Annotated in this window: 70 protein-coding genes and 1 pseudogene (2 of these 71 cut by a window edge); 62 read left to right on the plus strand and 9 right to left on the minus strand. The window is 69.5% G+C overall.

Features of this window, described 5'->3' with window-relative positions; genetic code table 11:
- The 7 genes and pseudogenes from AOP78_RS01525 to AOP78_RS01555 form a co-directional block, all read left to right on the plus strand.
- On the plus strand, positions 1-510 hold the 3' portion of the coding sequence (locus AOP78_RS01525) for an ABC transporter ATP-binding protein (RefSeq protein WP_083979679.1). It extends 300 nt beyond the left edge of the window; only the last 510 of its 810 coding nucleotides appear in the window; its start codon lies beyond the left edge, outside the window; the stop codon is at positions 508-510.
- Between the two features lie 70 nt (positions 511-580).
- Positions 581-1663, plus strand: coding sequence for an alkene reductase (locus tag AOP78_RS01530; RefSeq protein WP_062200743.1), 1083 nt, complete (start codon positions 581-583; stop codon positions 1661-1663).
- A 278-nt stretch (positions 1664-1941) separates the two neighbouring features.
- Positions 1942-2316 carry a 30S ribosomal protein S12 gene (gene rpsL, locus AOP78_RS01535; RefSeq protein ID WP_062200744.1) on the plus strand — a complete coding sequence of 125 codons (375 nt, stop codon included), beginning with the start codon at positions 1942-1944 and terminating at the stop codon, positions 2314-2316.
- The gene (gene rpsG / locus AOP78_RS01540) at positions 2316-2786 is read left to right on the plus strand and encodes a 30S ribosomal protein S7 (protein ID WP_062200745.1); all 471 of its coding nucleotides are present in this window, start codon (positions 2316-2318) and stop codon (positions 2784-2786) included. Before rpsL ends, rpsG begins: the two co-directional genes overlap by 1 nt.
- 42 nt (positions 2787-2828) lie before the next feature.
- Positions 2829-4884 (plus strand): annotated as a pseudogene (gene fusA / locus AOP78_RS01545) (elongation factor G).
- Between the two features lie 122 nt (positions 4885-5006).
- Complete coding sequence (gene tuf / locus AOP78_RS01550; RefSeq protein WP_062200746.1) at positions 5007-6197, plus strand: elongation factor Tu; 1191 nt, start codon at positions 5007-5009, stop codon at positions 6195-6197.
- A 121-nt stretch (positions 6198-6318) separates the two neighbouring features.
- The gene (locus AOP78_RS01555) at positions 6319-7266 is read left to right on the plus strand and encodes a hypothetical protein (protein ID WP_062200747.1); all 948 of its coding nucleotides are present in this window, start codon (positions 6319-6321) and stop codon (positions 7264-7266) included.
- 4 nt (positions 7267-7270) lie between these two features.
- On the opposite strand, the gene AOP78_RS01560 is transcribed toward AOP78_RS01555, so the two are convergent.
- Positions 7271-7828 carry a hypothetical protein gene (locus AOP78_RS01560; RefSeq protein WP_062200748.1) on the minus strand — a complete coding sequence of 186 codons (558 nt, stop codon included), beginning with the start codon at positions 7826-7828 and terminating at the stop codon, positions 7271-7273.
- 289 nt (positions 7829-8117) lie between these two features.
- On the opposite strand from AOP78_RS01560, the gene rpsJ reads away from it, so the two are divergent.
- The 27 genes from rpsJ to AOP78_RS01695 all read left to right on the plus strand — a co-directional run bounded on the left by rpsJ (position 8118) and on the right by AOP78_RS01695 (position 22405).
- Positions 8118-8426: a 30S ribosomal protein S10 gene (gene rpsJ, locus AOP78_RS01565; protein WP_062200749.1), complete on the plus strand. Its 309-nt coding sequence runs from the start codon at positions 8118-8120 to the stop codon at positions 8424-8426.
- A gap of 25 nt (positions 8427-8451) precedes the next feature.
- Positions 8452-9114, plus strand: a complete 663-nt coding sequence (gene rplC / locus AOP78_RS01570) for a 50S ribosomal protein L3 (RefSeq protein WP_062200750.1) — start codon at positions 8452-8454, stop codon at positions 9112-9114.
- Positions 9115-9119: 5 nt separating this feature from the next.
- Positions 9120-9803, plus strand: coding sequence for a 50S ribosomal protein L4 (rplD, locus tag AOP78_RS01575; RefSeq protein ID WP_062201662.1), 684 nt, complete (start codon positions 9120-9122; stop codon positions 9801-9803).
- Positions 9804-9805: 2 nt separating this feature from the next.
- Positions 9806-10111, plus strand: coding sequence for a 50S ribosomal protein L23 (gene rplW / locus AOP78_RS01580; protein ID WP_062200751.1), 306 nt, complete (start codon positions 9806-9808; stop codon positions 10109-10111).
- 20 nt (positions 10112-10131) lie between these two features.
- The gene (rplB, locus tag AOP78_RS01585; protein ID WP_062200752.1) at positions 10132-10968 is read left to right on the plus strand and encodes a 50S ribosomal protein L2; all 837 of its coding nucleotides are present in this window, start codon (positions 10132-10134) and stop codon (positions 10966-10968) included.
- 15 nt (positions 10969-10983) lie between these two features.
- A complete protein-coding gene (gene rpsS, locus AOP78_RS01590; protein WP_062200753.1) occupies positions 10984-11262 on the plus strand; it encodes a 30S ribosomal protein S19 in 279 nt (92 codons plus the stop codon).
- Positions 11263-11292: 30 nt separating this feature from the next.
- Positions 11293-11661 (plus strand): 50S ribosomal protein L22, encoded by a 369-nt coding sequence (rplV, locus tag AOP78_RS01595; protein ID WP_062200754.1) that lies wholly within the window; start codon positions 11293-11295, stop codon positions 11659-11661.
- Positions 11662-11665: 4 nt separating this feature from the next.
- Complete coding sequence (gene rpsC / locus AOP78_RS01600; protein ID WP_062200755.1) at positions 11666-12469, plus strand: 30S ribosomal protein S3; 804 nt, start codon at positions 11666-11668, stop codon at positions 12467-12469.
- Between the two features lie 2 nt (positions 12470-12471).
- Entirely contained in the window at positions 12472-12891 is a 420-nt protein-coding gene (gene rplP / locus AOP78_RS01605; protein WP_062200756.1) for a 50S ribosomal protein L16, read from the plus strand.
- Positions 12891-13130, plus strand: a complete 240-nt coding sequence (gene rpmC / locus AOP78_RS01610; RefSeq protein WP_062200757.1) for a 50S ribosomal protein L29 — start codon at positions 12891-12893, stop codon at positions 13128-13130. Before rplP ends, rpmC begins: the two co-directional genes overlap by 1 nt.
- A 16-nt stretch (positions 13131-13146) precedes the next feature.
- Complete coding sequence (gene rpsQ / locus AOP78_RS01615; protein ID WP_062200758.1) at positions 13147-13434, plus strand: 30S ribosomal protein S17; 288 nt, start codon at positions 13147-13149, stop codon at positions 13432-13434.
- Between the two features lie 61 nt (positions 13435-13495).
- Positions 13496-13870 (plus strand): 50S ribosomal protein L14, encoded by a 375-nt coding sequence (gene rplN, locus AOP78_RS01620; protein WP_062200759.1) that lies wholly within the window; start codon positions 13496-13498, stop codon positions 13868-13870.
- Positions 13870-14208, plus strand: coding sequence for a 50S ribosomal protein L24 (gene rplX / locus AOP78_RS01625; protein ID WP_062200760.1), 339 nt, complete (start codon positions 13870-13872; stop codon positions 14206-14208). The genes rplN and rplX overlap by 1 nt, the downstream gene beginning before the upstream one ends.
- Entirely contained in the window at positions 14208-14771 is a 564-nt protein-coding gene (gene rplE / locus AOP78_RS01630; RefSeq protein ID WP_062200761.1) for a 50S ribosomal protein L5, read from the plus strand. The genes rplX and rplE overlap by 1 nt, the downstream gene beginning before the upstream one ends.
- Positions 14772-14773: 2 nt before the next feature.
- Complete coding sequence (locus tag AOP78_RS01635) at positions 14774-14959, plus strand: type Z 30S ribosomal protein S14 (protein WP_062069937.1); 186 nt, start codon at positions 14774-14776, stop codon at positions 14957-14959.
- A gap of 59 nt (positions 14960-15018) precedes the next feature.
- Positions 15019-15417, plus strand: coding sequence for a 30S ribosomal protein S8 (rpsH, locus tag AOP78_RS01640; protein ID WP_062200762.1), 399 nt, complete (start codon positions 15019-15021; stop codon positions 15415-15417).
- A 21-nt stretch (positions 15418-15438) separates the two neighbouring features.
- Positions 15439-15975, plus strand: coding sequence for a 50S ribosomal protein L6 (gene rplF, locus AOP78_RS01645; RefSeq protein WP_062200763.1), 537 nt, complete (start codon positions 15439-15441; stop codon positions 15973-15975).
- 3 nt (positions 15976-15978) lie between these two features.
- Positions 15979-16350, plus strand: a complete 372-nt coding sequence (rplR, locus tag AOP78_RS01650; protein ID WP_062200764.1) for a 50S ribosomal protein L18 — start codon at positions 15979-15981, stop codon at positions 16348-16350.
- Positions 16351-16374: 24 nt separating this feature from the next.
- On the plus strand, positions 16375-16944 hold the full coding sequence (gene rpsE / locus AOP78_RS01655; RefSeq protein WP_062200765.1) for a 30S ribosomal protein S5: 570 nt from the start codon (positions 16375-16377) through the stop codon (positions 16942-16944).
- Positions 16944-17126: a 50S ribosomal protein L30 gene (gene rpmD, locus AOP78_RS01660; protein WP_062200766.1), complete on the plus strand. Its 183-nt coding sequence runs from the start codon at positions 16944-16946 to the stop codon at positions 17124-17126. The genes rpsE and rpmD overlap by 1 nt, the downstream gene beginning before the upstream one ends.
- Positions 17126-17761, plus strand: coding sequence for a 50S ribosomal protein L15 (gene rplO / locus AOP78_RS01665; RefSeq protein WP_083979681.1), 636 nt, complete (start codon positions 17126-17128; stop codon positions 17759-17761). Before rpmD ends, rplO begins: the two co-directional genes overlap by 1 nt.
- An 84-nt stretch (positions 17762-17845) precedes the next feature.
- Positions 17846-19141 carry a preprotein translocase subunit SecY gene (gene secY / locus AOP78_RS01670; RefSeq protein ID WP_062200767.1) on the plus strand — a complete coding sequence of 432 codons (1296 nt, stop codon included), beginning with the start codon at positions 17846-17848 and terminating at the stop codon, positions 19139-19141.
- On the plus strand, positions 19141-19707 hold the full coding sequence (locus AOP78_RS01675; RefSeq protein ID WP_062200768.1) for an adenylate kinase: 567 nt from the start codon (positions 19141-19143) through the stop codon (positions 19705-19707). Before secY ends, AOP78_RS01675 begins: the two co-directional genes overlap by 1 nt.
- Before the next feature lie 25 nt (positions 19708-19732).
- Positions 19733-20542, plus strand: coding sequence for a type I methionyl aminopeptidase (map, locus tag AOP78_RS01680; protein ID WP_062200769.1), 810 nt, complete (start codon positions 19733-19735; stop codon positions 20540-20542).
- A gap of 182 nt (positions 20543-20724) precedes the next feature.
- Positions 20725-21231 (plus strand): variant leucine-rich repeat-containing protein, encoded by a 507-nt coding sequence (locus AOP78_RS01685; RefSeq protein WP_062200770.1) that lies wholly within the window; start codon positions 20725-20727, stop codon positions 21229-21231.
- Positions 21232-21295: 64 nt separating this feature from the next.
- Positions 21296-21601: a hypothetical protein gene (locus AOP78_RS01690; protein ID WP_062200771.1), complete on the plus strand. Its 306-nt coding sequence runs from the start codon at positions 21296-21298 to the stop codon at positions 21599-21601.
- Between the two features lie 126 nt (positions 21602-21727).
- Positions 21728-22405, plus strand: a complete 678-nt coding sequence (locus tag AOP78_RS01695; protein ID WP_062200772.1) for a hypothetical protein — start codon at positions 21728-21730, stop codon at positions 22403-22405.
- A 265-nt stretch (positions 22406-22670) separates the two neighbouring features.
- Here AOP78_RS01695 and AOP78_RS01700 read toward each other — a convergent pair whose 3' ends face one another.
- Positions 22671-22895 (minus strand): hypothetical protein, encoded by a 225-nt coding sequence (locus AOP78_RS01700; protein ID WP_152659356.1) that lies wholly within the window; start codon positions 22893-22895, stop codon positions 22671-22673.
- 97 nt (positions 22896-22992) lie between these two features.
- On the opposite strand from AOP78_RS01700, the gene AOP78_RS01705 reads away from it, so the two are divergent.
- The 15 genes from AOP78_RS01705 (at position 22993) to AOP78_RS01775 (ending at position 33310) form a co-directional block, all read left to right on the plus strand.
- Positions 22993-23859 (plus strand): hypothetical protein, encoded by an 867-nt coding sequence (locus AOP78_RS01705; RefSeq protein ID WP_152659357.1) that lies wholly within the window; start codon positions 22993-22995, stop codon positions 23857-23859.
- 101 nt (positions 23860-23960) lie between these two features.
- On the plus strand, positions 23961-24182 hold the full coding sequence (infA, locus tag AOP78_RS01710; RefSeq protein WP_061960952.1) for a translation initiation factor IF-1: 222 nt from the start codon (positions 23961-23963) through the stop codon (positions 24180-24182).
- Between the two features lie 47 nt (positions 24183-24229).
- Positions 24230-24343, plus strand: a complete 114-nt coding sequence (gene rpmJ, locus AOP78_RS01715) for a 50S ribosomal protein L36 (protein WP_062200775.1) — start codon at positions 24230-24232, stop codon at positions 24341-24343.
- Between the two features lie 127 nt (positions 24344-24470).
- The gene (gene rpsM / locus AOP78_RS01720; RefSeq protein WP_062200776.1) at positions 24471-24839 is read left to right on the plus strand and encodes a 30S ribosomal protein S13; all 369 of its coding nucleotides are present in this window, start codon (positions 24471-24473) and stop codon (positions 24837-24839) included.
- 3 nt (positions 24840-24842) lie between these two features.
- Positions 24843-25232: a 30S ribosomal protein S11 gene (rpsK, locus tag AOP78_RS01725; RefSeq protein WP_062200777.1), complete on the plus strand. Its 390-nt coding sequence runs from the start codon at positions 24843-24845 to the stop codon at positions 25230-25232.
- A 139-nt stretch (positions 25233-25371) separates the two neighbouring features.
- Positions 25372-26364, plus strand: coding sequence for a DNA-directed RNA polymerase subunit alpha (locus AOP78_RS01730; protein WP_062200778.1), 993 nt, complete (start codon positions 25372-25374; stop codon positions 26362-26364).
- 12 nt (positions 26365-26376) lie between these two features.
- Complete coding sequence (gene rplQ / locus AOP78_RS01735) at positions 26377-26910, plus strand: 50S ribosomal protein L17 (RefSeq protein ID WP_062200779.1); 534 nt, start codon at positions 26377-26379, stop codon at positions 26908-26910.
- Between the two features lie 51 nt (positions 26911-26961).
- Positions 26962-27858, plus strand: coding sequence for a tRNA pseudouridine(38-40) synthase TruA (truA, locus tag AOP78_RS01740; RefSeq protein WP_062200780.1), 897 nt, complete (start codon positions 26962-26964; stop codon positions 27856-27858).
- A gap of 192 nt (positions 27859-28050) precedes the next feature.
- The gene (gene rplM, locus AOP78_RS01745; RefSeq protein WP_062200781.1) at positions 28051-28494 is read left to right on the plus strand and encodes a 50S ribosomal protein L13; all 444 of its coding nucleotides are present in this window, start codon (positions 28051-28053) and stop codon (positions 28492-28494) included.
- A gap of 21 nt (positions 28495-28515) precedes the next feature.
- Positions 28516-29001, plus strand: a complete 486-nt coding sequence (gene rpsI, locus AOP78_RS01750; RefSeq protein ID WP_062200782.1) for a 30S ribosomal protein S9 — start codon at positions 28516-28518, stop codon at positions 28999-29001.
- Positions 29002-29019: 18 nt separating this feature from the next.
- Positions 29020-30381, plus strand: coding sequence for a phosphoglucosamine mutase (gene glmM / locus AOP78_RS01755; protein ID WP_062200783.1), 1362 nt, complete (start codon positions 29020-29022; stop codon positions 30379-30381).
- A 129-nt stretch (positions 30382-30510) separates the two neighbouring features.
- Positions 30511-31035 (plus strand): hypothetical protein, encoded by a 525-nt coding sequence (locus tag AOP78_RS01760; RefSeq protein ID WP_062200784.1) that lies wholly within the window; start codon positions 30511-30513, stop codon positions 31033-31035.
- 34 nt (positions 31036-31069) lie between these two features.
- A complete protein-coding gene (locus AOP78_RS01765) occupies positions 31070-31576 on the plus strand; it encodes a hypothetical protein (RefSeq protein WP_160297581.1) in 507 nt (168 codons plus the stop codon).
- 85 nt (positions 31577-31661) lie between these two features.
- Entirely contained in the window at positions 31662-32420 is a 759-nt protein-coding gene (locus tag AOP78_RS01770) for a DedA family protein (protein ID WP_062200786.1), read from the plus strand.
- Positions 32420-33310 carry a class I SAM-dependent methyltransferase gene (locus tag AOP78_RS01775; protein WP_062200787.1) on the plus strand — a complete coding sequence of 297 codons (891 nt, stop codon included), beginning with the start codon at positions 32420-32422 and terminating at the stop codon, positions 33308-33310. Before AOP78_RS01770 ends, AOP78_RS01775 begins: the two co-directional genes overlap by 1 nt.
- Before the next feature lie 79 nt (positions 33311-33389).
- Here AOP78_RS01775 and coaA read toward each other — a convergent pair whose 3' ends face one another.
- Positions 33390-34361, minus strand: a complete 972-nt coding sequence (gene coaA / locus AOP78_RS01780) for a type I pantothenate kinase (RefSeq protein ID WP_062200788.1) — start codon at positions 34359-34361, stop codon at positions 33390-33392.
- A 48-nt stretch (positions 34362-34409) separates the two neighbouring features.
- On the opposite strand from coaA, the gene glmS reads away from it, so the two are divergent.
- From glmS to rimI, 6 genes are read left to right on the plus strand one after another with little or no spacing between them, the layout of a single operon-like run.
- Positions 34410-36275: a glutamine--fructose-6-phosphate transaminase (isomerizing) gene (glmS, locus tag AOP78_RS01785; protein WP_062200789.1), complete on the plus strand. Its 1866-nt coding sequence runs from the start codon at positions 34410-34412 to the stop codon at positions 36273-36275.
- 3 nt (positions 36276-36278) lie between these two features.
- The gene (locus AOP78_RS01790; RefSeq protein WP_062200790.1) at positions 36279-36632 is read left to right on the plus strand and encodes a holo-ACP synthase; all 354 of its coding nucleotides are present in this window, start codon (positions 36279-36281) and stop codon (positions 36630-36632) included.
- Between the two features lie 40 nt (positions 36633-36672).
- Complete coding sequence (gene alr, locus AOP78_RS01795) at positions 36673-37782, plus strand: alanine racemase (RefSeq protein ID WP_062200791.1); 1110 nt, start codon at positions 36673-36675, stop codon at positions 37780-37782.
- Positions 37779-38270: a tRNA (adenosine(37)-N6)-threonylcarbamoyltransferase complex ATPase subunit type 1 TsaE gene (gene tsaE, locus AOP78_RS01800; RefSeq protein ID WP_062200792.1), complete on the plus strand. Its 492-nt coding sequence runs from the start codon at positions 37779-37781 to the stop codon at positions 38268-38270. The genes alr and tsaE overlap by 4 nt, the downstream gene beginning before the upstream one ends.
- 9 nt (positions 38271-38279) lie before the next feature.
- Positions 38280-38894: a tRNA (adenosine(37)-N6)-threonylcarbamoyltransferase complex dimerization subunit type 1 TsaB gene (gene tsaB, locus AOP78_RS01805; RefSeq protein WP_062200793.1), complete on the plus strand. Its 615-nt coding sequence runs from the start codon at positions 38280-38282 to the stop codon at positions 38892-38894.
- Positions 38891-39367: a ribosomal protein S18-alanine N-acetyltransferase gene (rimI, locus tag AOP78_RS01810; protein ID WP_062200794.1), complete on the plus strand. Its 477-nt coding sequence runs from the start codon at positions 38891-38893 to the stop codon at positions 39365-39367. Before tsaB ends, rimI begins: the two co-directional genes overlap by 4 nt.
- A 40-nt stretch (positions 39368-39407) precedes the next feature.
- Here the strand turns inward: rimI and AOP78_RS01815 are convergent, their stop codons facing one another.
- On the minus strand, positions 39408-40028 hold the full coding sequence (locus AOP78_RS01815) for a malonic semialdehyde reductase (RefSeq protein ID WP_062200795.1): 621 nt from the start codon (positions 40026-40028) through the stop codon (positions 39408-39410).
- A gap of 26 nt (positions 40029-40054) precedes the next feature.
- Here AOP78_RS01815 and tsaD point away from each other — a divergent pair, with 26 nt between their 5' ends.
- Together tsaD and AOP78_RS01825 are read left to right on the plus strand one after the other, a co-directional pair.
- A complete protein-coding gene (tsaD, locus tag AOP78_RS01820) occupies positions 40055-41134 on the plus strand; it encodes a tRNA (adenosine(37)-N6)-threonylcarbamoyltransferase complex transferase subunit TsaD (protein ID WP_062201667.1) in 1080 nt (359 codons plus the stop codon).
- A gap of 7 nt (positions 41135-41141) precedes the next feature.
- Positions 41142-42842, plus strand: coding sequence for a glycoside hydrolase family 3 N-terminal domain-containing protein (locus AOP78_RS01825; RefSeq protein ID WP_062200796.1), 1701 nt, complete (start codon positions 41142-41144; stop codon positions 42840-42842).
- A 58-nt stretch (positions 42843-42900) separates the two neighbouring features.
- On the opposite strand, the gene AOP78_RS01830 is transcribed toward AOP78_RS01825, so the two are convergent.
- Entirely contained in the window at positions 42901-44094 is a 1194-nt protein-coding gene (locus AOP78_RS01830) for a THUMP-like domain-containing protein (RefSeq protein ID WP_062201669.1), read from the minus strand.
- A 184-nt stretch (positions 44095-44278) separates the two neighbouring features.
- On the opposite strand from AOP78_RS01830, the gene groES reads away from it, so the two are divergent.
- Positions 44279-44572 (plus strand): co-chaperone GroES, encoded by a 294-nt coding sequence (gene groES, locus AOP78_RS01835; protein ID WP_062200797.1) that lies wholly within the window; start codon positions 44279-44281, stop codon positions 44570-44572.
- A gap of 121 nt (positions 44573-44693) precedes the next feature.
- On the opposite strand, the gene AOP78_RS01840 is transcribed toward groES, so the two are convergent.
- On the minus strand, positions 44694-44984 hold the full coding sequence (locus tag AOP78_RS01840) for a WhiB family transcriptional regulator (RefSeq protein WP_062200798.1): 291 nt from the start codon (positions 44982-44984) through the stop codon (positions 44694-44696).
- Between the two features lie 217 nt (positions 44985-45201).
- On the opposite strand from AOP78_RS01840, the gene guaB reads away from it, so the two are divergent.
- Both guaB and AOP78_RS01850 read left to right on the plus strand, forming a co-directional pair.
- A complete protein-coding gene (guaB, locus tag AOP78_RS01845; RefSeq protein WP_062200799.1) occupies positions 45202-46713 on the plus strand; it encodes an IMP dehydrogenase in 1512 nt (503 codons plus the stop codon).
- A gap of 20 nt (positions 46714-46733) precedes the next feature.
- Positions 46734-47453: a TSUP family transporter gene (locus AOP78_RS01850; protein WP_269082094.1), complete on the plus strand. Its 720-nt coding sequence runs from the start codon at positions 46734-46736 to the stop codon at positions 47451-47453.
- Here the strand turns inward: AOP78_RS01850 and AOP78_RS01855 are convergent, their stop codons facing one another.
- Both AOP78_RS01855 and AOP78_RS01860 read right to left on the minus strand, forming a co-directional pair.
- Entirely contained in the window at positions 47454-48731 is a 1278-nt protein-coding gene (locus AOP78_RS01855) for a Glu/Leu/Phe/Val family dehydrogenase (protein ID WP_062200801.1), read from the minus strand.
- 72 nt (positions 48732-48803) lie between these two features.
- On the minus strand, positions 48804-49556 hold the full coding sequence (locus tag AOP78_RS01860) for an exonuclease domain-containing protein (protein ID WP_062200802.1): 753 nt from the start codon (positions 49554-49556) through the stop codon (positions 48804-48806).
- Between the two features lie 130 nt (positions 49557-49686).
- Here AOP78_RS01860 and AOP78_RS01865 point away from each other — a divergent pair, with 130 nt between their 5' ends.
- Complete coding sequence (locus AOP78_RS01865) at positions 49687-50811, plus strand: GuaB3 family IMP dehydrogenase-related protein (protein ID WP_062200803.1); 1125 nt, start codon at positions 49687-49689, stop codon at positions 50809-50811.
- Between the two features lies 1 nt (position 50812).
- Positions 50813-51490, plus strand: a complete 678-nt coding sequence (locus AOP78_RS01870; protein WP_062200804.1) for a glutamine amidotransferase-related protein — start codon at positions 50813-50815, stop codon at positions 51488-51490.
- Between the two features lie 5 nt (positions 51491-51495).
- Here the strand turns inward: AOP78_RS01870 and AOP78_RS01875 are convergent, their stop codons facing one another.
- Positions 51496-52750, minus strand: the 3' portion of a protein-coding gene (locus tag AOP78_RS01875; RefSeq protein ID WP_062200805.1) for an urease accessory protein UreH domain-containing protein. It continues 83 nt past the right edge of the window; only the last 1255 of its 1338 coding nucleotides appear in the window; its start codon lies beyond the right edge, outside the window; the stop codon is at positions 51496-51498.

Below are 52750 nucleotides of genomic sequence, written 5' to 3' on the forward strand. Positions count from 1 at the left end.
GAGAACTGCGCTCTGGGCCTCGAGGTGCAGGGTGTGTGGAAGCTCGAGGCGCGCAAGCGTGCTCGAGACCTGTTCGCGACCTTCGGGCTGTCGGGCTTCGAGGACTCGCATCCGTTCGAGCTCTCGGGTGGCATGCGGCAGCGCGCGGCGTTGCTTCGCACCGTTGTCCAGGGCCGCGACATCCTCCTGCTCGACGAGCCGTTCGGCGCCCTCGACTCCCTCACCCGCATCGAGATGCAGAACTGGCTGCAGGGGGTGTGGGCCAAGCACGAGTGGACCGCAGTGATGATCACCCACGACATTCGTGAGGCGATCTACCTCGCCGACCGCGTCATCGTCCTGAGCGCGAGGCCCACGAGCGTGCGCCTCAACGTCGAGATCGACCTCCCGCGACCTCGCGAGCTGTCGGTGATCACGTCGCCCGAGTTCGCCGCCATCGAGGAGCAGCTCATCGAGACGCTGCACGAGGAGTCGCGCAAGGCCCTCGAGCTGCAGGGGACGCTGCTCTGAGCATGACCTGAACGCCGCCGGGCGGGACCGCGCCCCCACGCGGTCCCGCCCCGAGGAAGGACTCACGACGATGCCGGACGCCTTCGCGCCCTACGACCTCGCCGGCACCGTCCTGGCCAATCGCATCGTCATGGCGCCCATGACGCGGTGCAGAGCCGGCGGGGGCGGGACAGCCACCCCGCTCATGGCGCGGTACTACGCGCAGCGCGCGAGCGCGGGGCTCATCATCACCGAGGGGATCCAGCCCTCCGCGATCGGTCAGGGCTATCCGTGGACGCCGGGGCTTCATACCGACGCGCAGCAGCGTTCGTGGCGGCAGGTGACCGAGTCGGTCCATGCCGCGGGCGGACGCATCGCGGCGCAGCTCATGCACGCGGGCCGCGTCTCTCACCCGACCGTCCATGGTGGGGACTTGCCCGTGGCGCCGTCCCCCGTGCGAGCGGACCGGAAGGTCTTCACCCCCACCGGGATGAGCGACATGGTCGAGCCTCGCGCGCTCTCGGGCGAGGAGATCGCGCGCACGGTCGACGACTTCGCGATCGCCGCGCGGCGGGCCATGGACGCTGGCTTCGACGCCGTGGAGATCCACGGCGCCAACGGGTACCTCGTGCATCAGTTCCTGGACCCGGGTTCCAACCTCAGGGACGATGCGTGGGGCGGGGACGCGTCGCGCCGCATCAGGTTCGCGGTGGAGGTCGCGCGCGCGGTCGCGGCGGAGGTCGGGCCGGACCGGGTGGGCGTGCGGCTGTCTCCGGGAGGGGGAAGGTCGTCCGGAGCCGAGGAGGATCACGACGCGCTCGCCGACACCTATGTCCCGCTCGCGCGGGCTCTGAGCGAGATCGGGATAGGGGCGCTCCACCTCGTGGAGTCGGGCGGCCGCGAGTTGACGTGGGAGATCAGAGCCTCGTGCCGAGGCACGTTGATCCTCAACCCGGCCGCGGGCGCGAGCGACGAGGCGGCCCGAGCGGGTCTCGCAGCGATCGACGAAGGCGCCGCCGACCTCGTGTCGTACGCGCGCCTGTTCCTCGCCAACCCGGACCTGCCGCAGCGCCTGGTCCGCGGCGGTCCGTACAACGTGGCTGATCGAGCGACGTTCTACGGGGGCGCTGAGAAGGGATATATCGACTATCCGTCGCTCGAGCGGCTCCCATGACGGGTTCGCCCGAGCACGGGAAGCGCCGCGCGCGCGAGCACGGAGGCGAGAGCGTAGCATCGGAAGGGTTCTACGGATGGTTGCCGTGCCCGCGCGCCTCGCCGCCTCACTTTTGACGACGGCCGCGCCTGCAGGTACAGTTGACGTTCGTGCCCGCGTCATCGGGCCCTCACGCGCGCCCTTCCGGGCGCAACCAACCAGGTTCGACACGCCCGGGCGCGGGGGTCGGACGCCGCCCGCAGAGTTTCACATTCGATTCACCGAAGTTCGGAGATGTAGTGCCTACGATTCAGCAGCTGGTCAGGAAGGGTCGCCACCCCAAGGCCTCCAAGACCAAGACCCCGGCTCTCAAGGCGAGCCCCCAGCGTCGTGGCGTGTGCACCCGCGTGTACACCACGACCCCCAAGAAGCCGAACTCGGCGCTGCGCAAGGTCGCGCGTGTTCGTCTGTCCTCCGGCATCGAGGTCACCGCGTACATCCCCGGTGAGGGCCACAACCTGCAGGAGCACTCGATCGTCCTCGTCCGTGGCGGTCGTGTGAAGGACCTCCCCGGTGTCCGCTACCGCATCGTCCGTGGCTCGCTCGACACCCAGGGTGTCAAGGGCCGTCAGCAGGCCCGCAGCCGTTACGGCGCGAAGAAGGAGAAGAAGTAGTGCCTCGCAAGGGACCGGCGCCGAAGCGCCCCATCATCAACGACCCCGTCTACGGTGCGACCGTCGTCACCCAGCTGATCAACAAGATCCTGCTGGACGGCAAGAAGTCCGTCGCCGAGGCCATCGTCTACGACGCCCTCGAGGGTGTCCGTGAGAAGTCCGGCCAGGACCCCGTCGTCGTGCTCAAGCGTGCGCTCGACAACATCCGCCCCGCGCTCGAGGTCCGCTCGCGCCGCGTCGGTGGTGCGACCTACCAGGTGCCGGTCGACGTCCGTCCGGTCCGCGCGACCACCCTCGCGCTCCGCTGGCTGGTGGACTTCGCGCGTCAGCGTCGCGAGCACACCATGACCGAGCGTCTCATGAACGAGATCCTCGACGCCTCGAACGGCCTCGGTGCCGCGGTCAAGCGCCGCGAGGACATGCACAAGATGGCCGAGTCGAACAAGGCCTTCGCGCACTACCGCTGGTAGTAGTCGCTCACCCCTCTACGGAATCCCCAAGGAGAACCACTCGTGGCACAGGACGTGCTCACGGACCTCACGAAGGTCCGCAACATCGGCATCATGGCGCACATCGATGCCGGCAAGACCACCACCACCGAGCGCATCCTGTTCTACACGGGTGTGAACTACAAGATCGGTGAGACCCACGACGGCGCGTCGACGACCGACTGGATGGAGCAGGAGCAGGAGCGCGGCATCACCATCACCTCCGCCGCGGTGACCTGCTTCTGGGACAACAACCAGATCAACATCATCGACACCCCGGGTCACGTGGACTTCACGGTCGAGGTTGAGCGTTCGCTGCGAGTGCTCGACGGCGCGGTCGCCGTGTTCGACGGCAAGGAGGGCGTGGAGCCCCAGTCGGAGAACGTGTGGCGCCAGGCCGACAAGTACGACGTCCCCCGCATCTGCTTCGTCAACAAGATGGACAAGCTGGGCGCGGACTTCTACTTCACGGTCGAGACCATCGTGAAGCGCCTCGGCGCCAAGCCGCTGGTCATCCAGCTGCCCATCGGCGCGGAGAACGACTTCGTCGGCATCGTCGACCTGGTCGAGATGAACGCCAAGGTGTGGCCCGGCGACGCCAAGGGCGACGTGACCATGGGCGCCGAGTACGAGACGACCTCGATCCCCGCGGACCTCCAGGACAAGGCCGAGGAGTACCGCGCGGCCCTCCTCGAGACCGTGGCGGAGGCGGACGACGAGCTGCTCGAGAAGTACCTCGGCGGCGAGGAGCTGACGACCGCTGAGATCGGCGTTCAAGAACCGCGGCGTGCAGCCCATGCTCGACGCCGTGATCGACTACCTGCCGGGCCCGACCGACGTCCCCGCGATCAAGGGTCACGACGCCAAGGACCCCGAGATCGAGATCGAGCGCCACGCTGACGCCGAGGAGCCGTTCTCGGCCCTCGCGTTCAAGGTGGTCTCGCACCCGTTCTTCGGTCGCCTCACCTACGTGCGCGTGTACTCGGGTCACCTCGAGACCGGCGCCCAGGTCATCAACTCGACCAAGGGCAAGAAGGAGCGCATCGGCAAGCTGTTCCAGATGCACGCCAACAAGGAGAACCCGGTCGAGTCGATCTCCGCTGGCCACATCTACGCCGTGATCGGCCTCAAGGACACCACCACGGGTGACACGCTGTGCAACCCGGACCACCAGGTCGTCCTCGAGTCCATGACCTTCCCGGAGCCCGTCATCGACGTGGCGATCGAGCCCAAGACCAAGGGCGACCAGGAGAAGCTGTCGATCGCGATCCAGAAGCTCGCCGAGGAGGACCCGACCTTCCGCGTGCGCCTCGACGAGGAGACCGGCCAGACCGTCATCGGCGGCATGGGCGAGCTTCACCTCGACATCCTCGTGGACCGCATGCGTCGCGAGTTCAAGGTCGACGCGAACGTCGGAAAGCCGCAGGTCGCGTACCGCGAGACCATCCGCAAGACGGTCGACAAGTACGACTACACGCACAAGAAGCAGACCGGTGGCTCCGGCCAGTTCGCGAAGGTCCAGATCCGTCTCGAGCCGCTGCCCGCGGACTCCGAGGTGCTGTACGAGTTCGAGAACGCCGTGACCGGTGGTCGCGTGCCGCGCGAGTACATCCCGTCGGTCGACGCGGGTATGCAGAGCGCGATGGAGCTCGGCATCCAGGCCGGCTACCCGGTCGTGGGCGTCAAGGCCACGCTGCTCGACGGTGCCTACCACGACGTCGACTCCTCGGAGATGGCGTTCAAGATCGCCGGCTCGATGGCCTTCAAGGAGGCCGCGCGTCAGGCGAAGCCCGTCCTGCTCGAGCCGATGATGGCCGTCGAGGTCCGTACGCCCGAGGAGTACATGGGCGACGTCATCGGCGACATCAACTCGCGTCGCGGTCAGATCCGCCAGATGTCGGACGTGTCCGGCGTCAAGCTGGTCGACGCGCTCGTGCCGCTGTCGGAGATGTTCGGCTACGTCGGCGACCTGCGGTCGAAGACGTCCGGACGCGCCGTCTACTCGATGGTGTTCGACAGCTATGCAGAGGTCCCGAAGGCTGTGGCCGACGAGATCATCGCCAAGACCCGGGGCGAGTAGTCCCCACCGGTCGGAAGAATAAGAAACAATAGCGACCAGTAGGGATGACGCCCTCGATGGCGATGCGCCATCGTTCGGACTAGCATTCTTACCCGAGTCTCATCAATCAGGAGGAACACCTCATGGCTAAGGCCAAGTTCGAGCGGACCAAGCCGCACGTCAACATCGGTACCATCGGTCACGTCGACCACGGCAAGACCACGCTGACCGCTGCGATCTCGAAGGTCCTGCACGACCTGTACCCGGACCTGAACCCGTTCACCCCGTTCGAGGACATCGACAAGGCTCCCGAGGAGCGCGAGCGCGGTATCACGATCAACATCGCGCACATCGAGTACGAGACCGCGAAGCGCCACTACGCGCACGTCGACGCCCCGGGTCACGCTGACTACATCAAGAACATGATCACCGGTGCCGCCCAGATGGACGGCGCGATCCTCGTGGTCGCCGCGACCGATGGTCCGATGGCCCAGACGCGTGAGCACGTGTTGCTCGCCAAGCAGGTCGGCGTTCCCTACCTGCTCGTCGCGCTGAACAAGTCCGACATGGTCGACGACGAGGAGATCCTCGAGCTCGTCGAGGTCGAGGTCCGTGACCTCCTGTCCTCGCAGGGCTTCGACGGCGACAACGCCCCCGTCATCCAGGTCTCGGCGCTCAAGGCGCTCGAGGGCGACGAGAAGTGGGTCAAGTCGGTTCAGGACCTCATGGAGGCCGTGGACGAGAACGTCCCGGAGCCCGTCCGCGACATGGACAAGGCGTTCCTGATGCCGATCGAGGACGTCTTCACGATCACCGGTCGTGGCACCGTCGTCACCGGCAAGGTCGAGCGCGGCAAGCTCAAGATCAACTCGGAGGTCGAGATCCTCGGCATCCGCGAGCCGCAGAAGACCACCGTCACCGGCATCGAGATGTTCCACAAGTCGATGGACGAGGCGTGGGCCGGCGAGAACTGCGGTCTGCTGCTCCGCGGCACCAAGCGCGAGGACGTCGAGCGTGGCCAGGTCGTGGTTACCCCCGGTACCACCACCCCGCACACGAACTTCGAGGGTCGCTGCTACATCCTCAACAAGGACGAGGGTGGCCGCCACAACCCGTTCTACACGAACTACCGCCCGCAGTTCTACATCCGCACGACGGACGTGACCGGCGTCATCTCGCTGCCCGAGGGTACCGAGATGGTCATGCCCGGTGACACCACCGACATGACGGTCGAGCTCATCCAGCCCATCGCCCTCGAGGAGGGCCAGGGCTTCGCGATCCGCGAGGGTGGCCGCACCGTCGGTTCAGGTACCGTCACCAAGATCATCAAGTAACTGATGGTCGCGTAGTTCCTACGCTTCACACGAAGGCCCCTCGGCTTCTGCCGGGGGGCCTTCGTCGTACCTGGCTGCGCACTGGACGGCCAAGCACCGTCCTGGCTGTTAGCGTGGGCGCGTGGCTGCAGTCCTGACCAGGGCCGAGAGGCTCGCTCGCTCCGTCGCCGTGTGGGATCCCCACCGCGACACCGCCCACGCCTGCCTGCTGAGCGGCAGCGGACGCTCAGGCACCACGTGGCTGATGGAGGCCTACGCGCGCGCGGGACGGCTGCGCCCCATCTTCGAGCCCTTCCGGCCCGATCTTGATGCGCGCTTCAGCGACCTGCGTCCCGGCCGCTACGTCCCGGTCGACGCGCCGCGCCTGCCGTCCCAGGAGGCCGTCGAGGACGTGCTGACGGGACGCTACCGCCACCCGTGGGCCGACCAGGAGGCGTCTCTCAATCCGCTCACCCGCTATCGCGGCCGGCTCATCAAGGAGATCCGTTTCCCGATGTGGGCGGGATGGGTGGCGCACCGCCACCCCGACGTCCGCATCGTCCATGTGATCCGGCACCCGCTCGCGACGCTGAGCAGCCAGAGCGTCCTCGGCTGGTCGCCCGAACGGATGGACTACATGATGGCGCAGCCCGAGCTCGTCGACGGGCTCCTCAGTGACCTTCCGTTGCGCGAGCTCGCGGTCGCGGACGACGACACCGCGCTCGTCACCCGCTGGGCCCTGGAGAACGTCACTGCGGCCAGGACGTACGGCGGCGACAGGACCGCGCTCGTGTCGTACGACGTGGCGCTCGAGGACCGGTCCGAGCTCGCGGCCGGCGCCGAGCGGTTCGGGATCGCCGACAGCGCGCTGACGGACCTCGACAAGCCCTCCAAGATGACGCATGCCAAGAGCTCGAACGCTCACGCGGGCAAGGACCCGCGCGCGTGGATGAAGCGCATCTCTCCCGAGCAGCAGCGATCGGCTGCACGGGTGCTCGAGGCGGTGGGGCTCGCTCAGGCGTTCCCCGCCGACGGCACGGTCGACCGTGCGGCGCTTCAGCGCTGGTGGGACTCCTGCGGGCGTCCCTGACGGATCAGGTCCAGCCCTCGCCGGCCGCGCGCTCGGTGATCAGCAGCGCGAACGTGTCCTGGGTCCCTCCCAGGAGGCTCGTCTCCGCGGCCTCGAGGCCCGCGGCGAGAGCGTCGTGGCAGGCATCGACGTCGCTCACGGTCTGGCCCGGCACGAGCTGTGCGTGCGCGACGACCGCGTCGCCGTGCTGCGAGACGGCCGTCAGCGTCGGACCCGTGTAGGCGCCGTCGTCGTCATACGCGCCGAGACCTCCGACGACCATGGCGTGCTCCCACCGCCACCGCAGGTCACGTGCGTAGGTGCGCAGGCGCGGGTGCGTGACGGTGTCGGGGAACCTGTCGACCGCCTGGGGGAGCCACGGCTCCATCCCGGAGCCGTGCAGGCGCCACGCGACCACCGCCGCAGGCACGAGGACGATGAGGGATGCGGCCGGGTGGAGCCACCACAGAAGGCCTGCGGGCACGCCGACGGCCACGATCGTCGCGACGGGACGGCGCCACGCGAGCAGGCCGTCGAGGGGCCTGGTGGGGCCGGGCGCGACCGCTGTCGTCGTGGTGGTCATGCGTGCTCCTTCACGTGGGACGGAGCGGGCTGCCGAAGGCCGGGCCTCTGGCGTGCGCGCCGTGCGTGTCCACGATACCCTTGACGACGGTTGCTGGAACGGTCTCCGTGTTGCGAGAGAGCCGTCGATCTGGCACACTATTCAGGTTGCCCATTGCGGGCAGCCACACGCTTCCCACGACCAACCGAGAAATCGGCCGGTCGGACGTGCGTCCTGAATGGGCGACACGCCCGAGCGCGGGGGTCGGGGGAGAGACCATAGTTGTACGAGAGAAAAGGCAGACCACGCCATGGCGGGACAGAAGATCCGCATCCGGCTGAAGAGCTACGACCACGAGGTCATCGACTCTTCCGCCCGCAAGATCGTCGAGACGGTCACGCGCGCTGGTGCGTCGGTGGTGGGACCCGTCCCGCTGCCCACCGAGAAGAACGTGTTCTGTGTGATCCGTTCGCCCCACAAGTACAAGGACTCCCGCGAGCACTTCGAGATGCGCACCCACAAGCGCCTCATCGACATCGTGGACCCCACGCCCAAGGCCGTCGACTCGCTCATGCGTCTCGACCTCCCCGCGGTCGTGAACATCGAGATCAAGCTCTAGAGCTTCGTTAAGGACTTTCACCATCATGACTACGACTTCCAATGCCCAGCGCAACGTCACTGCGCTGCTTGGTACGAAGCTGGGCATGACGCAGGTGTGGGACGACGAGGGCCGGGTTGTCCCCGTCACCGTCGTCCAGGCTGACACCAACGTCGTGACCCAGGTGCGAACCGCTGACGCCGACGGCTACGAGGCCGTGCAGCTCGCGTTCGGCACCGTCGACCCCCGTCGCGTGACCGACCCGCTGAAGGGCCACTTCGAGAAGGCAGGCGTGACCCCGCGCCGCCACGTCGCCGAGGTCCGCACCGGCAACGCCTCCGAGTTCGAGCTCGGCCAGGAGCTGACCGTCGAGGTGTTCGAGGCCGGCCAGAAGGTCGACGTCACGGGCACGACGAAGGGTAAGGGCACCGCTGGTGTCATGAAGCGCCACGGCTTCAAGGGCGTGGGCGCCTCGCACGGTGCTCACCGCAACCACCGCAAGCCCGGCTCGATCGGTGGCGCGTCCTACCCGGCCCGCGTCTTCCGCGGCATCAAGATGGCCGGCCGTATGGGCAACGAGCGCAAGACCGTGCAGAACCTGACCATCCACTCGGTCGACGCCGAGAAGGGCCTGGTGCTCGTCAAGGGCGCCGTTCCCGGCAACAAGGGCGGCGTGGTGCTCATCCGCACCGCCGTGAAGGGTGCGTGAACCACATGGCTGACACGCTGACTGTCGACGTGGTCGACGCGAAGGGCAAGAAGTCCGGCACCGCCGAGCTTCCCGCCGAGATCTTCGACGCCGTCACCAACGTCCCGCTGATCCACCAGGTCGTCGTCGCCCAGCGCGCCGCCGCCCGCCAGGGCACGCACGCCACCAAGACCCGCGGCGAGGTCCGCGGTGGTGGCCGCAAGCCCTACAAGCAGAAGGGCACCGGTCGCGCCCGCCAGGGTTCGACCCGTGCGCCGCAGTTCGCCGGTGGTGGCACCGTTCACGGCCCGCAGCCGCGCGACTACTCGCAGCGCACCCCCAAGAAGATGAAGGTCGCCGCGCTCCGCGGCGCGCTGTCGGACCGCGCTCGCGCCGGTCGCGTGCACGTGCTCGCCTCCATCGTCTCGGACGCCCCCTCGACCAAGGCCGCTCTCGCGGTCATCAACGCCGCGACGGCCGGTCGCTCGGCCCTCGTGGTCCTCGAGCGCACCGACGAGCTCGCGTGGAAGTCGCTGCGCAACGCGGTCGACGTCCACGTCATCGCGGTCGACCAGCTCAACACGTACGACGTGCTCGTGAACGACGACACGGTGTTCACCTCGGGTGCTCTCGAGGCGTTCCTCGCCGGTCCCGCGACCGGCAAGTCGGTCACCGCCGTTGCCACCGAGTCCGAGGCGGAGGAGAAGTAAGCATGACCGCACTCAACAAGGACCCCCGTGACATCCTGATCCGTCCCATCGTGTCGGAGAAGAGCTACGGCCTGATGGACGAGGGCAAGTACACGTTCGAGGTCGCGCCGAGCGCCAACAAGACGGAGATCAAGATCGCCGTCGAGCAGATCTTCGGCGTGAAGGTGACCTCGGTGAACACCATCAACCGCAAGGGCAAGGCGCGTCGCACGCGCTTCGGCCTCGGCAAGCGCAAGGACGTCAAGCGCGCGATCGTCACCGTCGGTGGCGGTGCTGCGCTCGACATCTTCAGCGGCCGGGTCGGCTAGTAAGGCAAGGAACAGGACCCATGGCTATTCGCAAGTACAAGCCGACGACTCCGGGCCGCCGCGGCTCGTCCGTCGCTGACTTCGTCGAGGTGACCCGTTCGGAGCCCGAGAAGTCGCTCGTCCGCCCCCTTCACAAGAAGGGCGGCCGCAACAACACCGGTCGCATCACCACCCGTCACCAGGGTGGCGGTCACAAGCGCGCCTACCGCGTGATCGACTTCCGTCGTCACGACAAGGACGGCGTGCCCGCGACCGTCGCGCACATCGAGTACGACCCCAACCGCACGGCGCGCATCGCGCTCCTGCACTACGCGGACGGCGAGAAGCGCTACATCATCGCGCCGAACAAGCTCCAGCAGGGCGACCCGATCGAGGCCGGCGCTGGTGCCGACATCAAGCCCGGCAACAACCTGCCGCTGCGCAACATCCCGACCGGTACGGTCATCCACGCCATCGAGCTCAAGCCCGGTGGCGGCGCGAAGATCGCCCGTTCGGCCGGCGCCTCGGTGCAGCTCGTCGCCAAGGACGGCCCCTACGCCCAGCTGCGTATGCCGTCCGGCGAGATCCGCAACGTGGACGCGCGCTGCCGCGCCACGATCGGCGAGGTCGGCAATGCCGAGCAGTCGAACATCAACTGGGGCAAGGCCGGCCGCATGCGCTGGAAGGGCAAGCGCCCGACCGTGCGTGGTGTCGTCATGAACCCGGTGGACCACCCCCACGGTGGTGGTGAGGGCAAGACCTCGGGTGGTCGTCACCCGGTCTCGCCTTGGGGCAAGCCTGAGGGCCGCACCCGCAAGCCGAACAAGGAATCCGACAAGCTCATTGTGCGCCGTCGTCGCACGGGCAAGAAGCGCTAAGAAGGAGTCGCACAGATGCCTCGCAGCCTGAAGAAGGGCCCGTTCGTCGACGACCACCTCGCCAAGAAGGTGGACGCCCAGAACGAGGCGGGTACGAAGAACGTCATCAAGACCTGGTCGCGCCGTAGCGTCATCACGCCGGACTTCCTGGGTCACACCTTTGCCGTGCACGACGGCCGCAAGCACGTCCCGGTGTTCGTCACCGAGTCGATGGTCGGCCACAAGCTGGGCGAGTTCGCCCCGACGCGCACGTTCAAGGGCCACGTCAAGGACGACCGCAAGGGCCGCCGCTAAGGCGCCCGAGCAAGGTAAGAGGAGTTAGAGATGGAAGCCAAGGCGCAGACGCGGTACCTCCGCGTGACCGCCCAGAAGGCTCGCCGCGTCGTGAACCTCGTCCGTGGTCAGAACGCCGTCGAGGCAGCAGCCTCGCTGAAGTTCCAGCCGCAGGCGGTGTCCGTCGACGTGCGCAAGCTCATCGAGTCGGCGATCGCCAACGCTCGTGTCAAGGCCGACCAGGCCGGCGAGCGCTTCGATGAGAACGAGCTCGTGATCAAGGAGATCATGGTGGACGAGGGTCCGACCATGAAGCGCATCCAGCCGCGCGCCCAGGGCCGCGCTGGTCGCATCCTGAAGCGCTCGTGCCACATCACCGTCACCGTCGCGACCCCGGTCGCCGTCAAGGAAGGGGTGTAACCCTATGGGCCAGAAGGTCAACCCCCACGGCTACCGCCTGGGCATCACCACCGACCACCGGTCGCGCTGGTTCGCCGACTCGACCAAGCCGGGCGAGCGCTACCGCGACTACGTGAACGAGGACGTCAAGATCCGCAAGCTCATGTCTCAGGGCCTCGAGCGCGCCGGCGTCTCGAAGGTTGAGATCGAGCGCACGGGTGGCCGCGTCCGCGTGGACCTGCACACCGCTCGTCCGGGCATCGTCATCGGCCGCCGCGGTGCGGAGGCCGACAAGCTGCGCGCCAACCTCGAGAAGCTGACCGGCAAGCAGGTTCAGCTCAACATCCTCGAGGTGAAGAACGCCGAGGTCGACGCTCAGCTCGTCGCCCAGGGCATCGCCGAGCAGCTCGCGTCCCGCGTCTCGTTCCGTCGCGCCATGCGCAAGGGCATCCAGTCGGCGCTGCGCGCCGGCGCCAAGGGTGTCCGCGTGCAGTGCTCGGGCCGCCTCGGTGGCGCCGAGATGTCGCGCTCGGAGTTCTACCGCGAGGGCCGTGTGCCTCTGCACACGCTCCGCGCCAACATCGACTACGGCTTCTTCGAGGCCCGCACCACGTTCGGTCAGATCGGCGTCAAGGTGTGGATCTACAAGGGCGACATGACCGAGAAGGAGTGGGCGGCCGAGCAGGCCAAGGCCCCTCGTCCCCAGCGTGGTCGTGGTGACCGCGGTGGCCGCGGCCCGCGCCGCGACTCGGCCCCTCGCTCGGACGCCCCGAAGGCCGACGCACCCGCCGCTGAGGCCCCCGCGGCCGACGCCGGCAAGGAGGGCTAAGAATGCTTATTCCCCGTCGAGTCAAGTACCGCAAGCAGCACCACCCGGGACGCTCGGGCGCTGCGACGGGCGGCACCGAGGTGTCGTTTGGCGACTACGGCATCCAGGCTCTCGAGCCCGCCTACGTCACCAACCGCCAGATCGAGGCGGCCCGTATCGCGATGACGCGTCACATCAAGCGTGGCGGAAAGGTGTGGATCAACATCTACCCCGACCGTCCGCTGACCAAGAAGCCTGCCGAGGTCCGCATGGGCTCCGGTAAGGGTTCGCCCGAGTGGTGGGTCTCCAACGTGAAGCCCGGCCGCGTCCTGTTCGAGCTCGCCGGTGTTCCGGAGGAGCTGGCCCGTGAGGCCATGCGTCGTGCGCAGCACAAGCTGCCGATGAAGACCCGTTTCGTTTCCCGTGAGGGTGGTGACATCTGATGGCTATCGGTACCAAGGGCCTGCTGCCCGCCGAGCTGGACGCCATGGAGGACGAGCGCCTCGTGGAGGAGCTCAAGAAGGCGAAGGCTGAGCTGTTCAACCTGCGCTTCCAGTCGGCCACCGGCCAGCTGGAGAACCACGGTCGCCTCAAGGCCGTGAAGCGCGACATCGCCCGCATCTACACCATCCTGCGCGAGCGTGAGCTCGGCATCCGCACCGCCCCCACGGCGAAGCAGTAAGGCAAGGTAGGAGACCATGTCTAGCGACAACGAGACGACGGCCACCGCCGCTGAGCGCGCCGACCGCAAGACGCGCCGCGGATACGTGGTGTCGGACAAGATGAACAAGACGATCACCGTCGAGGTGGAGGACCGCGTCAAGCACCCCCTCTACGGCAAGGTGATGCGTCGCAGCAGCAAGATCAAGGCCCACGACGAGGCCAACACCGCCGGTGTCGGCGACCTCGTCGTCGTGATGGAGACCCGTCCGCTTTCCGCTTCCAAGCGGTGGCGCCTGGTCGAGATCGTCGAGAAGGCCAAGTAACGAAGGTTCGACCAGGCTCGTGGCCTGAATCGCCGCGAGAACCAGACGACAGGAGACAGACATGATTCAGCAGGAGTCGCGACTGCGCGTCGCCGACAACACGGGTGCGAAGGAAGTCCTCTGCATCCGCGTGCTCGGTGGCTCCCAGCGTCGCTACGCCGGCATTGGCGACGTCATCGTCGCCACCGTCAAGGACGCGATCCCCGGCGGCAACGTCAAGAAGGGCGACGTCGTCAAGGCGGTCGTCGTTCGCACCGCCAAGGAGCGCCGTCGTCCCGACGGTTCCTACATCAAGTTCGACGAGAACGCAGCGGTCATCCTCAAGGGCTCGGACAGCACCGACCCGCGTGGTACCCGCATCTTCGGCCCGGTGGGCCGCGAGCTGCGTGACAAGAAGTTCATGAAGATCATCTCGCTGGCACCGGAGGTCATCTGATGGCGAAGATCAAGAAGGGCGACCTCGTGGTCGTCATCGCCGGACGCGACCGTGGCCAGCAGGGCCGCGTGCTCGAGGTCCACACCGAGACCGACCGCGTGGTCGTCGAGGGCGTCCAGCGTGTCACCAAGCACATCAAGCCGGGCACCCGCCGCGACAACCAGCAGGGCGGCCTCGTGACCGTCGAGGCTCCGATCCACATCTCCAACGTGATGCTCGTGGACCCGGAGACCAAGCAGGGCACGCGCGTGGGCTACCGCACCGAAGAGGTCGAGCGTGACGGCGTCAAGCGCGAGGTTCGCGTGCGCGTCGCCAAGCGTTCGGGGAAGGACGTCTGATGGCCGAGACCACCAGCACGCTGCCGCGTCTCAAGGAGAAGTACCGCGGTGACATCATCGCGGCCCTCCGCGAGGAGTTCGGCTACGAGAACATCAACCAGGTTCCCGGTCTGACCAAGATCGTGGTCAACATGGGTGTGGGCGAGGCCGCCAAGGACTCGAAGCTCATCACCGGTGCGATCGCGGACCTCACGGCCATCACCGGCCAGAAGCCGCAGGTCACCAAGGCCCGCAAGTCCATCGCGCAGTTCAAGCTGCGTGAGGGCCAGGAGATCGGCGCGCACGTCACGCTGCGCGGCGACCGCATGTGGGAGTTCCTCGACCGCCTGCTCTCGATCGCGCTTCCCCGTATCCGCGACTTCCGTGGCCTGAGCCCGAAGCAGTTCGACGGCAACGGCAACTACACCTTCGGTCTCAACGAGCAGTCGATGTTCCACGAGATCGACCAGGACAAGATCGACCGCGTGCGCGGCATGGACATCACTGTGGTGACCACCGCGTCGACCGACGCCGAGGGCCGCTCGCTGCTGAAGCAGCTGGGCTTCCCGTTCAAGGAGAAGTAAGCATGGCGAAGACCGCGCTGAAGAACAAGGCGGCCGGCAAGCAGAAGTTCGCCGTCCGCGCCTACACCCGGTGCCAGAAGTGCGGTCGTCCGCACTCGGTGTACCGCAAGTTCGGCCTGTGCCGTGTGTGCTTCCGTGAGATGGCGCACGCGGGCGAGCTGCCGGGTATCACCAAGAGCAGCTGGTAACTACTACGTCGCAGGTCCGTCGGTAGACGGAAACCACGGCGAGGAAGAGTGATTCACTCATGACGATGACTGACCCCATCGCAGACATGCTGACGCGTCTGCGCAACGCCAACACGGCGTACCACGACACTGTGTCGATGCCGCACTCGAAGCTCAAGGCGAACATCGCCACGATCCTCGAGTCGGAGGGCTACATCGCCGGCTCGAGCGTCGAGGACGCCGAGGTCGGCAAGACCCTGACCCTGACCCTCAAGTACGGCAACGGCCGCGAGCGTGCGCTCGCCGGCGTCCGCCGCATCTCGAAGCCCGGCCTCCGCGTGTACGCGAAGTCCACCAACCTGCCGAAGGTTCTCGGCGGGCTCGGCGTCGCGATTCTGTCCACCTCCTCCGGTCTCCTGACCGACCGCGAGGCTGAGAAGAAGGGCGTCGGCGGCGAGGTCGTCGCCTACGTCTGGTAACCGGAAAGGAGAACTGAAACTATGTCGCGTATCGGCAAGTACCCCGTTCCGGTTCCCGCCGGAGTGGACGTCACCATTGACGGCGCTGCGATCACGGTCAAGGGCCCTAAGGGCTCGCTCGACCTGAACGTCGCCTCTCCCATCACCGTCGCGCAGGGCGCTGACGGCATCGAGGTCAGCCGCCCCGACGACGAGCGTGTCTCGAAGTCGCTGCACGGCCTCACCCGCACGCTCATCGCCAACATGGTGCAGGGCGTCACCGAGGGCTACGAGAAGAAGCTCGAGATCGTCGGCACGGGTTACCGCGTCGCGCTCAAGGGCCAGGACCTCGAGTTCGCGCTCGGCTTCTCGCACCCCGTCGTCGTGAACCCCCCGGAGGGCATCACGTTCGCCGTGGAGTCCCCGACGAAGTTCTCGGTCGCGGGCATCAGCAAGCAGCAGGTCGGCGAGGTCGCTGCGAACATCCGCAAGATCCGCAAGCCGGAGCCCTACAAGGGCAAGGGTGTCCGCTACGCGGGCGAGCAGGTCCGTCGCAAGGCCGGAAAGACGGGTAAGTAAGCCATGGGTATCACTGTTCAGGGCAAGGGCAAGGCGATCGCGCGCAAGCGCCGTCACTTCCGCCTGCGCAAGAAGATCTCGGGCACCACGGCGCGTCCGCGTCTGGTCGTGACCCGCTCGTCGCGTCACATGTTCGCGCAGGTCGTGGACGACACCGTCGGCAAGACCCTCGCGTCCGCCTCGACGATGGAGGCCGACGTCCGCAAGCTCGACGGCGACAAGACCGCCAAGGCTGCCAAGGTCGGCGAGCTCGTCGCCGAGCGCGCGAAGGCTGCCGGCATCGAGGCTGTCGTGTTCGACCGTGGCGGCAACAAGTACCACGGCCGCGTCGCAGCGGTGGCCGACGGCGCCCGAGAGGGCGGCCTGGCCCTCTAGGGCCGGACCGGTTAGGAAAGAGATATGGCTGAGAACAACAACGGCCGTCGCAGCAACCGCCGCGACAGCGAGCCGGACAACAAGTTCCTCGAGCGCGTCGTCACGATCAACCGCGTGTCCAAGGTCGTCAAGGGCGGCCGTCGCTTCAGCTTCACGGCGCTCGTCGTCGTGGGCGACGGCGAGGGCAACGTCGGCATCGGCTACGGCAAGGCGAAGGAGGTGCCGGCCGCCATCTCGAAGGGTGTCGAGGAGGCCAAGCGCAACTTCTTCCGCGTGCCCCGCATCCAGGGCACCATCCCGCACGCCGTGCAGGGTGAGGCCGCCGCGGGCGTCGTGTTCCTTCGTCCCGCGTCGCCGGGTACCGGTGTGATCGCCGGTGGACCGGTGCGCGCCGTCCTGGAGTGCGCTGGCATCCACGACGTGCTGAGCAAGTCGCTCGGCTCGTCGAACGCCATCAACATCGTCCACGCGACCGTCGACGCCCTCAAGCGCCTCGAGCGCCCCGAGGCCGTCGCGGCCCGTCGCGGCAAGTCCGTGGAGGACGTGGCCCCGGCCGCGATGCTCCGCGCCCAGGCAGCGGGGGTGGCGCACTGATGGCACGCCTCAAGGTCGTTCAGAAGAAGTCCACGATCGGTACCAAGCCGCAGCACCGTGAGACCATGCGTTCGCTCGGTCTCAAGCGCATCGGCGACATCGTCGTGAAGGAGGACCGTCCCGAGATCCGTGGGATGGTCAAGGCGGTGGACCACCTGGTCTCCGTCGAGGAGGTTGAGTGATGGCTGACGAGACGACGGAGCCCAAGAAGGCTCCCGCCAAGAAGCCTGCTGCCAAGAAGCCGGCCGCTGAGAAGGCGACCACGGCCAAGTCCACGACCGCCAAGGCGACGGCTGCCAAGAAGCCTGCCGCCAAGAAGGCGACCGCGGCCAAGGCCGAGGCTCCCAAGGCTGAGGCCAAGGTGGAGAAGGTCTCGACCCTGAAGATGCACCACCTGCGTCCTGCCGAGGGCTCGCACACCAAGAAGACCCGTGTGGGTCGTGGTGAGGCGTCCAAGGGCAAGACCGCGGGTCGTGGAACCAAGGGAACGGGTGCCCGTTACCAGGTTCCCGAGGCGTTCGAGGGCGGCCAGACCCCGCTTCACATGCGCATCCCGAAGCTGCGTGGCTTCAAGAGCCCGTTCAAGATCACGTACCAGGTCGTGAACGTGTCGCAGATCGCGGAGCTGTTCCCGAAGGGTGGCGACGTCAGCAAGGCTGACCTCGTCGCCAAGGGTGCGGTCCGCAAGAACCAGCCCGTCAAGGTGCTGGGCAACGGCGACATCGCCGTCAAGGTGACGCTGGTCGACGCGGACAAGGTCTCCGAGTCCGCCAAGGCCAAGATCGAGGCGGCCGGCGGCTCGGTCGCCCAGGGCTAAACTCGGACGCGGGCCCGCTCCTCGAGCAGCGGGCCCGCGTCTTGCTCTTTCCCCCTGCATCTGACGTCACGACACGGAGGACAAATGCTGTCCGGCTTCCTGAGCGCGTTCCGCACGCCAGACCTGCGTAACAAGCTTCTCTTCACCCTCGGCATGATCGCCGTCTATCGACTCGGCGTCGCCGTGCCGACCCCCGGAGTTGACTACGGCAACGTCCAGCAGTGCATCGCGGACACCGGAGGGACCGAGGGCGCGTTCGCGATCCTCAACCTCTTCACGGGCGGCGCGCTCCAGAATCTTTCGATCTTCGCGCTGGGCATCATGCCCTACATCACCGCGTCGATCATCGTGCAGCTGCTGCGGGTCCTGATCCCGCGCTTCGAGACCCTGTACCGCGAAGGCGCGGAGGGGCAGGCGAAGCTCACGCAGTACACGCGTTACATCACCATCGGCTTCGCCGTGCTGCAGTCCGCGTCCTACATCACGCTGGCACGCACCGGCCAGTTCTACCCGAACTGTGCGTACGACATCATCCCTGACGACTCGTGGGTCATGATCACGATGATGATCGTCACGATGACCGCGGGCACCGTGTTCATCATGTGGCTCGGCGAGCGCATCACGGAGCGCGGCGTCGGCAACGGCATGTCGCTCCTGATCTTCACCTCGATCGCAGCGGGCTTCCCGTCGGTCGCGGGCACCGTGTACGCCGCGGGCTGGGGCACCCTGTTCGTGTTCCTCATCGTGACCCTCGCGGTGATCGGTGGAGTCGTGTACGTCGAGCAGTCGCAGCGCCGCATCCCCGTCCAGTACGCGAAGCGCGTGGTCGGTCGTCGGACGCTCGGCGGCTCTTCCACCTACATCCCGCTGAAGATCAACATGGCGGGCGTGATCCCGGTCATCTTCGCGGCGTCACTGCTGTCGCTGCCGACGGTCATCACGCAGTTCGCGGGGGACAACCCTGCCGAGTGGATCGTGTGGATGCAGAACAACATCGGTGACGCGACGTCGCCGTGGCATATCGCGCTGTACGTCCTCCTGATCGTGTTCTTCGCCTACTTCTACACGGCGATCACGTTCAACCCCGAGGAGGTCGCGGACAACATGAAGAAGTACGGCGGCTTCATCCCCGGCATTCGCCCGGGCAAGCCGACCGCCGACTTCCTCGACTACGTCCTGTCGCGCATCACCGCCGCCGGTTCCCTGTACCTGGCGATCGTGGCGCTCGTGCCGACAGTGATGTTCGCGGTCCTCGGGCTCAGCCAGCAGATCCCGCTGGGAGGCACCTCGGTGCTGATCCTCGTCGGCGTCGGTCTCGACACCGTCAAGCGCATCGAGTCTCAGCTGGAGCAGCGACACTACGAAGGGTTCCTCAAGTGATGCGAGCAGTACTCCTCGGACCTCCCGGTGCGGGCAAGGGCACTCAGGCGGCCCTTCTGGCGGAGCGGTGGGGCATCCCCACCATCTCCACCGGCGATATCTTCCGCGCCAACATCAAGGGTCAGACAGAGCTGGGCCGCAAGGCGCAGGAGTACACCAACGCCGGCACGCTCGTCCCGGACGAGATCACGAACGCGATGGTCCGCGACCGGCTCGCCCAGGACGACGTGGTGGACGGCTTCCTGCTGGACGGCTACCCGCGCAACCCCGACCAGGCCGTCGAGCTCGACTCGATGCTGGCTGATCTGGGCGTGGAGCTGAACGCGGCGATCGAGATCACCGCGGACTCCGAGGTCGTCATCGAGCGTCTGCTCAAGCGCGCCGAGATCGAGGGCCGTGCGGACGACACCGAGCCCGTCATCCGCAAGCGTCTCGAGGTCTACGCGACCTCGACCGCACCGCTCACCGCCTTCTACGCCGGCCGTGGCCTGCTCGTGCAGGCCGACGGCATCGGCGAGGTCGCCGAGGTCACCGAGCGCATCGTCGGAGCCGTCGAGGCTCACTGAGCCGGGCGTTCCACGGACCCTTCGTATGGCCGACAAGATCGAGTACAAGACTCGCGAGCAGATGCGCGTCATGGCTCGAGCCGGTCTGGTGGTGGAGGCTGCTCTGGCGGCTGCCAGAGCCGCAGCTGTGGCGGGTGCGACCACGCGAGACGTGGATGCCGCAGCCGCCGCAGTCATCGCTGCGGGCGGCGCGACATCCAACTTCCTCGGCTACTACGGCTTCCCGGCGTCGAGCTGCGTGTCCGTGAATGACGAGGTGGTGCACGGCATCCCCGGCGATCGCGTGCTCGAGGAGGGCGATCTCGTCTCGATCGACTGTGGCGCGATCATCGAGGGCTGGCACGGTGACTCCGCCGTGAGCCTCTCCGTGGGGCAGCCGGCAGGGGAGCGCGACACCGAGCTGATCGCTCGGACGCGCGAGGCTCTCTGGGCTGGCATCGCGGCCCTCGCGACCGCGAAGCGGCTCGACGAGGTCTCGGGTGCTATCGAGGACGTCGCGATCGACGCAGGCTTCCACCCCATCGACGGCTACGTCGGCCACGGCATCGGAACCGCTATGCATCAGGCGCCGGATGTCCTGAACTACCGCACGCGCGGGCGTCATCCCAGGGTGAGGCCCGGCATGTGCGTCGCGATCGAGCCCATGTTCGTGATCGGCACCGCCGACAGCGATGTGCTCGCGGACGAGTGGACCGTCGTGTCGGCCGACGGATCGCGCGCCGCTCACTGGGAGCACTCCATCGCAGTTCACGACGATGGCATCTGGGTGCTGACCGCCACCGACGGGGGAGCAGCCGACCTCGAGCCGTACGGGATCGTCCCGGTACGCCCGTGACCTCGGCGTCGCTCGACCATCGCGACGCACGAGACCCTCACCACAGTCCTTCGCGTTCCCGCGAATGCGAATCACACCCTTGTCGTTCGTCGCGTGTGCCCGTACGGTGGGGCACTACGTGCCGGACCCCGCCGCACGCCCCGCGCTGCGACAGAGGCCGGCCATGCGCGGGAGGGGAACACATGGCCAGGGGCTTCAACTATGCGCCAGGCGCGAGCGCGGAGGTCGCGCAGGCGCAGGAGACGGATCTCGACCGGGAGCAGCTCGTCGCGTTCGCGTCGTCGCGCAACCCGGTGGTCCGGGAACGGGTCGCAGAACGGCAGGATCTGCCGATCTCGGTGACCGTGACGCTCGCTCATGATTCGACGACCGACGTGCGGCTCGCGCTGGCCGCGAATCCCGCGGTGTCAGAGGCTATCCTCGAGCACCTCGCGGGAGACCGCCAGAGGGCGGTCGTGATCGCCGTCGCGCGCAACCCGCGCGCCTCCGACGAGCTGCTCGCACGTCTCGAGGAGCATCGACGTCCCGAGGTGCGTGCTGCGGCACGCGAGACTCGTGACCGCACCGCGGCCCCAGTCACGGCGGCTTCGGCTCCGAAGCAGGAACGCCCCTCCTTGATCTTCGCGACGGTGACGGAGGACCCCGGTCCGCCAGCGTCCGATCCCACGCCGTCGGAGACGCACGGCTGAAACCGCAACCAAGAGCGGTGCTCCGCGAGAGGAGCACCGCCGCTACGAAGGATTCGACACCACCATGGCCATCTCGTTCGCCCGTTCCAAGCGTGAGGACCTCGCGCGCGCCCTCGACCCGAGCACGGTGCCCGGTGATCTCGTGACGCTCGCGATGCACAAGAACGATGCGGTGCGGGTCGCTGTCGCGTCCCGCCCCGACTGCCCGATGGCGACGATGGTCCTGCTCGCGCAGGACAAGGATGCCGACGTGCTCGAGGCGCTGGTGTACAACGAGTCGGCGAGCGAGTCCGTCCTGCAGATGCTCGCCGACACCCGTCGCGGTGCGATCCGCGCCGTCGCACGCCAGCGGCTCGGTCTGCCCTCGTAACCAGCCGTGTGATGTCCGTCACATGTGGACGGACCGCCACGACTTCGCCACCTGACGTTCACTCACGATCACTAGCGTCGCCGACAGGATCCCGTCCCCGACGACGGGAGCGCTGAGGGGAAGCAGGTGGCGATGTCCCAGGAGGAGAGGGCCTGGTCGCGCACGTTGGTGGCAAGCACCGGCGTCGCGCTCGATCACGCCGAGAGGCCGGCCGGACCGAGCCACGAATGGCTCGAGGCGGGTGCCGCGGATCTCGACCGCCCGCGTCTCCTGACGTTCGCGGCTCATCGCGACGCGCGCATCCGCGAGACGATCGCGCTCAGGCCCGACTGCCCGATGGGTGTGCTCGCGACGCTCGCGTTCGACAGCGACCGCACGGTCCGGAGGGCCGTCGCCGCGAGCCCGCGCATGGCGTCCGCGATCGCGGACGCATTGGCGACCGATCGCGATCAGGAGGTCCTCAAGGCCCTCGCCCGGAACCCGCTCACGGACGAGGAGACCCTCCGCCGGCTCGAGGGGCATCGGCGCTCGGAGGTCAGGAGGATCGCTCGCCAGGCACTCGCTGTGCGGCAGTCGACGCCTCGCGAAGCCACGGTCCAGACCGCCCGGGTGGAGGTGTCTGTGCCTCTTGAGCTTCGCGACCGGTGGAGCCCTGCGAGCGCTGAGTCGAGCCCCAGCAGGGAACGGACCGCGTCGCGTTTCTACGCGCCTCGGCCTGAGGTTCCCTCGCGCGCGCCCCGACCATCCGCCGCCCCTTCGAAGCCCGAGACCCTGCAGGCATACTTCATCCCGACCAACAGCTGAGCCCCGGACCCGATCGGCCGCGCGAATCGTGGCATCGAGGGCAACGTGTCGCATTGTTCACATACCTGGTCACGGGGCGTCCTGTCTCGTTACCATGTTTCGCACCGGGGCTGTGCCTCGGCACCTGGAGACCTGCGCAAGGGGAGCGTGACATGACGCAGCCGAGAGAACCGTTCCGAGGCTTCTCGCGGCAGCCCGACGGAGGACGTACCGATCGTGGCGTCGCGCTTCTCGACGTCGCGGCAGTGCGCGCCGCGAGAGCTCATCAGCCGAGCGCTTCCGCCCCCACCAGCGAGCTCCCGACGGTGTCAGCGAGCGTAAGCGCCGCGATCTCCGAAGCGGCCGCCCCGCTGAACGCCTCGATGCCGGCGCCGCCCTCGGTTCCCGCCGCGAGGAAGCCGAACCTCGCGATGCCCGCCCTCGATGTTCCCTCGCCGAGGCATGCGACACCGTCCACCGCCTCCGCCCTGAGCGCGCCTTCCGCGCTCACCGCCGCGGCCGCCCACCAGGTATCGGCACCGGCTTCTCCCTCGACGCCCGTCGAGGCACCGTTGCTTGCCAGCGCCCCGTCCGCGGCGACGGCGGGCGTGACTCACGATGCGCCCGAGCCGGCGGCGAGCGTCGAGCCCGAAGCCTCGAAGCCCGACCCTGCCGCCTTGACGCCCGAGCCCGTCTCCTCCGCGCCCGAGCTTGCTCCCGTCGACAACGCCAAGACCGGTGCGCAAGCCGCCGAGCCCTCCTCCGAGCCCGAGCCCGAGGGCAGGCCAGAGCCCACCGCGCCGCGGAAGCGCGCCGCGCGGGCCGCATCGGGCGCCGCCGATCAGGGCGTCTCCTCGTTCGCCGAGGGATTCGAGGCCTACGCGGCGGTCTCCGCGACGGTGACGCCCCCGACCGTCCCGCACCGCGAGCCCGACAGCGCGGGCGCATCGTCCCCGCCCGACGTGCAGCCGTCGGTCGCGCCGCAGGAGAGCGCGACGGTCGCGCCCGCGGCCGAGAAGCCTGCTGCTGTCGATCCCCGCCCCGCGCCTGAGACGATCGACGTGAGCGCGATCGTGCTCGATGAGCCCGTCCTGCTGCACGGGGGCGAGATCATCCGACCGCGCACGATCGCGGCGACCGCCGCCGCGCCCGCGCCCGCTGCGCAGGCCACGGCGGAGCCCGCGAGGGACACCGGCGACGAGCTCGCGAAGGCCGCGGACCCCGCGACCGCGGGCCAGCAGCTGATGGCGCTCGCGACGCATCGCCAGGCCTCCGTGCGCGCCGCGGTCGCGGCGCGCCCCGACCTTCCGGCAACTGTGGTCATCTTCCTGAGCCGCGACCACTCGACCGACGTCCTCGCCGCCCTCCTGCGCAACGTGCGCGTGCCGGCGTCGACGGTCCGCTTCCTTGCGGATCACCGCGACCCGCGAATCGCCGATCTGGCGGTTCAGCGGCTTCGCAACGAGTTCCGGTAACATCTGCCGGCTTGTGGTCCCGGCCTCGCGGGACTATACTCGTCCGTCGGGCCATTTCTGTGTGCCCGAAGAAATCCTGTCCACCAAAGTTAGCGGAGTCCATGGCTAAGAAAGACGGCGTCATCGAGGTCGAAGGCACCGTGGTCGAGGCATTGCCGAACGCGTCGTTCCGTGTGGAACTGACGAACGGTCACCTCGTCCTCGCCCACATCTCAGGCAAGATGCGCCAGCACTACATCCGAATCCTCCCCGAGGACCGTGTGGTGGTGGAGCTGAGCCCCTATGACCTGTCCCGCGGCCGGATCGTCTACCGCTACAAGTGAACGTCGCCGCCGATTCCCGGTGGGGACCGACGGCGAAGGAAAGAACCATGAAGGTTAAGCCCAGCGTCAAGCCGATCTGCGACAAGTGCAAGGTGATCCGACGGGGTGGCCGCGTGATGGTCATCTGCGAGAACCTGCGCCACAAGCAGCGTCAGGGCTAGACAAGAAGAGACACCTCGTTCAGGCACCGGGAGACCGGAACCCTCGGCTCGGAGGCCGAGGCCCGCACAAGACCACAGCGGGAAGCCCGAGCGTCAGACCTCCGACTACTGATGGAGTAGCAGTTACATGGCACGCATTGTCGGAGTCGACCTCCCGCGCGAGAAGCGCATGGAGATCGCACTCACCTATATCTATGGAATCGGGCGCACCCGCGCTCTCGAGATCCTCGCTGCCACCGGTGTGAGCGGCGACGTTCGCGTCAAGGACGCCGACGAGGCCACCCTCGTCGCGATCCGTGAGTACATCGAGGCCAACTTCACCGTCGAGGGCGACCTGCGCCGCGAGGTGCAGGCCGACATCCGCCGCAAGGTGGAGATCGGCAACTACCAGGGTCTGCGTCACCGTCGCGGCATGCCTGTCCGCGGACAGCGCACCAAGACCAACGCGCGTACCCGCAAGGGCCGCAAGAAGACCGTCGCCGGAAAGAAGAAGTAAGCCATGGCAGCTCCCGCACGTAAGCCGCGCAAGAAGATCAAGAAGACCGTCGCGCACGGTCAGGCGCACATCAAGTCGACCTTCAACAACACGATCATCTCGATCACGGACCCCTCGGGTGCCGTCGTGTCGTGGTCGTCGTCCGGTCAGGTCGGCTTCAAGGGCTCGCGCAAGTCGACGCCGTACGCCGCGCAGATGGCCGCCGAGGCCGCCGCGCGCCGCGCCCAGGACGCCGGCATGAGCAAGGTGGACGTCTTCGTCAAGGGCCCGGGCTCCGGTCGTGACACGGCCGTCCGCTCGCTGACCGCCGCCGGCCTCGAGGTGACCTCCATCAAGGACGTCACCCCGCAGGCGCACAACGGCTGCCGCCCCCCGAAGCGCCGTCGCGGCTAGCAGCGTTCCCGCCGGGGTCCTTCGGGCCCCGGCGGTCGCCGCGCGCCGTCACCTTCATCTCTCTACGCTGACCCTGAGGCCTCAGACGGGCCTCAGGTTTGCGAGCATCAAATAGCGGGTGCTCGGAAAGGAAACAACCGTGCTCATCGCACAGCGTCCCACCCTCACCGAGAAGGTCATCTCGGAGAACCGTTCGCAGTTCTCGCTCAAGCCGCTGGAGCCGGGCTTCGGCTACACGCTGGGCAACTCCATGCGCCGCACGCTCCTGTCGTCCATCCCGGGCGCCGCGATCACGTCGGTCCGCTTCGAGGGCGTCCTGCACGAGTTCACGACGATCGAGGGCGTCAAGGAGGATGTCACCGAGATCCTCCTGAACCTCAAGAACCTGGTCGTCTCCTCGGAGCACGACGAGCCCGTCGTCATGTACCTGCGCAAGTCGGGCGCTGGCGCCGTCACCGGTGCTGACATCGCCCCGCCGGCCGGTGTCGAGATCCACAACCCGGACCTCCACATCGCGACGCTCAACTCGAAGGCCAAGTTCGAGGTCGAGCTGACCGTTGAGCGCGGCCGTGGCTACGTGCCCGCCTCGCTCAACAAGGTCTACGACGCGGAGATCGGTCAGATCCCCGTCGACTCGATCTACTCGCCGGTCCTCAAGGTGACGTACAAGGTCGACGCGACCCGCGTCGCCCAGCGCACCGACTTCGACGAGCTCGTGATCGACGTCGAGACCAAGTCGTCCATCTCCCCGCGTGACGCGCTCGCGTCGGCGGGCTCGACCCTGGTCGAGCTGTTCTCGCTCGCGAAGGCGCTGAACGAGGACGCCGAGGGCATCGAGATCGGCCCGTCGGACACCGACGAGGCGCTCGAGGAGGACTACAACCAGCCCATCGAGGAGCTGAACCTCACGCAGCGTTCGTACAACTGCCTCAAGCGCGAGGGCATCCACACCGTGGGTGAGCTCACGGCGCGCAGCGAGACGGACCTGATGGACATTCGCAACTTCGGCCAGAAGTCGATCACCGAGGTCAAGGAGAAGCTGCAGGAGCTCGGCTTCTCCCTCAAGGACTCCGGCATCGAGTACGACGGTGGCGCTGCCGCCGGCGTCTACTTCTCCGGCAACGACGAGTAAGGAAACACCCCTATGCCTACCCCCACCAAGGGAGCCCGCCTCGGCGGCGGCCCGGCCCACGAGCGCCAGATCCTGGCGAACCTGGCCCAGAGCCTCTTCGAGAACGGTCGCATCACCACCACCGTCACCAAGGCGAAGCGCCTGCGTCCCTACGCCGAGCGTCTCATCACGTTCGCGAAGCGTGGCGACCTCGCCTCGCGCCGCCGCGTGCTCGGCATCATCTCGGACAAGGGTGTCGTGCACACCCTGTTCGCCGAGATCGGCCCGGGCTTCGCGGAGCGCGAGGGCGGCTACACCCGCATCACCAAGGTCGGCAACCGCAAGGGTGACAACGCCCCCATGGCCGTGATCGAGCTCGTCGAGTTCGGCACCCCCGCCAAGAAGGCCGTCGCCAAGGAGGCCGAGAAGGCCACCAAGAAGGCTGCTCCGAAGAAGGCGGCGAAGGTCGAGGAGGCCCCCGTCGAGGAGGCCGTCGAGACCGAGGCCGTCGTCGAGGAGACCGCGGAGGAGGCCGTCGAGGCTCCCGCCGAGGGCGACGAGAAGTAAGCCACCGCGCGAGGCGCCTCGCGCCTCGCACGAACACCGGGACGGGCCCGCATGACCGAGCTGCTCAGCAGTGACGTCGTGCGGGCCCGTCTCGATTTCTCCTACGACGGCACGGACTTCCACGGGTGGGCCGCGCAGCCGGGGCTGCGCACCGTCGAGGACGAGCTCGAAGCCGCTCTGGGACGCGTGGTGCGCCGAGGTGACGGAGCGCCCGCGCAGAGGCTTCGGCTCACCGTCGCGGGTCGGACCGACGCGGGAGTGCACTCGCGCGGCCAGGTGGCCCACTTGGACATCCCCGTCGACGCGTGGGAACGCCTTCCCGGACGGTCGGACAGAACCCCGCAGGACGCCCTCAGGGCGCGCCTCACGGGGGTCCTGCCGCACGACATCGTCGTCCGCGAGGTATCCGTCGCGCCCGCGGGCTTCGACGCGCGCTTCTCCGCGCTCGAGCGCCGCTACGCCTACCGCCTGAGCGACGATCCGCTGACGCGCGATCCGCTCCGGCGCACCCATGTCGTCCACCACGCGCGCCCGCTCGATGTCGACGCCCTGAACGCCGCATCGTCCACGCTCACCGGGCTGCGCGACTTCGCGGCCTTCTGCAAGGCCAGGGAGGGCGCGACCACGATCCGGGACCTGCTGGAGTTCTCGTGGGCGCGAACGCAGGACGGGCCCGATGCGGGCCTCGTCGTCGCGACCGTCCGCGCGGACGCGTTCTGCCACTCGATGGTGCGCGGCCTCGTCGGCGCCGTTCTCGCGGTGGGGGAGGGGCGACGGGGCCTCGCCTGGCTGGGCGACGTGGCGGCTCATCCCGAGCGCTCGCAGGCGATCGCGGTGGCTCCCGCGCACGGTCTGACGCTCGAGCATGTGGACTATCCCGCGGACGATGCGCTGGCCGCCCGGGCCGCTCAGACGAGGGATCGGCGCGACGCTGGCGAGGTACGCTGAGGATGTCCGTGAGTGCCGTGGCCCCCTTGCCACGCGCCACGGTTTGACCAGGGTACCGACACGCCGGTAAACTTGGTCGTCGTTGTGCGCTCCCCGTGGATGGTGCCTCCCACTCGCCCTTCGCAGGTACGCCGACCGAACCCTTTGCGGGCGCATGCCCGCGATCAGAACTCCGAAAGTTAAGGCTTCACAGTGCGTACGTATTCTCCCAAGGCGGGTGACGTCACCAAGGAATGGCACGTCATCGACGCGACGGACGTGGTTCTCGGTCGTCTTGCCTCGCAGGCTGCTCAGCTGCTTCGCGGCAAGCACAAGGCGACCTTCGCCCCCCACGTCGACTCCGGCGACTTCGTGATCATCATCAACGCTGAGAAGGTTGCCCTCACCGGCAACAAGCTCACGGACAAGATGGTCTACCGTCACTCCGGTTACCCGGGCGGCCTCAAGACCAAGGCGATCGGCGAGCTCCTCGAGCAGAAGCCCGAGCGCGTGATCGAGAACGCCGTCAAGGGCATGCTCCCCCACAACAAGCTGGGCCGCGAGCAGCTCACCAAGCTCAAGGTGTACGCGGGTGCCGAGCACCCGCACGCCGCGCAGCAGCCCAAGCCGTTCACCATCGCGCAGGTCGCGCAGTAAGTCCTGAAGGAACACAGAATCATGGCAGATGTGACGACCGACGTCGACAACGAGAACGAGACCCCCACCGAGTACACGACCGAGACCGCCGTCGAGCGCGGCAAGGGCACCTCGGAGATCGCCCCCGGCGCCGGCCTCGGCCGCCGCAAGGAGGCCGTCGCCCGCGTTCGCCTGGTGCCCGGCACCGGCAAGTGGGTCCTCAACGGCCGCGACCTCGAGAACTACTTCCCGAACAAGGTGCACCAGCAGCTCGTCAACGAGCCGTTCGCGCTCCTCGACATCGAGGGCAAGTTCGACGTGCACGCCCGTATCCACGGTGGTGGCCCCTCGGGTCAGGCCGGTGCCCTGCGCCTCGGCGTGGCCCGCGCGCTCAACGAGATCGACGTCGAGACCAACCGCCCGGCCCTCAAGAAGGCTGGCTTCCTGACTCGCGACGCCCGCGCGGTGGAGCGCAAGAAGGCCGGTCTCAAGAAGGCCCGTCGCGCTCCGCAGTACTCGAAGCGCTAAGCCACTAAAGTCGGGCATATGGCACGACTTTTCGGCACGGACGGTGTTCGGGGCCTCGCGAATCGCGACCTCACGGCGGAGCTCGCGGTCGACCTTGCGGTCGCCGCGGCCCACGTGCTCGCGGAGCGAGGCGAGTTCTCCGGACACCGTCCCCGTGCCGTCATCGGCCGCGACCCCCGCGCCTCAGGCGAGTTCCTGAGCGCGGCGGTCGCGGCCGGTCTTGCTTCTGCGGGGGTGGACGTCCAGAACGTGGACGTGGTGCCCACTCCTGCGGTCGCCTTCCTCACCGCCTCCACGGGGGCGGACCTGGGCGTGGTGGTGTCCGCCTCCCACAACGCCATGCCGGACAACGGCATCAAGTTCTTCGCGCGCGGCGGCCACAAGCTCGACGACGCGGTCGAGGAGGCCATCGAGGCGCGACTCGGTGAGGACTGGGAGCGGCCCACCGGCGCCGCCGTCGGCCGCCTCCTGCGCGCCGACCATCTCGCCTCCGAGTACGTCGACCATGTGGTCGGCGCGGTGCGACAGTTCACCGGGCTCGAGGAGCCGCTCGCGGGCGTGCGCATGGTCGTGGACGCGGCGCACGGCGCCGCGAGCGTCGTGGGCCCCACCGCGCTGCGCGCCGCGGGCGCCGACGTGATCGTCATCAACGCGGAGCCCGACGGCCTCAACATCAACGACGGCGTCGGTTCGACCCACCTGGGCCCGCTCAAGGCGGCCGTGGTCGAGCACTCCGCGGACATGGGCGTCGCGTTCGACGGCGACGCGGATCGCTGCCTCGCGGTGGACCACACCGGGGAGGTCGTGGACGGCGACCGCATCATGGGGCTGCTCGCTATCGCGGCGAAGCGACTCGGCGTCCTGTACCGCGACACGCTTGTCGCGACCGTGATGAGCAACCTCGGCCTGCACCACGCGATGCGCGCGGCCGGGATCGAGATCGTGGAGACCGCGGTCGGCGACCGCTACGTGCTCGAGGCGATGCGCGAGAGCGGATTCGTCCTGGGCGGCGAGCAGTCGGGCCACATCATCATCTCCAAGTTCGCGACCACGGGCGACGGCGTGCTCACCGCGCTCATGCTCGGCGCGCGCGTGGCCGCAGACGGTCCGCTGCGCGACCAGTGCGCCGCCATCGCGACGCTTCCTCAGGTGCTCATCAACGTCGCCGGCGTGGATCGCAGCCGCGTGCGCACCGACATCCCGCTCGCCGAGGCCGTCGCCGCGTCGCGCGAGGAGCTCGGCGACTCGGGCCGCGTGCTGCTCCGCCCCTCGGGCACCGAGCCGCTCGTGCGCGTCATGGTGGAGGCCTCCACCCCCGAGGACGCCCAGCATCACGCTGAGACGCTCGCGGGCGTCGTCAAGGAGCGCCTCGCGCTCTGAGCCCGGCAAGCGTCGGCGGGACACGTGCGCTCGCGCGCGTTCCACAGATCCCGCATTGACGCCCCTCGGTGTCGCTATGCTCTGATCACCGCTCGCCCGCTGGGGTGCGAGGGGACATCAGGGGGATTCATGAACAGGCCGTTCTCACGCGCGCTCGGCGCCGTTTCGGTCGTCGAGCTCGGCGGGACGATGCTGTCCGGCTGCGCGGTGCTGGGGGACGGACCGCTCGAGGTGGCGACCGGTGACGCGCTCTGCAGCACCATTGCGGAGGACGGAGCGACGCTCTATCTCGCAGTGCCGCTCGACAACCGGGACGGCGCGGACGACGCGGTCATCCTCAAGGCCTGGGCCACGGACACGGAGAACGTCGAGTCTGTCGACTGTCTGGTGGACGCCCTCGGGTCGTTCGGGTCGCTCGAATGGCCGTCTGACGATGAGGACGTCGTCGCGACGATGGAGAGTGCGACGGAGCCCGGGGACGATGCGGTCGTCCCCGCGGGCGTGCACGGGACCCTGCTCGTCGCGATCACTCCCGAGGACGCGGACGAGGACGCCTTCGTGGACGAGATCGCGGTGACGTACCGGTCGGGGGGCCACGTCCACACGGTCTACTCGCGAATGCGGGTCGGGCTCACGGTCGGGGACGAGTGTTGACATGCGTGCGCTCGGAATCGTGTCGTTGGTCGCCGTGAGCGCGGTGACGCTGTCGGGGTGTGCGGCGCTCGGCACGGGGCCGCTCGACGTCTTCGGGCCGGCATCGGGCATGTGCTCGACCGTCGATCCAGAGGAGGCCGCCACCTACTTCGGCGTGCTCCTGGACAACACGGAGGGCGCCGACGATGCCATCCTCATGGATTGGCGCGTCACCGAATCGACCAATCTCGCCAGTATCGTGCTGCTGTTCGACCCGGATGGGCCGGCGCTGGACCAGGTGGTGGGCTCGATGGGCTGGCCTTCCGACGACACGGGCCCCATGGATTCCGAGGTGATGGCCCGGGCCGTGGACCCTATCGACGGTGTCGTCGAGGCGGGCACCTCCGGTCAGCTGCTCCTGGCGCTCGACGCCGACGACCCCGCGGCCGATGTCTCCGTGCAGGAGATGACGCTCACCTATCGCTCTGGCGGACACGTGCACACGGTCTGGGTCCCCGTCGACTTCAGCGTGGACGCTGATCAGGACTGCGAAGACTGGTGAACCCGCCCCGAATCATCCTTCTGCCGAGCGCGGAATGGGGGGACCACCCGATGCCGGGCCCGTTCGAGCCTGGAAGACTGACGGGGTGAACGACACCCTCGACTGGATCCTGCACATGAGCGATCGGCTCAACGAGGGGATCCTCACCTTCGCCGAGTCGCTGTGGATCTACCCGCTGACCTTCCTGATGTCGCTCATCGACGCGTTCTTCCCGGTCGTGCCGTCGGAGTCGATCATCATCGCGACCTCGACGGCGTCGATCCAGACGGGGACCCCGATCCTGATCTTCATCTTCCTCGCGGGTGCGACCGGTGCCTGGTGCGGCGACCAGGTCGCGTACTGGATCGGCTCGCGCTTCGACGTGCGCAACTGGGGCGCGTTCACGCGCGACAGGCCGCGCCACGCGCTCGACTGGGCGGAGCATCAGCTCGAGCGGCGAGGGACGTCGTTCATCATCGCCGCTCGCTTCATCCCGATGGGCCGCGTCGCCGTCAACCTCACGGCGGGCGCGCTGCGGTTCCCCCGGAGGCGGTTCATGGCCGTCGATGCCGTGGCCGTCGCGCTGTGGGCTGGCTGGGGCATCCTGCTCGGCACCGTCGTCGGGTCGATCCTTCCCGACAACCTCATCTTCTCGATCATCGTCGGCGTCATCACCGGCGTCGTGCTGGGACTCCTCGTCGACAAGGTGCTCGCGCTGCTCGGCTTCACCAAGCCGGAGCTGCCCGACCTCGCGGGCGACATCGAGGAGCGCCTCGTCACAGGCCAGCTCGAGGTGCGTCCCACGATCCGTGAGCGTCGCGCCGAGCGTCACGGCGAGCACCCGCGCGACGACGGCGACGACTGATGGGCGTTCCGGACCAGGAGCCGGTCGACGGCGTCGACGTCGACTGGGGGACGGCGCGCGCCGCGAACCTCGCCAACTGGGACGACCGTGTCCCGCTGCACGTCGAGGCCTACGGACTGACGGCCTTCCTCGAGGACCCGAGGCACTTGTCGACGGTCGTCAGCAAGGATCTTCCGGTGCTCGAGAAGCACCTGCCTCCCGGGGGGCTGGCGGGCCTCGACGTGTGCCACCTGCAGTGCCACATCGGCACCGACACCGTGTCGCTCGCGCGAGCGGGAGCGCGGGTGGTCGGCGTCGACTTCTCGGCCCCGGCGCTCCGGGAGGCGGCCAGGCTCGCCGGCTCCCTCGGGATCGACGCGGAGTGGGTTCACGGCGACGTCCTTGAGGCCCGCGCGCTCGTCGACACGACGCTCGGGCCCGAGCGGACCTTCGACGTGGTCTACACGAGCATCGGCACGATCGGATGGCTCGACGATCTCGGCGCGTGGGCGAGGCAGATCGCCGAGCTGCTGCGTCCCGGGGGAGTGTTCTACATCCGCGACGGCCACCCGATGCTGGGCACGATCGACGAGGCCCGCGCCGAGCCCGTGGCCAGGTACCGGTACTTCTCCGACGGTCGAGCCCTCCAGTGGGACGAGGCCGCGACCTACATCGGCGACGGGACGGTGACCGCGACCCGCACCTACGAGTGGGCGCACCCGATCTCCGAGGTCGTCACGGTGCTGCTCGACGCGGGCCTCACGATCGAGGCCATGCATGAAGGACGCACCCTGCCGTGGCGCTTCGCCGAGCGGATGATCGAGCTGCCGGACGGCGACTTCGCGTGGCCCGGCGCCGAGGCCGACATCGTGCCGTGCACGTTCACGATCGTCGCGCGGCGTCCCGTCTGAACCCGCCCGGCATCTGAACTGCCCGGCCGCCGAGCCGACGCCGCGCGCTGGCGCGGCCTACGCATCGTCCTGGTGAGCGCTACAGCTTGCGCAGGCGCACCGACTCGATGCTGTGGTCCGCGCTCTTGTTCAGGATGATCGTGGCGCGCGAGCGCGTCGGGGCGATGTTGTGCACCAGGTTGGGCGCGTTGATCGTGTCCCAGATGTGCCCCGCGCGCTCGACGGCCTCCTCGTCGCTGAGGTCGGCGTAGGTGTGGAAGTACGAGTCGGGGCGCGAGAACGCGGTGCCGCGCAGCGTGAGGAAGCGGTCGATGTACCAGCGGCGCACGTCCGACGGGCGGGCGTCGACGTAGATCGAGGCGTCGAAGTAGTCCGACAGCGCGAACGCGGGCGCGCCCGGCTCGCGCAGGACCGGCGGCGCGAGGACGTTGAGGCCCTCGACGATGAGCACGTCGGGGCGGCGGACCACGACCCGCTCGTCGGGGACGATGTCGTACGTCACGTGGGAGTACACGGGAGCCGTGACCTCGGGCAGGCCGGACTTCACGTCGGCGACGAAGCGGCGCAGCGCCCGCCTGTCGTAGGACTCGGGGAAGCCCTTGCGCGCCATGATCCCGCGCTTCTCGAGCTCGGCGTTGGGCAGCAGGAAGCCGTCGGTCGTGACGAGCTCGACGTGCGGCGAGTCGGGCCAGCGGGCCATGAGCTCGCGCAGCACGCGCGCCGTGGTGGACTTGCCGACCGCGACCGAGCCGGCGACGCCGATCACGAAGGGGGTGCGGCTCGCGCGCTCGCCGAGGAACTCGCTCGTCGCGCGGTGCAGTCCGCCCGTCGCCTGCGAGTAGAGGTCGAGCAGTCGCGACAGCGGTCGGTAGACGGTGTCGACCTCCTCGAGCGAGATCGGGTCGGCGACGCCTCGGACGCGCCGCACGTCGTCCTCGGTGAGGGGCAGCGGCGTCGAGTCTGCGAGCGCGGCCCACTCGTCACGGCTGAGCGTGACGAACGGGGTGCTGGAGGACGTGTCTGTGCTGGCCACCGCTCCATTCTGGACCATGCGCCGGAACCTGCGGATTCGGCTCCCGGTGCCGCCTAGACTGGCGGCATGTGCGGAATCGTGGGTTATGTCGGATCGGGATCGCCCAGCGCGCGTCCGGAGGGCGTCGTGATGGCGGGCCTCGCGAGGCTCGAGTACCGCGGCTACGATTCCGCGGGCATCGCGGTCGTGACCGAGGACCCCAGCCACGTGGACATGGCGAAGAAGTCGGGCAAGCTCGTCAACCTCGGCAAGTTCATCGCCGAGCATCCGCTGCGGCCCGGCACCGCCGCGATCGGTCACACCCGATGGGCGACGCACGGCGCGCCCACGGACGCGAACGCCCACCCGCACCTCGCGGCTGACGGGCGCATCGCGATCATCCACAACGGCATCATCGAGAACTACGGGCCGCTGCGGGCGGAGCTGCGGGCCCAGGGGGTGCGGTTCCTGTCGGAGACCGACACCGAGGTGGTCGGTCACCTGCTCGCGAAGGTGGTGCTCGACGGGCACGGCCTCGTCGAGGCGATGCGCATGGTCGCGGCGCGGCTCGAGGGCGCGTTCACGCTGCTCGCGGTGGACTCGACCGAGCCGCAGGTCGTCGTCGGCGCGCGCCGCAACTCTCCTCTGGTCGTCGGGCTGGGCGAGGGGGAGAACTTCCTGGGCTCCGACGTCGTCGCGTTCATCGAGCACACGCGCACCGCGCTCGAGCTGGGCCAGGATGAGGTCGTCGAGATCACCCCCGAGGGTGTCGTGGTCACGGACTACGCGGGCAACGTCATCGAGCGCGAGCCGTACCGGGTCGAGTGGGACGCCGAGGCCGCGCAGAAGGGCGGCTTCTCGACGTTCATGGACAAGGAGATCCACGACCAGCCGACGGCCGTCGCCGACACCCTGCGCGGGCGCATCGACGAGCGCGGCAAGCTTCGGCTCGACGAGGGCCTCATCGCCGACGCGGTGCTCAACTCGGTGGACAAGATCATCGTGGTCGCGTGCGGCACCGCCTCCTATGCGGGTCTCGTGGCGCGCTACGCGATCGAGCACTGGACGCGCATCCCGGTCGAGGTCGAGCTCGCGCACGAGTTCCGCTACCGCGACCCTGTGGTCAACGTGCGCACGCTCGTCGTCGCGATCAGCCAGTCGGGCGAGACGATGGACACGATCATGGCGGTGAGGCATGCGCAGCATCAGGGCGCGCCCGTCGTCGCGATCGTCAACGCGCAGGGCTCCACGATCGCGCGCGAGGCGGACGCCGTCCTCTACACGCGCGCCGGGCCCGAGATCGCGGTCGCGTCGACCAAGGCGTTCCTGTCGCAGATCACCGCGGCCTACCTGCTCGGCATCTACCTGTCGGAGCTGCGCGGCAACAAGTACCCCGACGAGATCGAGACGCTGCTCGCCCAGCTCGACGAGATGCCCGCGAAGATCCAGCGGGTGCTCGACACGGCCGAGCCCGTGCGTGCGCTCGCCCGTGCGCTCGCGGACGAGCGCAGCGTGCTGTTCCTGGGTCGCCACGTCGGCTACCCGATCGCGCTTGAGGGCGCCCTCAAGCTCAAGGAGCTCGCGTACATCCACGCGGAGGGCTTCGCCGCCGGCGAGCTCAAGCATGGGCCGATCGCGCTGATCGACGAGGGTCAGCCGGTCATCATCATCCTGCCCAGCCCTCGTGGGCGCGAGACGCTGCACTCCAAGGTCATCTCCAACATCCAGGAGGTCCGCGCGCGCGGCGCCCGCACCTTCGTCATCGCGGAGGAGGGCGACACGGAGGCCGCCGAGCATGCCGAGAACGTCTTCTACGTGCCGTCCTCGCCCGTGCTGCTGAGCCCCCTGCTGACCGTGGTGCCGCTGCAGATCTTCGCGCACGAGCTCGCCGCGGCGAAGGGCTACGACGTGGACCAGCCACGCAACCTCGCCAAGTCCGTCACGGTGGAGTGAGACGTGGCGGTGGTCGGGCTCGGCATCGACGTCGTGGCGATCGAGCGCTTCGAGGACGCCCTCGAGCGGTCGCCCGGCTTCCTCGAGCGCGTCTTCACGCCCGCCGAGCGCACGCTCGGCCATCACTCGCTCGCGGCGCGCTGGGCCGCGAAGGAGGCGCTCGCGAAGGCGCTGGGCGCGCCCGTGGGCCTGTCGTGGCAGGACTGCGAGGTCGCGCGCGAGGATGGGGCGGCGCCGCGCTTCGTCCTGACCGGGTCCGTGGCCGCGAGGGTCGCGGAGCTCGGCATAGCGAGCCTTCACCTGTCGTTGACGCACGATGCGGGGATCGCCTCCGCAGTCGTCGTGGCCGAGAGCTGACGGACCTACGAGACACCGAGGACCTGAGAGACTAGGGACCATGAGCATCGCAATCAAAATTGATAATGACGCGATCGCGGCCAATGTCCGAGTGCTGCGCGAACGCGCCACGGGCGCCCAGGTGATGGGCGTCGTCAAGGCCGACGGCTACGGCCACGGCCTCGTCGAGGCGGGCAGGGCCGCGCGCGAGGGCGGCGCGACCTGGCTCGGGACCGCTCAGCCGTCCGAGTCGCTCGCGCTGCGCGAGGCAGGCGACACGGGGCGCATCCTCACGTGGCTCTACGGGCCGGACGGTCCCTTCGACGCTCTCGTCGCGGCCGACATCGACATGTCCTTCGGCTCGGTCAAGGTCCTCGAGGCCATCGCGGCAGCGGCGCGCGCCGCGGGCAAGGTCGCGCGCCTGCACCTCTTCCTGGACACCGGGCTCGGACGCGAGGGCTGTCCGCTCGACCTCCTGCCCGCGCTGCTCGATCGCGCGAAGGCGCTTCAGGACGAGGGTGTCCTGCGCGTCGTCGGCATGTGGTCCCACCTGGCGTGGGCCGACCAGCCCGGCCACCCGACCATCAACCACCAGGCGAGCGTGTTCCTCGTCGGCCTCGAGCTCGCCGAGGAACGGGGATTCGAGCTCGAGGTGCGCCACATCGCCAACTCGGCCGCGACGCTCACACGCCCCGACCTGCACTTCGACCTCGTCCGCCCCGGCATCGCGATGTACGGCAGGCCGCCCGTCGAGGATCCCGAGGGCGGCGACTGGGGCCTCACGCCCGCGATGTCGGTGACGACGCGCGTCGCGCTCGTCAAGCCCGTGCACGCCGGCCAGGGCGTGAGCTACGGCCACGAGTACACGACGGACCGCGAGACGATGCTGGGGCTGGTCCCCGTCGGCTACGCGGACGGCGTCTTCCGCGCCGGAGGGGGAGGGCGTGCGCACGTCGCGATCCGCGGCCGCCGGTACCCGATCGCGGGCAGGGTGTGCATGGACCAGTTCGTCGTGGACCTCGGCCCCGACACCGAGGTGACCGAGGGCGACGAGGTCGTCCTCATCGGTCCCGGCGGCCCCTCCGCTGCCGACTGGGCCGACGCGGTCGGGACCATCGACTATGAGGTGCTCTGCCGCTTCGGCGGGCTGCGACCGAAGGTGGACGCATGACGACGTTCGACGCGCCCGACGCCGCCGCGATGCGCTCGCTCGGCCGCGACATCGTGGGCCCGATGCTCACCGCGGGCGACCTCGTGATCCTCAGCGGCGACCTCGGCGCGGGGAAGACCACGTTCACCCAGGGTCTCGGCGAGGCGCTGCGCGTGCGCGGCCCCGTCGCGAGCCCCACCTTCATCATCGCCCGCACCCACCCGTCCGAGGTCAACGGGCCCGCGCTCGTGCACGTCGACGCGTACCGCCTGAGCTCGCTCGCCGAGCTCGACGACCTCGACCTCGACGCGGCGCTCGAGGACTCGGTGACCGTCGTCGAGTGGGGAGAGGGCGCGGCCGAGCAGCTCTCGCAGGACCGCCTGCACGTCGTGATCCGCCGTGAGCGAGGCGGTGAGCTCGACATGGAGGCCCCCGACGCGGGCACGCGCGCGGTGACGGTCACGGGTCACGGCGACCGGTGGCGGGGCGCGTTCCTCGGCGACGCCTAGGCTGGCCCCATGATCCTCGCGCTCGACACGTCCGCCGCCGTCGCCGTCGCCGTCCTCGACGGGGACGAGGTGAAGGCCTCGCGCATCGAGCATGCGCCGCGCGGCCACGCCGAGCTGCTCTCGGGCCTGATCAAGGACGCGATGACGGAGGCCGGCTGCGGACTCGGCGACGTGGAGAGCATCGTCGTCGGCACCGGGCCCGCGCCCTTCACGGGCCTGCGCGTCGGCCTCGTCACCGCCCGCACGCTCGGATTCGCGTGGGGCGTGCCCGTGCACGGCACGTGCTCGCTCGACGCGATCGGCGCCGCGCTCGCGGACGAGGGTGACGTCACCGTCATCTCGGACGCGCGCCGCAAGGAGCTGTACTGGGCGACCTATCGCGACGGCGTCCGCGTCGACGGCCCCGGCGTCGCGTATCCGACGGATGTGCCCGTCGCCGGCCTCGTCGCCGGCCCCGGCGCCGCGGTGTACTTCGAGACCTTCCCAGAAGGACGCCCCCTCGACGTCGAGCCCGCGTGGCTCGCGCGGGTCGTCGCGCGCCGCCTCGCGGCGGGGGAGGCGGACCTGCCGACCGAGCCGCTGTACCTGCGTCGTCCCGACGTCCACGGCGTCCCCGGGGCGTGAGCGTCGGCGCGGTCGCGCCTCAGCTGCGCGACCTTCACGAGGGCGACATCGCCTGGATGGCCGGTGTCGAGAAGGACCTGTTCGGCGCCTCGGCATGGTCGGAGAGCCTCATCCGAGAGGACTTCCGCTACGGCGGGCGCCGCTACCGCGGCGTGTGGGTGGACGGAGCGCCGGCGGCGTACGCGGTGTACGGCTTCGACGGCGACGCCTTCAGCCTCATGAACCTCGCCGTGGTCCCCGAGCATCGTCGCAAGGGACTCGCTCGCCTCATCATGGAGGACCTCCTCGCCGAGGCGACGTCGCTCGGCGTGCCCTTCGTGTGGCTCGAGGTGGCCGTCACGAACGAGGCAGCGCTCGCCCTGTACAGGGCGTACGGCTTCGAGGACGTGCGCGTGCGCAGGAAGTACTACCAGCCCGAGGGCGTGGACGCCCTCGTGATGCGACGGACGATGCGGGAGCCGGCGGGATTCTGAGGGCGCGGGCCTCGTCGGGGTCGAGCAGGCAGGGGCCTGTTCACAGCTCGAGCGTCGTCGTGTCCCAGTCGGGACGCCCGCGCCTGTCGCCCGCGCCATGCTCGCCGTCCTCGGCGGGGTAGCCGACCGCGAGGATCAGCTCCGCGTTCCACGAGCGGTCGCCGAGCAGGTCGCGGCACAGCCCCGGGCGGTCGAATCCGGCCATGGGGCGCACGTCCAGGCCTGCCGCGCGCAGCGCGACGATGAGGAAGCCGGTCTGCAGCCACGTGCTGTCGTGCGCGGTGATCGCCCGTGCGTCGGGGCGGCTCTCGAGCACCTCGTACAGCCCGGGCAGCCCCGGCGCGGTGACGTCGAGGTGCTCGTGATAGCGCGGGTCGGAGGCGACGACGAGGATCAGGGGCGCGCGGTCCAGCTTCACGCGATTGCCGCGGGACGCGTGCTCCATGACGATCTCGCGAGCGTGCTCCGAGCGGACCACCACGAGCCGCATCGGCGACGAGTTGTTGGCCGACGGCGCCCACCGCACGAGCTCGTGGACCTCGCGCAGCACCTCGTCCGGCACCTCGCGCTCGGCCCAGCGGGTCGACGAGCGCGCATCGCGGAACAGCAGCCCCAGCGCCTCCTCGGGCACGCCGAACGGCGGCGGGGAGGAATCGGGCATCGTGCTCACGTCGCTGTATGACGACCATGCGGTGCCAGGTATTCCCGCCGACTACCCTGGGAGGCGTGGAACCCCTCATCCTTGGCCTTGAGAGCACGTGCGACGAGACGGGCGCGGCCCTGGTGCGCGGCACCGAGCTGCTCGCCGACGTCGTCGCCTCGTCGATGGACGAGCACGCCAGGTTCGGCGGCATCGTCCCCGAGGTCGCGTCCCGCGCGCACCTCGAGGCGTTCGTCCCGACCGTCGAGGAGGCGCTGAGCCGTGCGGGCGCGAGCCTGTCCGACATCGACGGCATCGCGGTGGCCTCGGGCCCCGGCCTGGTCGGCTCACTCACCGTCGGCGTCGCCGCCGCGAAGGCGCTCGCGCTCGCGCTCGACAAGCCGCTGTACGGCGTCAACCACGTCATCGGCCACGCCGCGGTCGACGAGCTCGTCCATGGCCCGATGCCCGAGCGGACCATGGCGCTCGTGGTCTCGGGCGGTCACACGTCGCTGCTGCTCGTGAACGACATCGCGACCGACGTGGTCGAGCTCGGCCACACCCTGGACGATGCGGCGGGCGAGGCCTTCGACAAGGTCGGGCGCCTCCTCAACCTCCCGTACCCCGGCGGCCCGCACGTCGACCGGCTCGCGCGCGAGGGGAACCCCGAGGCGATCCCGTTCCCGCGCGCGCTCACGAGCGCCAAGGCGATGCAGACCCACGCCTACGACTTCTCGTTCTCGGGCCTCAAGACGGCGGTCGCCCGCTGGATCGAGGCGCGCGAGGAGTCGGGTCAGGAGATCCCCGTGGCGGACGTCGCCGCGTCGTTCGCCGCCGCCGTCGCCGATGTCCTCGTCGAGAAGACCATCGCCGCGTGCCGGGCCAACGACGTCGACACGCTCGTGATCGGAGGCGGCTTCTCCGCCAACTCGCAGCTGCGCGAGCTCGCGGCCGAGCGCTGCGAGCAGGCGGGCATCGACGTCCGCATCCCGCCGATCCGCTACTGCACCGACAACGGCGCGATGATCGCCGCCCTCGGCTCCGCGGTCGCGCGCCGCGGCGTGGCCCCGAGCGAGCTGAGCATCGGCGTCGACTCGTCCATGCCGCTCGGCACGATCACCGTCTGAGGCGCCCGTGACGAAGGCGGTCCCAGCGGCGCTGAGGGCCGGCGTGGCCGGTCTCGCGCTGCTCGGTCTCGTCGCCTGCACCGGGACGACCGCCGAGGTGACGGCCTCGACGCCGGCGAGCGCCGCATCGTCCCCGTCCGCCTCGTCCTCGTCTGCACCGTCCTCGTCCGCACCGGCCGACCCGACCACTGCCTCGTCGCCGTCCGCGACGGGCTCGGCGGAGGCCGCGCACGCCGAGGCGACGGCCGAGCCCGAGACGCTCGTGTGGGGCCCCACCGTCGACGCGTGGGAGCAGGCGCTCGATGACGCCGCCGAGCTCGGGCTCTGGGAGGCCGCAGGAGCGGTCATCATGCCCGCCTACTCGGGAACCGACCCCGAGGAGCTCGCGGACCTGGTGGCGGACGCGTCCCTCGCGGGCGTGATGCTCATGGGGGACGCGACGCGCTCCAGGAAGACGGTGCTGGCGCTCACCGAGGCCGCGCAGGCCGGCGCCGGCGACCGTGGCTGGCAGGCGCTCGTCTCGGTCGACCAGGAGGGCGGGTCGGTCGCGAGGCTCGACGGCATCGTCCCCTCTCTGCAGTCGTTCATGGCCGCGGGCGCGGCGACGGACAAGTCGCTCGTGCGAGGCGTCTACGCGCGCGCGGGCGCGGACCTGGCCGAGCTCGGCTTCGCCGTGGACCTCGCTCCCGTCGCGGACGTCACGATCGGGCTTGACGATCCCGTGATCCGCGATCGCTCCGCGGGAGACGACCCCAGCGCGGTCGCGGGGACCGTGGTCGCGGCGATGCTCGGCTACCTCGACGGCGGAGTCGTCCCAGCGCTCAAGCACTTCCCCGGCCATGGCGCCGCGACGACGGACTCGCACGATGACGTGCCCGTGCTCTCCGGCTCGCTCGACGACCTCGAGGCGACCGGGATCGCGCCGTTCCGCAGGGCCATCGCGGTCGGAGCGCCGATGGTGATGATGAGCCACGTCGCGGTCGACGCCTGGGGCGGCATCCCCGCGAGCCTCGACCCCGAGGCCTACGCGTACCTGCGCGAGGAGCTGGGCTTCACCGGGGTCGCCGTGACCGATGCGCTCAACATGGGCGCGATCATCGGCAGCCATGACGCGGGCGAGGCCGCCGTCGACGCGCTCGCCGCGGGGGCCGATCTGCTGCTCATGCCCGAGTCCACCAAGGCGGCGCGCCGCGCGATCGTGAGCGCGGTCAAGGAGGGCTCGCTCTCGCGCGAGCGGCTGAACGAGGCGGCCGCGCGTGTGATCCTGCTGTCGCGGTGGCAGGAGAGCCTCACGACCGTCGAGGCGACGGTCGACGGCGACTACGCAGAGGCGCTCGCGCTCGGCTCGGTCACCGTCGGGGCCGCCGACTGCTCCGCGCCCTTCGTGGGCGACACGGTGACGATCTCGGGCGGCTTCGAGGCCGACCGCGAGGCACTCGCGGCCGCGTTCGAGGACGAGGGCGTCTCGGTCGGGGACGATGGCACCTCCGTGTGGATCACCGGCGGCGACGGCGCCTCGGGCGAGGCCGACGTCGTGGTCGCGATGGGCGGGCCCTGGGCGCTCGCGAGGTCGCAGGCGCGGGTCTACGTCGGCGCGTACGGGCGCAGCGCGGACACGCTCGCCGCGGTCGCGTCGGTGCTCGCGGGCGCGGCCGATCCTCAGGGTTCGTGGCCCGTCGCTCTCAAGGGTGTGCCGGACGCCTGCTGACGTCGGCGCCTCAGCGACACGGCGTCTCAGCGGCCCGGTTCCTCAGCGGCCCGGTTCCTCAGCGGCCCAGTGGCTCGACGAGCAGCGCGGTGTGACGGCCGGCGATCCGCGTGAGGACCACCGTCGCGGCCTCTGTGCCGCGCAGCTTGAGCTGCGGGCGCAGCCTCTCCGGGGTCACGTCGATGCCGCGCTTCTTGATCTCGACGCGCCCGACGCCGCGCTCCCGCAGCGCCTTGGCGAGCCGCGAGGTCGAGTACGGCATGGACTCGAGCACGCGGTAGCCGCGCGCGAACGGGGTCGTGACCTGCGCATCGGACGTGAGGTAGGCGATCGTGGGATCGACCAGGCGTGCGTCCATCCGCTCCGCGAGCGGTCCGACGAGTCCCGCCCGGATGACGGCGCCGTCGGGCTCGTAGAGGTACTCGCCAAGAGGCCCCGGATCGCCGGGGAGGGGATCTCCAGCGATCTCGTGCGCCTCGTCGCCCTGGATCACGAGCGCGGCGTGCCCCTCGCGGCGGGCGAGCGGGCCGCACCACAGGCCGGCCTCCACCACGTCGCCGTCCACCGACACCCACTGCGCCTCGACGGGCGCCTCGGGAGCCGAGGAGGGGATCGCGTCGTGCGGGATGCCGGGACCGACCTTGACGCCGAGCGCGGGGAGCTGGTCGCGCAGCGCGAGCACGTCGTCGAGCGCGGGGGAGTAGTCGCGCGGGTCGTGGCGGCGCCCACGACCGGTGCGCCGGGCGGGATCCGCGAAGACCGCGTCGACGCCGTCGATGCCCCGCACCGTCGCCATCGAGTCCGCGTGGACGACCACCGCGTCGTCCCAGAGACGCAGGTGATGATCGGCGAGGAGCGCGGTCGCCTCGTCGAGCTCGAAGGCGACCACCGCGAGCCCGAGGGCGGCGAGCGCCATGGCATCGACGCCGAGGCCAGAGGTGAGGTCCGCGACGCGGGTGCATCCGGCGTCCCGGTAACGGGCCGCGTGGCGGCCCGCGACGCTGAGGCGGGTCGCCTGCTCGAGGCCCTCGCGCGTGAACAGCATCCCCGAGGCGAAGTCGCCGAGCTTGGCCCTGGCCTTGAGCCTCAGCTCGGCCTGCGTGAGCACCGCGGCCACGAGGCCCCCATCGAGGCCCTCGGCGCGCAGCCTGCTTCCGAACGACAGCGGCTCGATCGTGTCGTACGGCGGCAGGCCGTCGATCAGAGCGAGGGTCTCGGGCGCCAGCAGCAGGCGTGCGGTGGAGGCGTCCATGCCAGCGATGATTCCACGCATGGCGAACGCCCGCAGACGCATTAGCACTCGCCGCGTGCGAGTGCTAATCTGACGGTGCTCCGCAAGGGAGCGTGGCATCGGTCCGGCTCGCCTGACCCCCGCGACGGCAGGTCGCCCGGCAGATGTCATCACCTGAACTTCGAGACGGAAGGTGAGGTCCGCAGTGTCGGTCTCAATCAAGCCTCTGGAGGACAAGGTCGTGGTCAAGGCGGCTGCCGCCGAGACGACCACGGCCTCCGGCCTCGTGATCCCTGACACCGCCAAGGAGAAGCCCCAGGAGGGCGTCGTCGTGGCGGTCGGCCCGGGTCGTATCGACGACAACGGCAACCGCGTCCCCGTGGACGTCGCCGAGGGCGACAAGGTCATCTACAGCAAGTACGGCGGCACCGAGGTGAAGTACGCGGGCGAGGAGTACCTCATCCTCTCCGCGCGCGACCTCCTCGCCATCGTCGGCTGAACGACCGCTTGAGCGAAGAAGGGCTCCCGGGCTGCGGCCCGGGAGCCCTTCTGTCGTAGTGAGGCCCCCGGAGGATCGATCCTCCGGGGGCCTCGACGTCTCTGCGCACGGGTGCGGAGGGTCAGCCCGCCTGCCTGACCCGGTTGACGAGCATCGAGTGCCGCTCGTCCTCGCTCAGGCCGCCCCACACCCCGAACGGCTCGCGTGCCATGAGCGAACGCTCGCGGCACATCTCCTGGACTGGACAGTTGGCGCAGTACTGCTTCGCGGCCTCCGCCCGGCGACGGCGAGCCGCGCCGCGCTCGCCCTCCGGGTGGAAGAAGAGATCCGGATCCACTCCGCGGCAGGCCCCCCGGTACTGCCATTCCCACTGGTCCTGCGTCGGTGCCGGCAGCCTTGCGATCGACTCCATGGCGACTCCCTTGTGTCGTTCCCCCTGAGCGACTCGATGACGAAGCCGGTGGCGACTTCGTTATCGAACCGTGATTAAGACCCTAGTTCGGACAATTCGCCCAGGTCAAGAGCTCCTCGTTGAACTCTTAGTGCCTGTCTATCCCCTTCGTCGGCCCTTGGCAATACCCCCTCGGGGTTCGGGAGGCGGGCCTCGCTCATCGCCGTAGAATCGGGTCATGGCGCCCGCTGACAACGATCCCTTCGGCTATACCGGAATCACCTACGACGACGTGCTCCTCCTCCCCGGCGAGAGCGACGTCATCCCCTCCGAGGTCGACACCACGACCCGGCTCACCCGCGAGATCTCCATCAAGGTGCCGCTGCTCAGCGCTGCGATGGACACCGTGACCGAGGCGCGGCTCGCGATCGCGCTCGCCCGCCTCGGCGGGATCGGCGTCCTGCACCGCAACCTGTCCATCGAGGATCAGGCGCAGCAGGTCGTCACCGTCAAGCGCTCCGAGTCCGGCATGATCACCGACCCGGTCACCGTCGGACCCGAGGCGACGCTCGCTGAGCTCGACGCGCTGTGCGCGCGCTACCGCGTCTCCGGCCTCCCGGTCGTCGAGGAGGACGGCAAGCTCGTCGGCATCATCACCAACCGCGACATGCGGTTCCTCAGCCAGGCCGACTTCCCGAACCTGCTGGTCAAGGACCAGATGACGCCCATGCCGCTCATCACGGCCCCCGAGGGCGTGAGCAATGAGGAGGCCGCCAAGCTGCTCGGCCAGCACCGCGTCGAGAAGCTCCCCCTCGTCGACGGCGAGGGCAGGCTCACGGGTCTCATCACCGTGAAGGACTTCGTCAAGACCGAGAAGTACCCGCTCGCGACCAAGGACGACGAGGGTCGTCTCCGTGTCGCCGCAGCGGTCGGCTTCTTCGGCGACGCCTGGCAGCGCGCGACGACGCTCGTCGAGGCAGAGGTCGACGCGCTCGTCGTCGACACCGCCCACGGTCACGCGCAGGCCATGATCGACATGATCAAGCGCCTCAAGTCCGACCCCGCCACGAAGCACGTCCAGATCATCGGCGGCAACGTCGCGACGCGTGCCGGAGCGCAGGCGCTCGTCGACGCGGGCGTGGACGCCGTCAAGGTCGGCGTCGGCCCGGGTTCGATCTGCACCACCCGCGTGGTCGCCGGAGTCGGCGTGCCGCAGGTGAGCGCTGTGTACGAGGCCGCGCAGGCGTGCACCCCCTCCGGGGTGCCCGTGATCGCCGACGGCGGCCTCCAGTACTCGGGTGACATCGCCAAGGCCATGGTGGCCGGCGCATCGTCCGTGATGCTCGGCTCCCTGTTCGCCGGCGTGAGCGAGACCCCCGGCGACCTGGTGCTCGTCAATGGCAAGCAGTTCAAGACCTACCGCGGCATGGGCTCGATGGGGGCCATGGCGTCGCGCGGCCGCGTGTCGTACTCGAAGGACCGCTACTTCCAGGCCGATGCGCCGAGCGACGACGACCTCATCCCCGAGGGCATCGAGGGTCGCGTGCCCTACAAGGGTCCGCTCGCGTCCGTCGTCCGCCAGCTCGTCGGCGGCCTCGGCCAGTCGATGTTCTACGTGGGCGCGCGCACCATCCCCGACCTTCAGGCCAAGGGCAGGTTCGTCCGCATCACGCCGGCCGGGCTCAAGGAGAGCCACCCCCACGACGTCCAGATCACGGTCGAGGCGCCGAACTACTCGGGCAAGAGCTGAGCGCGGAGGTCCTCGTCGCGCTGGCGGTCGCCGCCTTCGCGGCGGGGCTGCTGGACACGCTCGCCGGCGGCGGGGGCCTCATCACCGTGCCTGCACTGCTGCTCGCCGGGGTGCCCCCGGTGCAGGCGCTGGGCACGAACAAGCTCCAGGGATCGTTCGGCACGCTCACCGCCACGGTGGCGGTGATCCGCCGTCACGGCGTCGCCTGGCGCGACGTGCGAGGGCCGATGCTGGTCGCGTTCGCGGGGTCGGCGGTCGGGTCCGTCGTCATCCTGTTCGTCGACCCTGCGGCGCTCGAGATCGTGATCCCCGTGGTGCTGGTCGCGATCGCGGCGTACTTCCTGCTCGTGCGCGACGCGCACCTGCCGCCGCCTCGCGCGCGGATGTCCAAGCGGACGTACGTCTCCACCGTGGTGCCGGCGATCGGCGCCTACGACGGTGCCTTCGGGCCGGGCACGGGCTCCCTGTTCGCGCTCGGCGGCGTCGCGCTGCGGGGCTTCGACCTGCGCCGCTCCACCGCGCTCGCGAAGACGCTCAACTTCGCGACCAACCTCGCCGCGCTCATCGTCTTCGTGATCGCGGGCAAGGTCGTGTGGATCGTCGGCGGCGTGATGGCGCTCGGCCAGCTGTGCGGCGCATGGATCGGCTCGCGCCTGCTCCTGCGCGTGAACCCCCTCGTGCTGCGGGTGCTGATCGTCGTCGTGTCCGTCGCGATGCTGGTGCGGTTCCTGCTCGCCTGATCAGGGGTAGAGGCCGCGGAGGCGATGCGCGTCGACGACGCGCTCGACCGCGATCTCCGTCGCCGCCTCGCGGAACGTGAGGTCGTGGGCGCCCGCGCGCGAGACCACGTCGTGCCACGCACGCGACATGCGCTCCTCGAGCCGGTCGTTCACGTCCCGCTCGCTCCACTGGTAGGCCTGATTCGCCTGGACCCACTCGAAGTACGAGACGACGACGCCGCCCGCGTTGGCAAGGATGTCCGGCACCACGAGCACGTCGCGCTCCCGGAGGATCGTGTCCGCGTCCTTGGTCGTGGGGCCGTTCGCTCCCTCGACGACGATGCGCGCCTCGACCTTCGCCGCGTTCTCCGAGGTCAGCACCCCCTCGACCGCGGCCGGCACGAGCACGTCGACGTCCAGGGTGAGCAGGTATGACGGGTCGATCGGCTCCGCACCCTCGAAGCCGACGACGCTGCCGGTGCGCTCCACGTGCTCGGACAGTCGCGCGATGTCGAGTCCCTCGTGGCTGTAGACCGCGCCGTCGATGTCGCTCACGGCGCGGACCTTGACGCCGGCCTCCGCGAGGAACCGGGCAGCGCCGTGGCCCACCTTGCCGAAGCCCTGGACCGCTGCGGAGGCGTGCGCCGGGTCGATGCCCCGGCTCTCCATCGCGTGCAGGGCGATGTGTGCGACGCCGCGCGACGTCGCGCTGGCCCTGCCGAGCGAGCCGCCGAGGCTCACCGGCTTGCCGGTGACGATCCCCGTCACGGTGTAGCCCCGGGCCACCGAGAAGGTGTCCATGATCCACGCCATCGTCCGCTCGTCGGTGCCGATGTCGGGCGCGGGGATGTCCACCTCGGGGCCGATGACCGGCAGGATCTCCGACGTGTAGCGGCGCGTGACGCGCTCGAGCTCCGCCTGGCTGTGCTGACGCGGGTCGATCGCCACGCCGCCCTTCGCGCCGCCGTAGGGCACGTCGAGCAGCGCGCACTTCCAGGTCATCCACATCGCGAGCGCGCGGACCTCGTCGATCTCGACCGCGGGGGAGTACCTCAGGCCGCCCTTCGCGGGGCCGCGCGTGAAGTTGTGCTGGACGCGATAGCCCGAGTACACGGCGAGAGAGCCGTCGTCCCGGCGGAGGGGAATGCTGACCGCGAGCTCGCGGCGCGGGACCTTGAGCATCTCGTGGAGCCCGTCGGGCATGTCGAGCGCTTCTGCGGCCTGTCGGAGCTGGGCGAGCGCGTCGTCCAGCGGGCCGGTGGAACGCGACAGGGTCGCCGCGATCTCGGGGTGCGTCATTGCATCCTCCTGGTGCCTGTGCAGCCAGGCTACGCCCGGATCAGAGGTGCGAACGCACAGTTCGTCAGGCGTCTAGAACAGTGCGCCGAGCGCCTCCTCGGGCTCCGGCTCGGGTTCCGGGAGCGCGACCGGCCACAGCGGGCTCGGGAGGTCGTCCGTCGTCCCTTTCGACTTGAGGAAGGCCGCGAAGCGGGTGGCCCAGAGCCGGTGAGCCTCGATCTGCTGATCGTGCAGATCCGCGAGCGTCACCTCGTGGAGCGCCGGGTGCAGCTGAGCCATGGCGGGCAGCAGGTCGAGCGTGGCGAGCACGTCCGCGTCCGCGGCGTGCAGGTCGTCCGCCACGACCGGCACCGCGTAGATCCGGCACATGTCGATGAGCTTGCGGCTGCCCTTGCGGTAGCGGTCGAGGAAGCGGTCGATCACCAGGGGGTCCACGACGGGGCGGATGCCGTCTGCGAGGCGCGAGGTGAGCGATCTGAGACCGTGGCGAGCCAACTCGGCCTCGAGGATGCTGAGGTCGTACTGGACGTTGAAGCCGACGACGGGCACGCCCGCCGCGAGCGGCTCGGCGAGGGCCGCCGCGATCTCCTCGAGGGCGACCTTGGGGTCCATGCCTTCGGCGCGCGCCTGCTCGTTGGTGATGCCGTGCACCTCGATCGCGCGCGCGGGGATCTCCACGCCGGGATTCACGAGCCACGTTCGGACGGCGGGCTCCTCGCCCGCTCGCCTGGTGATGATCGCGGCGGTGACGATGCGATCGTTCGCCGTGGACACCCCCGTCGTCTCCGTGTCGAATCCCACCATCGTCTCGTCGAGCCAAGTCATGGGCACCACCTTGTCACGACCGTCTGACATCGGCGTGCCACCGAGGTCCCTGGCGCGGTATCGGGCGGAGCCCCGGTCCTGGGCGCATCGGCCCGGGTCCGTTGTCCGCGGGCACCGCTAGGCTGGGACGGTGAGCAACGAGATCGAGATCGGGCGCGGCAAGCGTGGCCGCCGCGCATACAGCTTCGATGACGTCGCGGTGGTGCCCTCGAGGCGCACGCGCGACCCGCGTCAGGTGAGCCTCGCGTGGCAGATCGACGCGTTCCGCTTCGAGATCCCTGTCATCGGCGCGCCGATGGACTCCGTGATGTCGCCCGAGACCGCGATCGCGCTCGGCCACCACGGCGGGCTCGGGGTCCTCGACCTCGAGGGCCTGTGGACGCGCTACGACGACCCGCAGCCGCTGCTCGACGAGATCGCGACGCTGTCCATGGACGCGGCGACGGAGCGCATGCAGGAGATCTACCAGGAGCCGATCAAGGACGAGCTCATCGTCCAGCGTCTCCAGGAGATCCGCGCGGCGGGCGTGACCGTGGCCGGCGCGCTCAGCCCCCAGCGCACGCAGGAGCACTACGAGACGGTGCTCAAGGCCGGCGTGGACCTCTTCGTCATCCGTGGCACCACGGTGTCCGCCGAGCACGTGTCGGTCGAGGCCGAGCCGCTCAACCTCAAGAAGTTCATCTACGACCTCGACGTCCCCGTGATCGTCGGCGGCGCCTCGACGTACCAGGCGGCGCTCCACCTGATGCGCACGGGCGCCGCGGGCGTCCTCGTCGGCTTCGGCGGCGGAGCGGCTCAGACCACCAGGACCACGCTCGGAATCCACGCGCCCATGGCGACTGCGGTCGCCGACGTCGCGGCAGCGCGGCGCGACTACCTCGACGAGTCCGGTGGCCGCTACGTGCACGTCATCGCCGACGGCGGGCTCGGTCGCTCGGGAGACATCGCCAAGGCGATCGCGTGCGGCGCCGACGCGATCATGCTCGGCTCCGCGCTGGCGCGCGCGGAGGAGGCTCCCGGCCACGGCTACCACTGGGGTCCCGAGTCGTACCACTCGGCGCTGCCGCGCGGTGAGCGCGTGCGCGTCGGAACCACCGGCACGCTCGAGGAGGTCCTCTTCGGCCCGGGCACGCGCGCCGACGGCACCACCAACATCATGGGAGCGCTGCGCCGCTCGATGGCCACGACCGGCTACTCGGATCTGAAGGAGTTCCAGCGGGTCGACGTGGTCGTCAGCCCGTACCAGGCCGGCTGACGTGCGCTGCGCCGTCATCAGGCATGTCGCGTTCGAGGACCTGGGCTGCTGGGAGGCGGAGCTGCCCCGGCTCGGCTACGAGGTGCAGTACCTCGAGGCCGGGATCGACGACCTGACGCCCTTCCGCGACGCCGACCTCGGCATCGTCCTCGGCGGGCCGATCGGCGTGGGAGACGCGGGCGACTATCCGAACATCGCTCAGGAGATCGCGCTGATCCGCGAGCGGCTCGACGCCGACCTGCCCACGCTCGGCGTCTGCCTCGGCCTCCAGTTCATGGCGGCCGCGCTCGGCGCGGACGTCGGCAAGGGGACGTTCGAGCTCGGGTGGAAGCGCATCGTCCCTTCTCCTGAAGGCGCGGCAGGGCCGCTGCGTCGCGTCGCCGGCACGCCGATGTTCGTGTGGCACGGCGACGAGGCGAGGCTTCCCGAGGGCGCGACGCTGCTCGCCTCCACGGACCAGGTGACGGTGCACGCGTTCTCGTACGGGCGCTCCCTCGCGGTGCAGTTCCACCCCGAGGTGGACCCCGCGACGTTCGAGCGCTGGGTCATCGGCAACATGATGGAGCTGCGTGAGATCGGGGTCGACATCCCCGAGTTCCGCGCGGAGATGGCCGAGCAAGGTCCGGCCGCCGTCGAGGCGAGCCTCGCGCTCCTGCGGGAGTACGTCGCCTCGCTCTGAGGCCGTCAGGCGCTGGGCCTCTCGATCGCGACGAAGGCTCCGGTGTACATGCCCATGACGCACGCATACGGGTACGTCCCGGGCTCGTCGATCGTGAACTCGACCGTGACGGGCACGTTCAGGGCGTCGATGTGCCCCACTCCGAGCGAGTCGGCGCGCACCATCGTCTGGCAGCCGAGCGTGAGCGGCGTGACCGTCCACTCGACGGGCTCGCCAGCGTAGACGACCGTCACCTCCGGCGAGTAGCCCTCCGTGACGACGTCGGTGCCGACCACCTGGACCCCGCCGACATCGGCCACGTTGGACGTGCGCTCGGTGGCGACGATCGTGCCGGTCGCGAGCCCCGGGGCGAGCTGGGTGATCGCGCCAGCGCCGGTGAGGAGCGCGAACGCGATGACGGCCACGCCGACGCCGCGCAGCGCCCTGCCCGAGCCGCGCCGAGCCGTCGAGGCCGCGAAGCCCGCGGCGAGCAGGCCCGGGGTGGTGCCGACCGCGAACACCGCCATCACGAAGGCGCCCTGGGTGGGGCTGCCGGTGGACAGGGCGTACAGCTGGACGGCCTGCGTGAAGCCGCAGGGCAGGAAGAAGGTGGCCGCGCCGAGGATCCCGGCCCGCATCGTCCCTCCCGAGCCGTCCGCCCCGGCGCGCGCCCAGCCGCCCCATCGTCCGGGCAGCGTGAGCTGCCAGGCGGCCACCCGGGGCGACGTCTCGGTCAACCTGATCCCCACGATGGCCATGACGGCTGCGGCCGCGAGCACGAGCGTCGTGAGCAGGAGACCGCTGGGGGCGAGCGCGCGCCCGACGAGCCCGACGAGCGCTCCGAGCGCCCCGAATCCGACGATGCGCCCCGCGTTGAACGCGAGGTGCGGCGCCATGCGCGCCATCCCTGAGGCCGAGGAACGGGTCGTCGCCGCCAGCGAGATGACGAGGCCCCCGACCAGCGCCATGCAGGTCGACACCGAGGCCGCGACGCCCAGCCCGAGCACCACGAGGGTCGAGCCAGCGGAGGTCGCCTGCGTGAGCGCCTGGAACCGTTCGCCGAGGCCGACGGCCCACGCGAGGATCGCGAGGGCTCCCACGATGCCGACGGAGATCGCGAGATCCCGCCACACCAGGTGGTCTCGACTCAGCCACGGCCGGGTGCCAACGCCGTACGGAGTGCTCTCCAGCGCTCGGGCCACCTCCGCGTCGGCGGGCAGGCTCGTACCCTCGAGCTCGACCCGGCCGGCGCGCCGGTTGGCGACGGCGAAGTCGACCCCG

Origin of the sequence: Demequina salsinemoris, assembly GCF_000974805.1 — a bacterium.
In the GTDB taxonomy this organism is placed as follows: Bacteria; Actinomycetota; Actinomycetes; order Actinomycetales; family Demequinaceae; genus Demequina; species Demequina salsinemoris.

What these genes read in the sequence shown, in the direction of transcription:
- tsaD (WP_062201667.1), top strand. Translation starts at nt 40,055, where the DNA reads ATGCGGTGCCAGGTATTCCCGCCGACTACCCTGGGAGGCGTGGAACCC.
- secY (WP_062200767.1), top strand. Translation starts at nt 17,846, where the DNA reads ATGCTGTCCGGCTTCCTGAGCGCGTTCCGCACGCCAGACCTGCGTAAC.
- AOP78_RS01830 (WP_062201669.1), bottom strand. Translation starts at nt 44,094, where the DNA reads ATGGACGCCTCCACCGCACGCCTGCTGCTGGCGCCCGAGACCCTCGCT.
- AOP78_RS01855 (WP_062200801.1), bottom strand. Translation starts at nt 48,731, where the DNA reads ATGACGCACCCCGAGATCGCGGCGACCCTGTCGCGTTCCACCGGCCCG.
- glmM (WP_062200783.1), top strand. Translation starts at nt 29,020, where the DNA reads ATGGCACGACTTTTCGGCACGGACGGTGTTCGGGGCCTCGCGAATCGC.
- rpmD (WP_062200766.1), top strand. Translation starts at nt 16,944, where the DNA reads ATGGCACGCCTCAAGGTCGTTCAGAAGAAGTCCACGATCGGTACCAAG.
- alr (WP_062200791.1), top strand. Translation starts at nt 36,673, where the DNA reads ATGAGCATCGCAATCAAAATTGATAATGACGCGATCGCGGCCAATGTC.
- rpsH (WP_062200762.1), top strand. Translation starts at nt 15,019, where the DNA reads ATGACGATGACTGACCCCATCGCAGACATGCTGACGCGTCTGCGCAAC.
- AOP78_RS01760 (WP_062200784.1), top strand. Translation starts at nt 30,511, where the DNA reads ATGAACAGGCCGTTCTCACGCGCGCTCGGCGCCGTTTCGGTCGTCGAG.
- rplV (WP_062200754.1), top strand. Translation starts at nt 11,293, where the DNA reads ATGGAAGCCAAGGCGCAGACGCGGTACCTCCGCGTGACCGCCCAGAAG.
- tsaE (WP_062200792.1), top strand. Translation starts at nt 37,779, where the DNA reads ATGACGACGTTCGACGCGCCCGACGCCGCCGCGATGCGCTCGCTCGGC.
- rplW (WP_062200751.1), top strand. Translation starts at nt 9,806, where the DNA reads ATGACCGCACTCAACAAGGACCCCCGTGACATCCTGATCCGTCCCATC.
- AOP78_RS01840 (WP_062200798.1), bottom strand. Translation starts at nt 44,984, where the DNA reads ATGGAGTCGATCGCAAGGCTGCCGGCACCGACGCAGGACCAGTGGGAA.
- rpsE (WP_062200765.1), top strand. Translation starts at nt 16,375, where the DNA reads ATGGCTGAGAACAACAACGGCCGTCGCAGCAACCGCCGCGACAGCGAG.
- rpsQ (WP_062200758.1), top strand. Translation starts at nt 13,147, where the DNA reads ATGTCTAGCGACAACGAGACGACGGCCACCGCCGCTGAGCGCGCCGAC.
- rplD (WP_062201662.1), top strand. Translation starts at nt 9,120, where the DNA reads ATGGCTGACACGCTGACTGTCGACGTGGTCGACGCGAAGGGCAAGAAG.
- rpsI (WP_062200782.1), top strand. Translation starts at nt 28,516, where the DNA reads ATGGCAGATGTGACGACCGACGTCGACAACGAGAACGAGACCCCCACC.
- coaA (WP_062200788.1), bottom strand. Translation starts at nt 34,361, where the DNA reads ATGGTCCAGAATGGAGCGGTGGCCAGCACAGACACGTCCTCCAGCACC.
- tuf (WP_062200746.1), top strand. Translation starts at nt 5,007, where the DNA reads ATGGCTAAGGCCAAGTTCGAGCGGACCAAGCCGCACGTCAACATCGGT.
- rpmJ (WP_062200775.1), top strand. Translation starts at nt 24,230, where the DNA reads ATGAAGGTTAAGCCCAGCGTCAAGCCGATCTGCGACAAGTGCAAGGTG.
- AOP78_RS01815 (WP_062200795.1), bottom strand. Translation starts at nt 40,028, where the DNA reads ATGCCCGATTCCTCCCCGCCGCCGTTCGGCGTGCCCGAGGAGGCGCTG.
- guaB (WP_062200799.1), top strand. Translation starts at nt 45,202, where the DNA reads ATGGCGCCCGCTGACAACGATCCCTTCGGCTATACCGGAATCACCTAC.
- rplO (WP_083979681.1), top strand. Translation starts at nt 17,126, where the DNA reads ATGGCTGACGAGACGACGGAGCCCAAGAAGGCTCCCGCCAAGAAGCCT.
- rpsK (WP_062200777.1), top strand. Translation starts at nt 24,843, where the DNA reads ATGGCAGCTCCCGCACGTAAGCCGCGCAAGAAGATCAAGAAGACCGTC.
- AOP78_RS01530 (WP_062200743.1), top strand. Translation starts at nt 581, where the DNA reads ATGCCGGACGCCTTCGCGCCCTACGACCTCGCCGGCACCGTCCTGGCC.
- rpsJ (WP_062200749.1), top strand. Translation starts at nt 8,118, where the DNA reads ATGGCGGGACAGAAGATCCGCATCCGGCTGAAGAGCTACGACCACGAG.
- rplC (WP_062200750.1), top strand. Translation starts at nt 8,452, where the DNA reads ATGACTACGACTTCCAATGCCCAGCGCAACGTCACTGCGCTGCTTGGT.
- AOP78_RS01635 (WP_062069937.1), top strand. Translation starts at nt 14,774, where the DNA reads ATGGCGAAGACCGCGCTGAAGAACAAGGCGGCCGGCAAGCAGAAGTTC.
- AOP78_RS01685 (WP_062200770.1), top strand. Translation starts at nt 20,725, where the DNA reads ATGGCCAGGGGCTTCAACTATGCGCCAGGCGCGAGCGCGGAGGTCGCG.
- rplX (WP_062200760.1), top strand. Translation starts at nt 13,870, where the DNA reads ATGGCGAAGATCAAGAAGGGCGACCTCGTGGTCGTCATCGCCGGACGC.
- rplQ (WP_062200779.1), top strand. Translation starts at nt 26,377, where the DNA reads ATGCCTACCCCCACCAAGGGAGCCCGCCTCGGCGGCGGCCCGGCCCAC.
- AOP78_RS01775 (WP_062200787.1), top strand. Translation starts at nt 32,420, where the DNA reads ATGGGCGTTCCGGACCAGGAGCCGGTCGACGGCGTCGACGTCGACTGG.
- rplE (WP_062200761.1), top strand. Translation starts at nt 14,208, where the DNA reads ATGGCCGAGACCACCAGCACGCTGCCGCGTCTCAAGGAGAAGTACCGC.
- rpmC (WP_062200757.1), top strand. Translation starts at nt 12,891, where the DNA reads ATGGCTATCGGTACCAAGGGCCTGCTGCCCGCCGAGCTGGACGCCATG.
- rpsM (WP_062200776.1), top strand. Translation starts at nt 24,471, where the DNA reads ATGGCACGCATTGTCGGAGTCGACCTCCCGCGCGAGAAGCGCATGGAG.
- tsaB (WP_062200793.1), top strand. Translation starts at nt 38,280, where the DNA reads ATGATCCTCGCGCTCGACACGTCCGCCGCCGTCGCCGTCGCCGTCCTC.
- AOP78_RS01690 (WP_062200771.1), top strand. Translation starts at nt 21,296, where the DNA reads ATGGCCATCTCGTTCGCCCGTTCCAAGCGTGAGGACCTCGCGCGCGCC.
- rplN (WP_062200759.1), top strand. Translation starts at nt 13,496, where the DNA reads ATGATTCAGCAGGAGTCGCGACTGCGCGTCGCCGACAACACGGGTGCG.
- AOP78_RS01675 (WP_062200768.1), top strand. Translation starts at nt 19,141, where the DNA reads ATGCGAGCAGTACTCCTCGGACCTCCCGGTGCGGGCAAGGGCACTCAG.
- truA (WP_062200780.1), top strand. Translation starts at nt 26,962, where the DNA reads ATGACCGAGCTGCTCAGCAGTGACGTCGTGCGGGCCCGTCTCGATTTC.
- rplR (WP_062200764.1), top strand. Translation starts at nt 15,979, where the DNA reads ATGGGTATCACTGTTCAGGGCAAGGGCAAGGCGATCGCGCGCAAGCGC.
- AOP78_RS01860 (WP_062200802.1), bottom strand. Translation starts at nt 49,556, where the DNA reads ATGACTTGGCTCGACGAGACGATGGTGGGATTCGACACGGAGACGACG.
- map (WP_062200769.1), top strand. Translation starts at nt 19,733, where the DNA reads ATGGCCGACAAGATCGAGTACAAGACTCGCGAGCAGATGCGCGTCATG.
- rplP (WP_062200756.1), top strand. Translation starts at nt 12,472, where the DNA reads ATGCTTATTCCCCGTCGAGTCAAGTACCGCAAGCAGCACCACCCGGGA.
- rplB (WP_062200752.1), top strand. Translation starts at nt 10,132, where the DNA reads ATGGCTATTCGCAAGTACAAGCCGACGACTCCGGGCCGCCGCGGCTCG.
- AOP78_RS01560 (WP_062200748.1), bottom strand. Translation starts at nt 7,828, where the DNA reads ATGACCACCACGACGACAGCGGTCGCGCCCGGCCCCACCAGGCCCCTC.
- rpsS (WP_062200753.1), top strand. Translation starts at nt 10,984, where the DNA reads ATGCCTCGCAGCCTGAAGAAGGGCCCGTTCGTCGACGACCACCTCGCC.
- rpsC (WP_062200755.1), top strand. Translation starts at nt 11,666, where the DNA reads ATGGGCCAGAAGGTCAACCCCCACGGCTACCGCCTGGGCATCACCACC.
- rplF (WP_062200763.1), top strand. Translation starts at nt 15,439, where the DNA reads ATGTCGCGTATCGGCAAGTACCCCGTTCCGGTTCCCGCCGGAGTGGAC.
- infA (WP_061960952.1), top strand. Translation starts at nt 23,961, where the DNA reads ATGGCTAAGAAAGACGGCGTCATCGAGGTCGAAGGCACCGTGGTCGAG.
- glmS (WP_062200789.1), top strand. Translation starts at nt 34,410, where the DNA reads ATGTGCGGAATCGTGGGTTATGTCGGATCGGGATCGCCCAGCGCGCGT.